Genomic DNA, 54,685 nt, shown 5'->3' on the forward strand with positions numbered 1-54,685 from the left:
GGCTTGCCGGCGTCCTTGAGCAGGTACATGCCCTTGATGATGCCGGTCTCCGCACCCGCCGGCATTTCCGGATGGGTGTAGTTCTCGTTCATCAGGGTGACGTAGTAGTACTCGTCGATCTGGTCTTCCAGCATGGCCTTCATGCCGTGCTGCATGATCACCGTGACCTCGTAGCCGAAGGTCGGGTCGTAGCTGCGCACGTTCGGGATGGCGCCGGCCAGCAGGTGGCTGTGGCCGTCCTCGTGCTGCAGGCCTTCGCCGTTGAGCGTGGTGCGGCCGGCGGTGCCGCCGAGCAGGAAGCCGCGGGTACGCATGTCCGCCGCCTGCCAGGCGATGTCGCCCACGCGCTGGAAGCCGAACATCGAGTAGTAGATGTAGAACGGCAGCATCGGCACGTCGGACACCGAGTAGCTGGTGCCCGCCGCCATCCACGACGCGATCGCACCCGGCTCGCTGATGCCCTGCTGCAGCACCTGGCCGGCCTGGTCCTCGCGGTAGTACATCAGCTGGTCGGAGTCGACCGGCTTGTACTTCTGGCCGAACGGGGCGTAGATGCCGATCTGGCGGAACAGGCCTTCCATGCCGAAGGTGCGCGCCTCGTCGGCGACGATCGGCACCAGGCGCGGGCCCACCTCCTTGTCGCGCAGGGCGATGTTCAGCGTCTGCACGAAGGCCATGGTGGTGGAGTAGCTGCGCTCGCCGCTGTCCTTGAGCAGGCGCTCGAACTTGTCCAGGCCGGGCACGGCGAAGGACTTGCTCGCCTTGCGGCGGCGCTGCGGCAGGTAGCCGCCGAGCGCGGCGCGGCGCTCCTTCAGGTACTGCACTTCCGGCGAATCCTCGCCGGGGTGGTAGAACGGCACCTGCTCGGCGTCGGCCAGCTGCTTGTCCGACAGCGGGATGTTGAAGCGGTCGCGGAACGCGCGCACCGCGTCGTCGTCCAGCTTCTTGGTCTGGTGGGTCGGGTTGAGCGACTCGCCGGCCGAACCCATGCCGTAGCCCTTGACCGTCTTGGCCAGGATCACGGTGGGCATGCCCTTGGTGTTCACCGCGGCGTGGTAGGCGGCGTACACCTTGTGCGGGTCATGGCCGCCGCGGTTCAGGCGCCAGATGTCCTCGTCCGACAGCGAGGCGACCATCGCGGCGGTCTCCGGGTACTTGCCGAAGAAGTGCTCGCGCGTGTACGCGCCGCCGAAGGCCTTGCAGTTCTGGTACTCGCCGTCGACGGTTTCCATCATCAGCTTGCGCAGCACGCCGTTGGTGTCGCGCGCCAGGAGCGGATCCCAGTACGAGCCCCACAGCAGCTTGATGACGTTCCAGCCGCCGCCGCGGAACACGCCTTCCAGTTCCTGGATGATCTTGCCGTTGCCGCGCACCGGGCCGTCCAGGCGCTGCAGGTTGCAGTTGACCACGAACACCAGGTTGTCCAGGCCTTCGCGGCCGGCCAGCGCGATCGCGCCCAGGCTCTCCGGCTCGTCGGTCTCGCCGTCGCCAAGGAAGCACCAGACCTTGCGGTCGGACGGCTCGATCAGGCCGCGGTGCTCCAGGTACTTCATGAACTGCGCCTGGTAGATCGCCGCGAGCGGACCCAGGCCCATCGACACGGTCGGGGTCTGCCAGTAGTCCGGCATCAGCCACGGGTGCGGGTACGACGAGATGCCGCGGCCGTCCACTTCCATGCGGAAGTTGTCCAGCTGGTTCTCGGAGATGCGGCCTTCCAGGAACGAGCGGGCGTAGATGCCCGGGGCGCTGTGGCCCTGGATGTACAGCAGGTCGCCCGGATGGTGGTCCGACGGCGCGCGCCAGAAGTGGTTGAAGCCGACGTCGTACAGGGTCGCCGCCGAGGCGAAGGAGGCGATGTGGCCGCCCAGGTCGCCCGGCTTGCGGTTGGCGCGCACGACCATCGCCATCGCGTTCCAGCGGATGATCGAGCGGATGCGCCACTCCAGGTCCGCGTTACCGGGGCTCTTGGCCTCCATGTGCGGCGGGATGGTGTTGACGTACTCGGTGGTCGGGGAGAAGGGGAGGAACGCGCCGGAACGGCGGGTCAGCTCGACCAGGTCCTCCAGCAACAGGTGCGCGCGCTCCGGTCCGTCGCGGTCGATGACCGCCTTGAGCGACTCGATCCACTCCTGGGTCTCCGCCGGATCCGGATCGTTCTGCAACACCTCGTTCAGCCAGTTCATATCACTCCGATGCCGCGCGTGGGGGGCCGCGGCGCTATGCGTTCTTGTGGACCACCGAGTTTAGCGCAAGGAACCGGCTCCGCCGCGTCGCTACGGGGGCGTATGTGCCTGTGAATCCAATGGTTTCGTGCGCAATCGGGCACATGTCCCGGACATTCCCGGGACACTGCGCCGATGCCGCAGTGCAGCATCCGGAATGGTCCAAAGCGTTCCATTTGTAGGCCGGAAGTCACGGTGACTTCCGGCGGCCGCTTTCCTTCATCCCGACCACAGGCAGTCGTGGCGTTGGCGGCGGGTACCTACGGTGCCGCGTCTGGCCGCACCGGGGAGTGGCCAGTCCACCCAACCGAATGGAAATTGCGCAATGACCAAAGGTCCCACCGGCGGAAGAGTCCGCCTGACCGCGCTGAGCCTGGCCCTGGCGGCCTGCATCAGCGGCGGCGCCCACGCCCAGTCGAACACGACCGGCACGATCTCCGGCCAGGCCGGATCGGGCGACACCATCACCGCCATCAGCGACGTCACCGGCTTCCAGCGCTCGATCACCGCTGGCGCCGACGGCAGCTTCCGCTTCTCGTCCCTGCCCGCCGGCCGCTACCGCATCACCCGCACCGGGCCGGACGGCACCGCCACCACCCGCGAGGTCGTGGTGAACACCGGCACCGGCAGCAGCGTGTCGTTCGCCGACGCCGCCACCTCCATCCTGGACGCCGTGCAGGTGCGCGGCATGGCGGCGGTGAACCCGATCGACCTGTCGTCGGTGGAATCGACCACGATCTTCACCGAGGCGCAGCTGGACGCGGCAACGGCCGCCACCGCGACTTCATCACCGACGGTTTCGACTACCGCGCCCGCGCCTGGTTCGGGCGCACGCGCGCGGCCGGGCGCGGCTGGTGGTCCGATCCCTACCTCAACCAGACCGCCGGCCGCGTCTGGATGACCACCTACAACGCGGCGAGCGACGCACTAACGCACCCCCAGGGCCATTCCATAGAACGCCATGGACAGCACGGCGAACGCGTTGCTGCACAAATGGAGCATCCAGGTCGCGAAGAAGGCCCTCTGTGCGCCTTCCCTCCGTGCCAGGGCATACATGATCGACAGGGTGATGCCCCCTGTCAGGCCGTACACGAGTCCGTTGAACGCGCCGTTCATGAGGAGATGCAGCGCGAAGAACACGAGTCCTGACAGCGAGACTCCCACATAGAGCGCCACGCGGGATCCCCTTCCAAGCTTCAGTGCGAGCTCCGTCAATGCAGAATGGATGATTGCCGTCTCCATGAACGGCATCACCAGGAGCATCGGGAGCAGGAAGCGTGTGCCCAGGAACTTGTCCAGGTTGACCGGCGCCTGCAGAAGGCCTTGGAACAGCAGTCCCAGGACCAGGATCGCCGGATACTCGAGCACCAGGATGATGGGCAGGTACTTCATGCAGTGCTTCCCCTCTTCCTTGCTCTCTTGGCAAGGGCGCGGTCAGGCCGCGCCCTTGCAGTCGATCACTCGAAGCTCCCCATCAGAAGCCGACGCCTACCTGTATGCCATGCAGCGCAAGATGATCGAGGGCGACAGCGACGATTGATCGCTGCGCGGGGCGGGATCTCTAGCCGAGGATGACCTTGGCGAAGTACGCGTACGACGCCGCCAACAGGGCATTCGATGCCAGGTGCAGCATCCAGGTGTAGGCGAAGGCTGCCTTCATTCCGTCCGGGCGCTTGAGCGCGTACATGCTCGCATAGACCAATCCACCCACCGCGCCGTAGGCGATGCCGTTGAAGGCACCATTCAAGCGGTAGTGGAGGAAGAAGAACAGGAGGGCCGATGCCAGGGCTCCCGCCCACAGGCCAGCGGTGTTCCTGTACTTCCCGGACATCCACCGGATCACTTCGATCACGCCAAGCTGCAGCACGAGCGTCTCGAGGAATGGCAGGACGAGCAGCATTGCGACCTGCCGCCGGGTATCGAGGAATCGCTCAGGGCTGGCTACCCCGGGGTACATGTCCGCGATGGCGTACCCGACAGCGATCGAGCCAACGTACTTCGCAAGCAGCAGCCAAGAGAATTGCTTCATCGCATGCTCCCCAGATGGGCGTGACCACATTGGGTCACGCCCAGGCGAAGATCACGGCAGGGATTCGGCAACCCGCTCGATGACGTGGGAAACGAACTGCACGATCCCCTCGTAGGTCTCGATGAGTGCATCACCGAGCTCCTTCGTATCCGACTTGACCTCCACGCCCCCGACGGGGGTTTCCACCTTCACCGTCGCTTCGCCACCAGTGCCGCCGGCGACCCACGCAAGTTCGTTGACAGTCAGATTACGCATGACATCCACTCCTTGGTTGTGTGCGTAGCGGGCCACCCTGGCCCGCACGGCCGGCTCCTGCCGGCCGTCTACGTATCGCATATCGGGCCTCGCCCATGGCAGGCCGGAATCCCCGAATCATTTGTCAGAGAAATCTGCTCCTGGTCAAGCGGGCGCTCCAGCCCGACGCCGCCGGATGGCGACTTCAAAGCAGTTCGACGCGTCTCATCCGCACTCGTACACCCCGCTCCGGTCCAGCGCATCCTGCTGTGGCCAAGACCAGGTCAAACATCGAGCTCCCCTCGGCGACAGCCTTCTGCCATGCCTCGCGGCCCATGGCGCGATCGAGGATGAGGCCGGCTTCCACCCCGGCCACGAACAGCTCGAACCCTTCGTTCCCGCCGTTGAAGAGCCTGGACCTGAAGTTCCGGTAGGAAGCGGTGTCGCTTCCGAACGTGGTCTGCTGCGCATAGAACTCGGCAGGCCACTCCCAGAACATCTTGTAGTCGAGGTAACGCCGCCCGTCGTCCGCGAGGGCACGATAGGCGTCGACCAGGGCCGGACATGACAGTTCGCCACCCGAATCGAGGGCGGCCAACAGCGCATCCACCTCGGCAAAGAGGGGCTGGAACGCTGAGCTGCCGGCGAAGCGTTCGACCAGGGACGGTTCGATCTCCAGGAATTCCAGCGGGATCTTCGACCCGTACATCTGCGCGGCTACGTGGAATGCCTCGTGGCGCGCCAGGAAGGCCTCCGCCAGCTGCGGATCGCTGGTTCCGGCGGAAAGGTCTATCAGCACCACGAGCTGCTTGCAGTACTCGCCCATCCGGAACGAGTGTTGCCCGCCGGATGGACTTGCCGCCGGCAAGTCTCCGCAACCGGTGCGATACATCCCGGCCACCGGCTGGACTACCTCGACCCGGTGCGATTCGCCAGGCCACTCGATCCGCTGCACCTGCGTCCAGGCCGCAGGATCGATCGCGATCGACAGGGCCTGTGCAGCCGCCATCACCAGGTTCCACCCCATTTGTCCCACCTGCTGCAGGAACGGCGCACCGCAGTTTGCGGTGCGCCGGGAAAATCAGCCACCGCCGCCGGACGCCGCGCGCAGGTCGCCGCAGGTGGTCTCGATCGTGACGGTCTGGGTCGTGGTGGCTTCGCCACCGAGGCCCACGACCTTGCCGGAAACGTTCGCTTCGATGCTGATCTCGAACGTGACCTTGGTGCTGTCCGGCAGGCCCTGGCACTGCTCCACCGCGGCCTGTCGGGCCGCGGAGCCGCTATTGCTGGTTCCGCCGCTCCCGTTGCCGCCTGCAACGAGCCTGAGTTCCCTGACTTCGAGCGAGCGCATGATCTCCTCCTTGAGTATGCGATGGGGGTGGGCCCTGCGGGCCCGCCATCAGGCTGGCACCGCATGACCCACCCCCGCAATGGCAGATCCACGCGCTCGCGTGTAGTCCTTTTCTGACCCTTACGGCTTGCGCCCCTCTTCCAGCGCCTGGCGGATCTGGGCATCCACCGCGGCGATGGCGGTCATGTTGAGGATGCGGCGCGGGGTGGCCGAGGTGGTGAGGATGTGCACCGACTTGCTCACGCCCATCAGGATCGGGCCGATCGCCACGCCGTCGGTGAACACGCGCACCAGGTTGTAGGCGATGTTCGCCGCTTCCAGGTTCGGCATCACGAACAGGTTGGCGCGGCCCTTGAGGGTGTTGTTGGGCATGATCTTGCTGCGCAGGATCTCGTCCCACGCCGTGTCGCCCTGCATCTCGCCGTCCACGTTCAGGCGCGGGCTGCGCTTGCGCAGCAGCTCGCGCACCTGGCGCATCTTCTGCGCGTCCTTGGACTCGTGGCTGCCGAAGTTGGAGTGCGACAGCAGTGCCACGTTCGGCTCGATCCCGAACAGCCTCATCCGGTAGGCCGCCTGCAGGGTCGCCTCGGCGATCTGTTCGGCCGTCGGGTCTTCCTGCACGTGGGTGTCCACGAAGAAGAACACGCCCTGGTTGTTGATGACGCCGGTCATCGCCGAGGTCGACTGCACCCGCGGTTCCAGCGGGATGACGCTGCGCACATAGCCCAGCTTCTTGTGGAACCGGCCGACGATACCGGTCAGCAGCGCATCGGCCTCGCCGCGGGCCACCATCACCGCGCCGATCAGGGTCGGGCGCGAACGCATCAGGTTCTTGGCCGCCGCCACGGTCACGCCACGGCGCTCGGTCAGGGCGTGGTAGTGCTGCCAGTAGTCGTTGAAGCGCGGGTCGTCGTCCTGGTTGGTGATCTCGAAGTCCACCCCGGCCTGCATGCGCAGGCCCAGGCGCTTGATCCGGGTCTCGATCACCTCCGGACGGCCGATCAGGATCGGGAAGGCCAGGCCCTCGTCGACCACCGTCTGCACCGCCCGCAGCACCACTTCTTCCTCGCCCTCGGCGTAGGCCACGCGCTTGCGGTCGGCGCGGGCGCGGTCGTAGACCGGCTTCATCAGCAGGCTGGTGCGGTACACGAACTGGCCCAGCTTCTCGCGGTAGGCGTCCATGTCCTCGATCGGGCGGGTGGCGATGCCCGAGTCCATCGCCGCCTGGGCCACGGCGCTGGACAGCTCCACCAGCAGGCGCGGATCGAACGGGCGCGGGATCAGGTACTCCGGGCCGAAGCTGGGCACGTCGTCGCCATAGGCGCTGCCCAGGTCCGAGGCCTCCTTGCGGGCCAGGGCGGCGATGGCGTGCACGCAGGCCACCTTCATCGCCTCGTTGATCCCGGTGGCGCCCACGTCCAGCGCGCCGCGGAACAGGTAGGGGAAGCACAGGGCGTTGTTGACCTGGTTCGGGTAGTCCGACCGGCCCGTGGCGATGATCGCGTCCGGGCGCACCCGCCGCGCGTCCTCCGGCAGGATCTCCGGGTACGGGTTGGCCAGGGCCAGGATGATCGGGTGGGGGGCCATGCTGGCCACCATCTCCGGCTTGAGGATGCCGCCGGCCGACAGGCCCAGGAAGATGTCCGCCCCGGCGACGATCTCCTCCAGGGTGCGGGCGTCGGTATCGCGGGCGTAGCGGCGCTTGTCCGGGTCCAGGTCGGTGCGGCCGCTGTGGATCACCCCGCCGCGGTCGAAGGCGGTGATGTTCTCCGGCTTCAGGCCCAGCGAGACCAGCATGTCCACGCAGGAGACGCCGGCGGCGCCCATGCCGGTGGTGGCCAGCTTCACGTCCTCGATCTTCTTGCCGACCACGTGCAGGGCGTTGACCACCGCCGCGCCGACGATGATCGCCGTGCCGTGCTGGTCGTCGTGGAACACCGGGATGTTCATCCGCTCGCGCAGCTTGCGCTCGACGATGAAGCACTCCGGCGCCTTGATGTCCTCCAGGTTGATGCCGCCGAAGGTCGGCTCCAGCGAGGCGATGATGTCGACCAGCTTGTCCGGGTCGTTCTCGTCGATCTCGATGTCGAACACGTCGATGCCGGCGAACTTCTTGAACAGCACGCCCTTGCCTTCCATCACCGGCTTGCCGGCCAGCGGGCCGATGTTGCCCAGGCCCAGCACCGCGGTGCCGTTGGACACCACCGCCACCAGGTTGCCGCGCGCGGTCAGCTCGCTGGCCTGCTGCGGGTCCTCCACGATCGCCTCGCAGGCGTAGGCCACGCCCGGCGAGTAGGCCAGCGCCAGGTCGCGCTGGGTCAGCATCGGCTTGGTCGGCGAGACCTTGATCTTGCCCGGGCGCGGATGGCGGTGGTAGTCGAGGGCGGCCTGCTTGAAATCTTCTTGTTCGGACATCGTGCTCGATTCGGGTGGCGCTGCCGCGCGGGAATGGGACCGATTCTAACCGTCGGCGCGGTGCTCCGGCCCTCCCCGGGGCGGGGGCGCCGGGATCGGCAGGTCGCGGCGCTTGTGCCGGCAACCGCGGCCACGGCGGTGGTCGCGGCACGAAACGCGGGCCGGCGCGGTGTTACCGCTCACTCCGCGACCCGCCTCGCGGGGGCGGGTCGCAGCGCGCCCAAGGCCGTGGCGCGCGGGCAGGAGCGCCGCCGGGTAGGCGATACTCGCGGTTTCCCTGCCCGTGGAAGTCCCTGGATGATCGAACTGGATGCGGTCCAGACCGTGGCCCTCGGCGGCCTGGCCCTGTTCGCCGGCTATGCGCTGACCCGCGCGATCCCGATCCTGCGCCGTTACAACCTGCCCGAACCGGTGCTCGGCGGCCTGCTGTTCGCCCTGGCCGCCTGGTGGGGCCACGCCCGCGGCACGCCGCTGTACCAGCTCGACACCTCGCTGCAGTCGCCGCTGATGATCGCCTTCTTCACCGCGATCGGCGTCAACGCCAGCCTGGCGCTGCTGCGCATCAGCGGCCGCCAGGTGGCGGTGTTCCTGGTCCTGGCCAGCGGCTTCGCGGTGGTGCAGAACCTGCTGGGCATCGCCGTGGCCCGCATGTTCGACCTGCATCCGATGTTCGGCGTGCTCGCCGGCTCGGCCACCCTCACCGGCGGCCCGGCCACCGGTCTGGCCTTCGCGCCGATGTTCGAGGCCGCCGGCCTCAAGGGCGCCGAGTCGATCGCGATCACCGCGGCGATGGCAGGCATCGTCTGCGGCGGCGTGGTCGGCGGCCCGGTGGTCACCGTGCTGCTGCGCCGCTTCAAGATCTCCAACCACAACATCGGCCTGCACGTGCCCACGCCGGTGGCCGACGAGGTCAGCGGCAAGCTCGTGCACGAGGAAACCGACGCGGCGCGCGAGTTCAATGCGCTCAAATGCATCGTGTTGCTGCTGCTGGCGATCTGGGCCGGCAGCTGGCTGGGTCGGGGTTTCCAGGCGCTGGGCCTGACCCTGCCGGCCTACATCGGCGCGATGCTGGTGGGCGCGGCGCTGCGCAACATCGACGACGCCACCGGCTGGCTGCGCCTGCCGGTGCACACCATCGAGCTGATCGGCAACGTCTGCCTGGCGCTGTTCCTGGCGGTGGCGCTGATGAACCTCAAGCTGTGGGAGCTGGCCGGCATGGGCCTGCCGCTGCTGGTCAACCTGGGCCTGCAGGTGGCCCTGGTGGCGCTGTTCGTGGTGCCGGTGTTCTGGCTGATGGGCCGCGACTACGACGCAGCGGTGATGGGCGGCGGCTTCATCGGCTTCATGCTCGGCACCACCGCCAACGCCATGGCGGTGATGCGCACCCTGGTGCAGCGCTACGGCATCGCCCCGCGCGCATTCCTGGTGGCGCCGCTGGTCGGCGCGTTCTTCATCGACTTCAGCAACGCGCTGATCATCACCGGCTTCGTCAACTTCTGGCCGCACTGACGCAGCCCGCCCTTCGTCCAACCCTCCAGCAGCAACGCAGCACGGATGAACCAGTCCAACGCCCCGGGGCAGCCCCGTACCCTCGTCATCGGCGCCGGCGTGGTCGGCCTGGCGACCGCCTACGCCCTCGCCCGCCGCGGCGAAGCGGTACACGTAATCGACCGCCACGCGGGCCCGGCGATGGGCACGTCCTTCGCCAACGGCGCACAGCTCAGCTACGCCTATACCGATGCGATGGCCGGGCCGGGCACCTGGAAGCAGCTGCCGGGCCTGCTCGGCGGCCGCGACCGCTGCTTCCGCGCGCGCAACAGCCTGGACCTGCATTACCTGCGTTGGGGCCTGGCTTTCCTGCGCAACGCGAATACCGGCCGCCTGCAGCGCAACACCCTGGACATCCTGCAGCTGGCGATGGAATCGCGCGCGGCGATGCAGGCGCTGTTGGAACGCACGCCGATCGAGTTCAACCGCCGCGTCGCCGGCAAGCTGCACGTCTACTTCAGCGCCGCCTCGCTGCCGGCCGCGCGCGACATGATCGCGATCAAGCGCACCCAGGGCGTGCGCCAGGAGCTGCTGGATCCGGACGCGGCGATCCGCGTGGAGCCGGCGCTGGCCGGTGCCCGCGGCATGGTCGCGGTGGTGCATTCGCCGGAGGAGGAGGTCGGCGACCCGTGGCGTTTCGGCGTCGGCCTGCTCGCGGTGCTTCGCCGCGAACATGGGGTGCAGGCCACGTTCGGCTTCGACCTGCGGCGCCTGCAGCGCGACGGCGCCGGCTGGCGCGTGCATGCCGCCGACGGCAGCAGCCTGCATGCGGACCGCGTGGTGGTCTGCGCCGGCATCGACAGCGTCGGCCTGCTGCGCCAGGTCGGCATCCGCGTGCCGGTGATGGCGGTGAAGGGCTATTCCTTCACCGCGCCGCTGGGCGCGAACCCGCCGTCGGCGAGCATCACCGACACTTCGCGCAAGCTGGTGTTCGCCCGCCTCGGCGACCGCATCCGCGTCGCCGGCCTGGCCGAGGTCAACGAGTGGGATCCCACGCCCGTCGCCGGGCGCGTCGCTGATCTGGTGACCCTGGCCCGGGATTCGCTGCCCGAAGCGGCCGACTACGACGCCATCGAGAGCCGTTGGGCCGGCCTGCGCCCGGTGACGCCGCATTCGGCGCCGATCATCCGCGAGGCCGCGCCGGGCCTGCTGCTCAACATCGGCCACGGCATGCTCGGCTGGACCCTGGCGATGGGCAGCGGCGAACGCATCGCCGCACTACTCGGGAAGCGCTGAGCTAGTCCGGCTTCGCGCCGGCCTCGTCCATGTGCGGCGGCCGGCGGCCGAGCAGGCCTTCGTCGATCCGGTCCATGCGGATGCGGTTGGCGAACAGCGAGAAGGCGAGCATGCCGGCCAGGCCGCTGGCGCGTTCGACCCACGGCGGCAGCCAGCGCGGCGGCGACAGCGTGCCGTCGGCGAACAGCGGTTCGAAGCGGACCACGTCGGCCAGGGTCATCTTGCCGGCGAACAGCCAGCGGCACAGGCGCAGGCGATCGCGCTGCAGCGCGCGGCGGAAGAAGGTGTGCACGCCGATCAGGCCGCGCAGGTACACCGTGTCCTTGGTGAAGGCGCAGCCTCCGGTGAGCGGCACGCCGCGGAACACCCGCTGCGCCGAGGCGAAGCTTTCCGCCTCGTTCTGCCCGGCGTCGAGGAAGTAGCGGAACACCTGCAGGAAATCGGCGCCTTCCAGCGCCATCGCCACCGCCTCGATGCGCAGGCTGATCCGCTTCATCCGTTCGATGTCGATGCTGCCGGTGATCTGCTCGGCGAAGGTCGCCAGGCCTTCCTGGGTGGCGGTGACCCGCGGCGAGGCCAGCGCCAGGCTGGGCAGCCGGCCCTGGGTGCGGCCGTTGAGCGCGGTCAGCGAATGCACCAGCGCCTCGTGGTGGAACAGCTGGCGGCGGTCGTAGTCGCTGAAGGCGGCACCGGCGCGCAGGCGGATGCGGGTGGCGCCGGCAGCGGCCTTGGCGATCAGCTCCGGATCCAGCTCCACGCTGATCACGCGGCTGCCGAAGAACTCGTCGAGGTCGCCCTGCAGCTGCAGCGCCAGCGCGGTGGCCGAGACCGGCACCTGTTCCTCCGGCGCGAGCAGCTCGTGGTCCAGTTCGCCGGCGATCTGGATGAAGTGGCCGGCGGCCTCGCGCGTGGTCGGGCCTTCGCCCGGCAGCGCCTGGTCGGGGCGACCGAACAGCGCCATCGATTCGATGCAGGCCTGCGGCGTGCCCAGCGCCTCGAGCAGGCGCGCGGCGCTTTCCCAGCTGGCGGCCGATTCGCGCAGGTACTGGCCAAGCGGTTCGTCCGGATCGGCGGCCGCGGCGATCGCCTGCAGCTCGGCGCGCTCGTCGGCGAAATCCAGCTTCGGATACACCACGTCCGGCAGCCGCGCATTGCCCTGGCGCCAGGCTTCGAGGAAACCGGCCTGCACCGGCGCCGGCCAGCTGGCCAGGCCGAGCAGGCGGATGCCGCGCACCGCGCGGACCAGGCGGGCGTCCAGCTCGGCATGGCGGGCGATGACGTCGGGACGTGGCATGCGGCGTCCGGCGGTGGCGATGCGGCGAGTGTAGTCGGTGCGCCGCCGCGGCGCGGACACGCAGGTCCGGCAGCCTCAGCGGCGCGGGTACTTCTGGTCCAGGCGCTTGCGCAGCGCCTTGTTCTGCACGCGCGCGTCGGCCTTCTGCGCCAGCCGCGTCGCCAGGCGGTCGGCGGCGCCGGCGACCTCGTCGCGCAGCTTGAGGTAGTTGGCCACGCGCGCCGCATCGAGCGTGCCGGCCGCGATCGCCGCGCGGATCGCGCAGCCGGGCTCGGCGCGGTGCGCGCAGTCGCTGAAGCGGCACTGCGACGCCAGCTCCTCGATGTCGGCGAAACCGCCGTCGGCCAGCTCTTCCTCGCCGGTGGGCTTGAGCTCGCGCATGCCTGGCGTGTCGATCAGGCAGGCGCCGGAAGGCAGCGCGATCAGTGCGCGGTGCGTGGTGGTGTGGCGTCCACGCGAGTCATGCTCGCGCACCGCGCCGGTCTTCATCCGCTCCTCGCCGAGCAGGGTGTTGGTGACGGTCGACTTGCCGGCGCCGGAGGAACCGACCAGCACCGCGGTGCGGCCCGGGCCCAGCCACGGCGACAGCGCTTCGGCGGTGGACGGGTCGCGCGCGTTCAGCGCCAGCACCGGCACGCCCTGGGCGCGCAGGTCGGCCAGCGCGGCGAGCGCGGCGTCGGCGTCGGCGCCGTCGCGGTCGGCCTTGGTCAGCACCACCACCGGCTTCACCCCGCCGCCGCCGACCAGCAGCAGGTAGCGTTCGATGCGGCGCGGGTTGAAGTCGGCGTCCAGGCCGCAGACCACGAAGGCGGTATCGACGTTGGCCGCGATCACCTGCTGCTGGTAGTGCTCGCCGGCGGCGGCGCGCTTGATCGCGGTCAGGCGCGGCAGCAGGGCGAGGATGCGGCGGCCGTCCTGCAGCACCCAGTCGCCGACCGCGGCGCGCTCGTGCAGCGGCACGCCGTCGGCGGTGAACACCGGGCGACGCTGCCATTCCGGCGGCGATTCGGCGCGGAACCCGCCCTGCGGGCCGTCGGCGAGCACGTAGCCGGTGCGGTGCTGTTCGATCACCCGCGCCGGGCGTGCGCCGGGATGGGCCTCGGCCAGGGCCTGCCAGGCCGGGTCCTCGGCTGCGCCGGCCCAGGGCCAGCCGATCTGGCGCAGGGAGGCGAAGTCGGGGGCGGCATGGTCCATGGGCGGCATTGTAGAGCGCCGCCCGCCCCGTCTGCCGGAGCGGCTTCAACCCAGGCGCGCCCCGCCACCAGCCGGCCCTGCCTGTGCGAGGACGGTACGGGACGTGGACGCCGTCACGGTTCGCGGCCATGCCGCCGCCCCGGAAACGTTCCCCGCCCGCCGATGCGGGCCGCCCGCCACGGTACGGTTCCAGCCGAAACCGTACCGGCGCCGAACGTCGCGCAAAACATCGGGAATCCGGGCACTTGCGCGCGCTTTTTCCGATACCATCGCGGTTCCCTGTCCGCGCCGCCCCGCCGTCATGCCCGCCACCGAGAAAACGCTCCGCGTCCGCGAGCGCCTGTCAGAAGTCCGCTACGAGATCCGCGGAGAACTGAACCGGCGAGCCCACGCGCTCGAGGCGGAAGGGCGCACGCTGATCAAGCTCAACATCGGCAATCCGGGCGCATTCGGCTTCCGCGCGCCGGCGCACCTGCAGCGCGCGATCGTCGACGACATTGCCCACACCGATCCGTACACCCACCAGCTCGGCCTGCCGGCCGCGCGCGAGGCGCTGGCTTCGGCCTACCGCAAGCGCGGCGCGCCGCATGTCGACACCGACCGGGTATTCGTCGGCAACGGCGTGTCCGAGCTGATCGACATGACCCTGCGCGCCCTGCTCAACCCGGGCGACGAGGTGCTGGTGCCGTCGCCGGACTACCCGCTGTGGTCGGCCGCGACCATCCTCAACGACGGTCGCCCGGTGTACTACCACTGCGCCCCGGAGAACGGCTTCATGCCCGACCCGGTGCAGATCGAGACGCTGGTGTCCTCGCGCACCCGCGCGATCGTGCTGATCAACCCGAACAACCCCACCGGCGCGGTCTACCCGAGGGAACTGCTCGAGCGCCTGGTGGCGATCGCGCAGCGCCACGACCTGCTCCTGCTCGTGGACGAGATCTACGACCAGGTGCTGTACGACGGCGCGCAGTTCGTGCCGCTGGCGCCGATCGCCGGCGACCATCCGTGCATCACCTTCTCCGGCCTGAGCAAGGTGCACCGCGCCTGCGGCTGGCGCGTGGGCTGGGCGATCCTCACCGGCACCGCGGCGCGCACCGCCGATTACCGCAACGCGCTGGACCTGCTGTCCGGCCTGCGCCTGTGCGCCAACGTCGCCGGCCAGTATGCGATCGAGGCGGCGGTCAACGGCCCGGACACGATCAGCGAACTGTGCGCGCCCGGCGGGCGCCTGTACGAGACCCGCCGCGCGGTGGTCGAGGCCTGCGCGGCCAGCGAGCACCTGCGCCTGGTCGAGCCGAAGGGCGCGCTGTATGCGTTCCCCGGCGTGGTCGGCCCGGCCGCGCGCGGCTTCGACGACCACGAGTTCGCACTGGAGCTGCTGGAAACCGAGGACGTGCTGATCGTGCCCGGCTCCAGCTTCAACGTGCCCTACCGCGACCACTTCCGCGTCACCCTGCTGCCCGAGGCGGGGCTGATGCGCGAGGTGTTCGCGCGCATCGACCGCGCGCTCGGCCGCCGCGCCGAGGCTGCGACCAAGGTGGTGCCGCTGAAGGCACGCTCGCGCAACGCGGCGGCCTGATGACGGCGGCCGCGAAGGTCCCCGCCAGCGCTTCCCCGTCCGCGTTCCTGGCGCTGGGCGATTCCTACACGATCGGCGAAGGCGTCGCGCCCGAAGGCCGCTGGCCGGTGCAGCTGGCCGCGGCGCTGCGCGCGGAAGGTTTCGCCATCGGCGAACCGCGGATCATCGCCACCACCGGCTGGACCACCGACGAGCTGGACGCCGGCATCGACGCGGCGCACGCGCAGGCGCCCATCGGTAACGAACACGCCCTGGTGAGCCTGCTGGTCGGGGTGAACAACCAGTACCGCGGGCGGCCGCTGGACGAGTTCCGCAGCCAGTTCGCGGCGCTGCTGCGGCGCGCGTCCGGGTTCGCCGGCGGCGACCCGCGGCGGGTGCTGGTGCTGGCGATTCCGGACTGGGGCGTCACTCCGTTCGCGTTCGCGCAGCGGCGCGACGCGGCGCTGGTCGCCGCGCAGATCGACGGTTTCAACGCGGTATGCCGCGAGGAAGCCGCGCGCGCCGGCGCGCGCTGGATCGATATCGCCCCGGTCAGCCGCGAACGCGGCGGCGAGGTCGAAATGCTGGCCGACGACGGCCTGCACCCGTCCGCGGCGATGTACGCATTGTGGGCCGCGCTGGCCCTGCCGGCGGCGCGCGAGGTGCTGCGCTGATGGCCGCGTCCGCCACCGACGCCACGCCGCAGCCTTTGCCGCGCAGGAACGCCCGGTACATTGCCGAGGCCTTCCTGCCCGGTACCCTGCTGGGCAGCCGCTACCACTACTACTACGCCAAGGCGAAGCTCGGCAGCGACCCGCTCTATCCAGGCGTGTGCGCGGCGCTGCGCGGCACCACCGCACCGCTGCTCGACCTGGGCTGCGGGCTGGGCCTGCTGGCCCATGCGCTGCACGCCGACGGCAGCCGCCTGCGCTACTTCGGCGTGGACAACGACGCGCGCAAGATCGCCGCCGCCCGCCGCGCCGCCGCGCGCAGCGGACTGGCCGACGCCGGCTTCGAAACCCTCGACCTGTCGCGCGACCTGCCGCCGCACCGCGGCAGCGTCGCCATCCTCGACGTGCTGCAGTTCTTCGATCCCGAGCGGCAGCTGGCCGTGGTCGACGCGATGGTCGGCATGCTGGAACCGGGCGCGAAGCTGGTGATCCGCACCGGCCTGGACGACGGCAGCCGCCGCGCCCGCATCACCCGCACCACCGACCACCTGGCGCGCCTGCTGGGCTGGATGAACGCCGCGCCGCGACACTATCCGGACGCCGATGTGCTGCGTGCACGCTTCGACGCCGCCGGCCTGCGCAGCAGTTTCGCGCCATGGTCCGGCAACACGCCATTCAACAACTGGCTGATCGTGGCCACGCGCGACTAGCGGCGCGTCCTGACGGGGATATCGGACTTTCCTGATGGCGGGGGCACGGGGCGCGCGGGAGACTGGCCGCCTCCGTCCATGTTGCAGGGAAGCCTTCCGATGCGGGACCTCGTCCTCAACCTCGCGATCATCGCCCAGCTGTCCGGCCTGCTGGTGATGGCCAGCCTCGATCCGCTGCGCATCGTGCTCGGCCTGTGGGTGTTCATCGGCGGTGCCGTGCTCTACCGCCATCGCCAGCGGCAGCGACGCGAGGAGAAGCAGGAGCGCCTGCTCGCGACCTCGCACCCGCCGCCGGGGCAGTCGTAACACGCTGTTCGCCCGCACAGCAGACCGGATCGGCCGATCCGTCCATGCAGCGGATCGCGGCCCGCCGATAACGTGGGCGACGGATCAGGGCAGGCCTGCCGCTGCCACAGTGGCTCAGGGCGCGGCCAGCTCCGCCGCGGCGACGACGTGCCTGCCGGGCACCGGCTCGACCGCCGCCTCCACCAGCGCCGCGGCGATCCGCGGCGCCGGACTGATCCGCCAGGCGCGCGGCAGCAGCGGACCGGCCACGCGCAACGCGGCCAGCGCGGCGCGTTCGCCGCGGCGCGCCTCGTGGCGGTCGCCGCCGATCAGGCCGGGGCGGACGCAGGTGAACGACTCGAAGCCCAGCACTGCCAGGTCGCGCTCCACCGCACCCTTGACCCGGTTGTAGAAGAACATCGAACCGGAATCGGCGCCGGTCGCCGAGTTCAGCGCATAGGCTTTCGCGCCATGGTGCCGCGCCAGTTCGCCCACGCGCAGCGGATAGTCGTGGTCGACGCACTGGAAGGCCTGGCGCGAACCGGCCTGGGCCATGGTCGTGCCCAGCGTGCAGACCACCGCGTCGACGTCCCACCAGGGCGCGTCCGCGTCGAGGGCGTCGTAGTCCACCTGCGGCTGCAGCAGCTTCGGATGCGCCGGCAGCGGCCGCCGCACTGGCGTGACCACCTGGCCGACGCGCGGATCGGCCAGGAACAGGTCGAGCACGTGGCGGCCGACCAGGCCGGTGGCGCCGGCGAGCAGGACCCGGCGCGGCACCGTCGGCGCCGGCTCGCGCAGGCCACCGGTTTCGGGCGCTGCGTTCACTGCGGCGGTTCCACGGTGGCGTAGCCGCGCTCGGCCAGCAGGCACAGCGCGCCTTCGACGATCTCCACGCTGCGGCCGTGGGCGGCGCCTTCGTGCAGCAGCACGATCGCACCCGGGCGCAGGTCGCGGCCGATCCGTTGCAGCACCCGCACCGGGTCGCCATCGACCGCGTCGTAGCCGCGCGCGGTCCAGGCCAGCCGGGCCAGGCCGTGCTCGCGCAGCGGCGCGGCCAGGAACGGGTTGCTGTGCCCGGCCACCGAGCGGAACCAGCGCGGCGCCACGCCCGCCACCTCGGCCAGCGCCTGCTGCGCCTGGCCGATCTCGGCGGCCATCGCCCGCGGCCCCAGCGCCCAGAACCGCGCCGACGGGTGGGTATGGGTGTGGTTGCCGATGGCGTGGCCACGGCGGCGGATCTCGGCCACCAGCGCCGGTCGCGCCCGCGCGCGTTCGCCGACCAGGAAGAAGGTGGCGCGGGCGCCGTGCCGGTCCAGCGCATCCAGGATCGCGACGGTGTCGTCGGAGGGGCCGTCGTCGATGGTCAGCCACGCCACCCGGTCGTCCGCCGGAAGCCGCGACAGCACCGGCAGGTACAGCGGCGAACGCGGCAGGAACACCGGCAGCAGGAAGGCCAGGTGCGACAGGGCCAGCGCCGGCAGGCCCCAGGCCCAGCCCAGCCGCCACCACAGCAGCGCCACCGCCAGCTGCGACAGCAGCAGCCAGGCCCACCAGGCGCCGGGGCGCGGAATGCGATGCAGCGTTGCCGGGGCGCTCATCGGCGCATGATGCCACGGGGGTAGAATGGCCGGCCCGGGCCTGCCCGGTTCCCTTTCCGTTTGCGAGTTTCCCCCCATGTCCCTCGATCCCGCCCTGCGTTCGCGCATCGAATCGCTGCTCCAGGCCAACCGCGTCGTGCTGTTCATGAAGGGCCAGCCCGGCATGCCGCAGTGTGGCTTCTCGGCCAAGGCCAGCGGCGTGCTGGAAGACCTGGGCGTGGAGTACGCCCACGTCAACGTGCTGGCCGACCCGGAGATCCGCGAAGGCATCAAGGTGTTCGGCAACTGGCCGACCATCCCGCAGCTCTACGTCGACGGCGAGCTGGTCGGCGGCAGCGACATCATCGAGCAGATGGCCTCCAGCGGCGAGCTGTCGCAGCTGCTGGGCGTGCCGGAGCCGGACCGCACCCCGCCGCAGGTCACCGTCACCGAAGCGGCCGCGGAGAAGCTGCGCGGTGCCCTGGCCGACGCCGGCAACGCCGCGCTGGCGCTGTCGATCGACGCGCGCTTCCAGCCGCGCTTCCAGATCGCTCCGCGCAACGACAACGCCATCGCCGTGGAGACCCAGGGCCTGCGCATCCAGTTCGACCCGGCCAGCGCGCGCCGCGCCAATGGCATCACCATCGACTGGGTCGACGATTTCCGTGGGCAGGGCCTGGCCATCGACAACCCGAACGCGCCCAAGCCCGTCCAGGCCATCACCCCGGCCGAAGCCGACCGCCAGGTCCGCAGCGGCGAGCTGGTGCTGGTCGACGTGCGTCCGCCGGAAGAGCGCGCGATCGCCTCGGTCGCCGTGCCGCACCGTACCTTCGACGGCAGCGGCCGCATCGACCTGGAGTCGCTGCCGAAGGACACCCGCATCGCCTTCCTCTGCCACCGCGGCGGCCGCAGCGGCCAGGCGGCGGAAGAGTTCCGCCACAAGGGCTTCAGCAACGTGCTGAACGTGGAAGGCGGCATCGACCGCTGGGCGCAGGAAGTGGACGGCAGCGTGCCGCGCTACTGAGCCACGCGACACCCGGAAGCGACACCGTAGAGCGGGGCTTGCCCCGCTCTTCTTCTATCCGTCCCCCGCAAGTCACCCTAGAACCCGCCACCCGCATCCAGCCAGGCCTGCTCCTCCGCCGTGCTGATCCGCCCCAGCGCGCGGTTGCGGTGCGGGAAGCGGCCGAAGCGGGCGATCACTTGCTGGTGCTGGCGCGCGTAGTCGGTATAGACCGGATCGCCCAGCGGTTCGAACAGCCCGACCGAACGCTGCTGGTCGGCCGGATCCTCCGAGTGCTCGAACGGCAGGTAGAAGAACGCGCGCAGCGCCGGTTCGAAGGCCTGGTCGTGGCCGGCGGCCAGGGCGCGGTCGGCGTACAGCCGGGCCAGGCCGTCGGTGGCGAAGGCGTGGCCGCTGCCGCGGAACACGTTGCGGGGAATCTGGTCGAGCAGGAGCAGCAGCGCCAGCGCGCCTTCGGCATCGTCCAGCCACGCCTCCAGCTCGCGTCGCGCCGCGGCCAGGTGCGCCTGCAGGAAGCGCGACTCGCACTCGCGGTCGAAGGCCTCGCCGCCACTGAACCAGGCTTTCGGCCCCGCTTCGCGCCAGAACCGCACCACTCCGGCTGCCGTCGTCTCCATCACCTTCTCCTTTTCCCGTGCGGGCCAGCCTGCCACAGCCGCGTCCGTGCCACGACCGCACGCGCGCGCTGCTACGTTCCACGCCCGCATCCGTCGCCTGCTTTGTGCGCAAGGTCCCACCACCGGCACATTGCGCGATCCACGCCTGCCCGCTAGCTTCGGTGCCCTTGCGTCCGTCCAGGGGAAACACCATGCGACACCTGCCGCTCGCCGCGGCGTGCCTGGCCTTCATCGGCCTGGCCAGCAGCGGTCCCGCGATGGCTGCCTCCGCGGCCTCGCGCTTCACCGAAGACCCGTATCCGAGCACCTACCGGCCGCTGCCGTCGGAGCCGGTGCTGCTGCGCAACGCCATCGTGCTCACCGGCACCGGCGAGCGCCTCGACGGCGCCGACGTGCTGATGCGCGACGGCCGCATCGCCGCGGTCGGCGCCGGCCTGCAGGCGCCGGCGGACGCGCGCGTGGTCGACGCCACCGGCAAGTGGATCACCCCCGGCATCATCGACGTGCACTCGCACCTGGGCGTGTATCCCAGCCCCGGCATGAAGGCGCACAGCGACGGCAACGAGATGACCGCGCCGGTCACCGCGAACGTGTGGGCCGAGCATTCGGTGTGGCCGCAGGATCCGGGCTTCGCCGCGGCGCTGGCCGGCGGCATCACCACCCTGCAGGTCCTGCCCGGCTCGGCCAACCTGGTCGGCGGCCGCGGCGTGACCCTGCGCAACGTGCCGGCCACCACCTACCAGGCGATGAAGTTCCCCGGCGCGCCGTGGGGCCTGAAGATGGCCTGCGGCGAGAACCCCAAGCGCGTCTACGGCGGCAAGGGCACCGCGCCGTCCACGCGCATGGGCAACGTCGCCGGCTACCGCGCCGCGTTCATCGACGCCAGCGAATACCTGCGCAAGAACGGCGGCGGCAAGCCGAAGGATCCGCCGAAGCGCCGCTGGTGGCAGTCCGGTTCGGGAAGCGAGGACAGCTCCGGCGACGCCGGCGGCAAGCGCGACCTCAAGCTCGATACCCTCGCCGGTGCGATCAACGGCGACATCCTGGTGCACATCCACTGCTATCGCGCCGACGAGATCACCACGATGATCGACCTGGCCAAGGAATTCGGCTTCACGATCTCGGCGTTCCACCACGGCGTGGAGGCGTACAAGGTCGCCGACCGGCTGGCGCAGGAAGGCATCTGCGGTGCGCTGTGGGCCGACTGGTGGGGCTTCAAGATGGAAGCCTTCGACGGCATCCAGGAGAACATCGCCCTGGTCGACCGCCCGGCCAACAGCTGCGCGATCGTGCATTCGGATTCGGAGGAAGGCATCCAGCGGCTCAACCAGGAAGCGGCCAAGGTGATCGCCAACGCGCGCCGCGCCGGCATCGAGATCCCGCCGGAGCGCGCGATCCGCTGGCTCACCGCCAACGCCGCACGCGCCCTGGGCGTGGCCGACCGCACCGGCAGCCTGGAGCCGGGCAAGCTCGCCGACGTGGTGGTGTGGAACCGCAGCCCGTTCAGTTCCTACGCGCAGGCCGAGCAGGTCTACATCGACGGCGCGCGCGTGTTCGACCGCAACGACCCGTCGCGGCAGCCGCGTTCGGATTTCCTCCTCGGCCAGCCGGCCGCCGCCCCCGGAGGTGTGCTGTGAGCCGCCGCATCCGTTTCCGTCCGCTGGCGCGCCTGGCGCGCGCCGGCCTCGCCGCCGGCCTGCTCGCGGCGCTGGCCGTCCCCGGCCTCGCCCAGGACCTGCTGGTGCGCAATGCCACCGTGCACACCGCCGGCGCGCAGGGCACCCTGCGGGGCGCCGACGTGCTCGTGCAGGGCGGCGTGATCCGCGCCGTCGGCACCGGCCTGGCCGTGCCGGCCGGAGTGAGCGTGGTCGAAGCCAACGGCCGCCCGCTGACCCCGGCGCTGTTCGGCGGCATCACCGACATCGGCCTGGAGGAAGTCTCCGGCGAGGCGCCCACCGTCGATGGCGAACTCAAGCTCGACGGGCAGCCGGTGCGTCCGGAGTTCGACGTCACCCTCGCCTACAACCCGGCCTCGGTGCTGGTGCCGGTGGCGCGCGTGGAAGGCATCGGCTTCACCCTGCTGGCCGCCGACAACGGCCACAGCTTCGTCGCCGGCCAGGGCGGGGTGATCCGCCTGGACGGCAGCGCCGACCCGGTCGGGCCGAAGGCGCTGTTCATCCGCCTGGGCGCCAGCGCGGCCGACCTCAGCGGCAAGTCGCGCGCGGCGCAGTGGATGCTGCTGGACCAGATGGTCGCCGAGGCGCGCGGCCGGGTGCCGGCCGACTCGCCGCATGCGCTGCTCACCCCGGCCGGGCGCGCGGTGCTGGCGCGCTTCCTCGCCGGCGAAGGCCGCATCGTGGTCAAGGTCGACCGCGCCGCCGACATCCGCCAGCTGTTGCGCTGGACCGCGCGCGAGAAGGTGAAGATCGCCATCGCCGGTGGCGCCGAGGCCTGGCAGCTGGCGCCGCAGCTGGCGGCGGCACGGGTGCCGGTCTTCGTCGACGTGCTGGCCAACCTGCCGGGCAACTTCGACCAGATCGGCGCGACGATGCGCAACGCGGCGCTGCTGCAGGCCGCCGGCGTCGAGGTCGGCTTCACCCAGGCCGGCGACGCCTCGCACAACGCGCGCAAGGTGCGCCAGCTGGCCGGCAATGCCGTGGCCAACGGCCTCCCCTGGGAAGCCGGCCTGGCCGGGCTGACCCGGGTGCCGGCGCAGGCCTTCGGCGTGGACGACCGCTTCGGCACGATCGCCGTGGGCAAGAGCGCCGACCTGGTGCTGTGGAGCGGCGATCCGCTGGACGTGATCAACACCGCCGAGCAGGTGTGGCTGGGCGGCCGGGCGATGCCGATGCGTTCGCGCCAGACCGAACTGCGCGACCGCTACCTGCGCGGCAGCGGCGAGTCCGGCCTGCCGCCGGCGTACACCCGCTAGGCCTTGCCCCGTCCGGGCGCAGGCCGCAGGCTTGCGCCCGGACTCCACCGGAACAACGCGATGGACGGGATCAACCTGTGGGCGGTACTGGTAGCGGCGGTCTCGGCCTTCGTGCTTGGCGGCATCTGGTACGGGCCGCTGTTCCGCCTGGCCTGGTGCCGCGAGGCCGGGATCGATCCGGACAAACCCGGCGGGCATCCGGCGAAGGTGTTCGGCGGCGCGTTCGTGGCCAGCCTGGTCGCCGCAGGCGTGTTCGCGTGGTTCATCGGCCCGGCGCCGGAACTGGCGCGGGCAGTAGGCACCGGCCTGGTGGCCGGCGCCGGCTGGGTGGCCACCAGCTTCGCCATCAATTACCTGTTCGCCGGGCGCTCGCTGAAGATGTGGCTGATCGATGGCGGCTACCACAGCCTGCAGTTCGCCCTGTACGGACTGGTCCTGGGCCTGTGGCACTGAGTGGGGCGTGGTGATGATGCAAGCGGACTGGTACTTCGATTTCGTCTCGCCGTTCTCCTATCTGCACTGGCAGAAGATCCGGCCCCTGGTGGACGCCGGCCGCGTGCGGCCGCTGCCGATCGTGTTCGGTGCGGTGCTGGCCACCTTGCAGCAGCGCGGCCCGGCGGAAATCCCGAAGAAGCGCGAGTTCATCTACCGCCAGGCGCTGTGGCAGGCCCGGCGCGAGGGCGTGCCGATGGTGTTCCCGCCGGCGCATCCGTTCAATCCGCTGCCGGCGCTGCGCCTGTGCGTGGCCGCCGGCACCACGGTGGCGGCGATCGATGCGCTGTTCGATGCGGTCTGGCGCGACGGCCGGGCGCTGGATACGGCGGAGGCCCTCGCGGACGTCGCCTCGTCGCTGGGCATCGACGATGCCGCGGCGACGATCGCCGACCCGGCCGTGAAGGAGCGGCTGCGCGCCAATACCGACGCCGCGCTGGCCGCCGGCGTGTTCGGCGTGCCGACCCTGGCGGTGGGCGGCGAGCTGTTCTGGGGCAACGAGAGCCACGACCTGATGCTGGCCGTGCTCGACGATCCGGGCCTGCTCGAACACGGCCCGCTGGCCGGCGTCGGCCTGATACCGGTGGGCATCGAGCGGCGTCGCTGAACGGCGTTCCGGCCCTTGCCACGGGCCGCAGGATTTGCGATAGGGTTCACGTTCCAGGGGCATGCCACGGGAGGGGCTCATGCGCATTGGAATCGTCGTCGACTCGGCCTGCGATCTGCCGAGCGGCTATATCGAACGCAATAACGTCATCCTGCTGCCGATTACCGTGCGCATCGGCGACGCCATCCTCGCCGACCACCGCGACGAGGAGGCGACGCTGAGCTTCCTGCACGCGCACGTGGCCGAACGCGGCCACGAGGCCGAGACCATTCCCTATTCGGTCGAGCAGATCCGCGACCTGTTCCTGGGCAAGCTGGTGGTCGACTACGACCACGTGTTCTGCATGACCCTCACCAAGACCCGCAGCCCGATCCACGAGCACGCGGTGCAGGCCAGCTTCGCCATCCTCAACGACTACAAGCCGATCCGGCAGGCCGCCGGGCACAACACCCCGTTCGCGCTGCGCGTGATCGACAGCCAGAACCTGTTCTCCGCCCAGGGCGTGGGCGTGGTCGAGGCGGTGCGCATGCGCGATGCCGGCGAGAACGTGCAGAAGATCCGCGAGCGGCTGGAGGAACTGGCCCTGCACACGCACGGCTACATGGTGCCGCCGGACCTGTACTACCTGCGCAACCGCGCCCGCAACAAGGGTGACCGCAGCGTGAGCCTGTTCAGCGCGGCGCTGGGCACGGCGCTGGACATCAAGCCGATCCTGCACTGCAACCGCGGCGAGACCGCGCCGGCGGGCAAGGTCAAGGGCTTCGAGCCGGCGGTGCAGAAGCTGTTCGACTTCACCGTGCAGCGCATCCAGGCCGGCCTGCTCACCCCGACGCTGTGCATCAGCTACGGCGGCGAGCTGTCCGAACTGCGCGCCCTGCCCGGTTACGCGCGCCTGCTCGATGCTTGCGAGGCCAACAAGGTCGAGGTCTTCGAGAGCGTGATGAGCCTCACCGGCATGGTCAACGTGGGCAAGGGCGCGGTGGTGGTGGGCTTCGCCGCCCCGCCGCACAAGTTCGCCTGAGCATGCCCACGCCGGTATCGCGACGCGTCTGGCAGGATGGAGCCCAGCCCCCACGGAGCACGCCATGACCGTCCGTTACCAGATCCGCCTGCCCGATCCCGCCCTGGCCCGCGGCAGCGAGCCTGCCCTGGCCTTCACCGCCAACGGCGCCGAGGCCTTCGCCGAACAGCTGCAGGATGCGCTGCGCACGCCGGCGCTGTTCGAGCGCTGGCGGGCGATGCAGCCGGAACCGGACGAGGTGAACCCGGCGCTGGGCGCCACCGACCCCACCGCCACCGTCACCGGCGAGCAGCACGACCTGGCGATCAACCTGGTCGCGCTGACCTCGATTCCCGGCGACATCCTCCAGCACCGCCTGCGCCTGCTCGCCGGCAACCGCTGGGAAATGCGCAACGTCAGCAAGGGCTGAGATGGCCATGCAGGTACTGCTGGCCTGGAGCGGGGGCAAGGACGCGGCGTGGGCGCTGCACACGTTGCGCCAGCGCGGCGAAGTCGAGGTGGCGGGCCTGCTGTCCACCGTGACCCGCGAGGACGGCCGCGCCTCGCTGCAGGGCGTGCGCCGCGAGGTGCTGCAGGCCCAGGCCCGGGCTGCCGGCCTGCCGCTGCTGGAGGCCTCGATCCCGGCGCAGTGCGACAACGCCGCCTATGCCGCGGCGATGCAGGCGGTACTGGAAGAGGCGAAGGCGCGCTGGCCGGGCATCCGCCACGCCGCCTTCGGCGACCTGTTCCTCGAGGACATCCGCGCCTGGCGGGAGCAACGCCTGGCCGAGGCCGGCTGGGAACTGCTGGTGCCGCTGTTCGGCAGCGACACCGCGGCGCTGGCGCGGGAGATGCAGGCCGGCGGCCTGCGCGCCCGGCTCAGCTGCGTGGACACCGCGCAGCTGCATGCCGGTTTCGCCGGCCGCGATTTCGACGCGGACTTCCTCGACGCGCTGCCGGCGAACGTGGATCCGTGCGGCGAGAACGGCGAGTTCCACTCCTGCGTCTGGGCCGGGCCGATGTTCGCCGCGCCCCTGCAGCTGGAGCGCGGCGACACCGAACTGCGTGACGGCCGCTACGCCTTCACCGACTACCGCCTGGCCGGCTAGGCGGCGCTGCGGCTCAGTGGCCGCAGCAGCCGTCGTGCGGGTGGGCGACACCCGTGTGTTGGCGCGCCTCGCCGTGCAGCGCCGCGGCGTGGTGGGCGATGTGCTCGCCGATGAAGCTGGCGATGAAGTAGTAGCTGTGGTCGTAGCCCGGGCGCATGCGCAGCTGCAGCGGATGGCCGGCGGCCACCGCCGCGGCCTGCAGCAGCTGCGGGCGCAGCTGCACGTCGAGGAATTCGTCGTCGCCGCCCTGGTCGACCAGCAGCGGCAGCTTCTCCTGCGCGGTCTTCACCAGCTCGCACGCATCCCAGGCCTTCCACGCCTCGCGGTCCTCGCCCAGGTACGCAGAGAAGGCCTTCTCGCCCCACGGCACCTTCGAAGGCGCCACGATCGGCGAGAACGCCGAGACGCTGCGGTAGCGGCCCGGGTTGCGCAGCGCGATCACCAGCGCGCCGTGCCCGCCCATCGAATGGCCGGCGATCGCGCGCACGTCGCTGGCAGCCGGGTCGGCTTCGACCCAGGCCGGCAGCTCCTCGACGATGTAGTCGTACATCCGGTAGTGCCTCGCCCACGGCTCGCGGGTGGCGTTGAGGTAGAAGCCGGCGCCCTTGCCCAGGTCGTAGCCGTCCGCATCGGGGACGTCATCGCCGCGCGGACTGGTGTCCGGCGCAACCAGGATGACCCCGTGCTCGGCGGCATAGCGCTGAGCGCCGGCCTTGGTGATGAAGTTCTGCTCGGTGCAGGTCAGGCCCGACAGCCAGTACAGCACCGGGCACGGACCGTGCTCGGCCTGCGGCGGGAAGTACACGCCCACGGTCATGTCGCAGCCCAGCACCTGCGAGCGGTGCCGGTACACGTCCTGCCAGCCGCCGAAGCAGGCGCGGTGTTCGATGCGTTGCATATCGCAGTTCCTGTGCGGCCTTGGCGACCATCACTCATTGGGAATAGCCCCCTTTAGTAAAGGGGGCGCGGCGGCAGCCGCGGGGATTCGGGTGTAACGAAATCGGGGGCCCATGCTTCCGCGTAACGCGGAAGCATGGGGGCGCAGCCTGCATTTCAGCCCTCGCTGAAATGCACCACCGAACGGATCGACTTGCCTTCGTGCATCAGCTCGAAGGCGGTATTGATCTGCTCCAGCGGCATGGTGTGGGTCACGAACGGCGCCAGTTCGATCTTGCCGGCCATCGCGTCCTCGACCATGCCCGGCAGCTGCGAGCGGCCCTTCACCCCGCCGAAGGCGGTGCCCATCCACTTGCGGCCGGTGACCAGCTGGAACGGACGGGTGCTGATCTCCTGGCCGGCGCCGGCGACGCCGATGATCACGCTCTGGCCCCATCCGCGGTGCGCGCATTCGAGCGCGGCGCGCATGACGTTGACGTTGCCGATGCACTCGAAGGAATGGTCCACGCCCCAGCCGGTCATGTCGATGACCACCTGCTGGATCGGCTTGTCGTGGTCGTTCGGGTTGATGCAGTCGGTGGCGCCGAACTGGCGCGCCAGCTCGAACTTCGACGGGTTGGTGTCGATGGCGATGATGCGGCCGGCCCGGGCCTGGCGCGCGCCCTGGATCACCGCCAGGCCGATGCCACCCAGGCCGAACACCGCGACCGAATCGCCTTCCTGCACCTTGGCGGTGTTGTGCACCGCTCCAATACCGGTGGTCACGCCGCAGCCGAGCAGGCAGACGTGCTCGTGGTTGGCCTCCGGATTGACCTTGGCCAGCGAAACCTCGGCCACCACGGTGTACTCGGAGAAGGTCGAGCAGCCCATGTAGTGGTAGATCGGCTCGCCGTTGTAGGAGAAACGGGTGGTGCCGTCGGGCATCACGCCCTTGCCCTGGGTGGCGCGCACGGCCACGCACAGGTTGGTCTTGCCGCTTTTGCAGAACAGGCACTCGCCGCACTCGGCGGTGTACAGCGGGATCACGTGGTCGCCCGGCTTCACGCTGGTCACGCCCTCGCCCACCTCGACCACCACGCCGGCGCCCTCGTGGCCCAGCACCACCGGGAACAGGCCTTCCGGGTCGTCGCCGCTGAGGGTGAACGCATCGGTGTGGCAGACGCCGGTGTGGGTGATCTTCACCAGCACCTCGCCAGCCTTCGGCGGGGCGACGTCGATCTCGACGATCTGCAGGGGCTGGCCGGGACCGAAGGCAACGGCGGCGCGGGATTTCATGGCATGGACTCCTGGGTGGTGCGATTGCGGAAGGCCGGCGGCGCGGGCGCGCCGGCCGCTTACTTCAGATAGGAACGGACCAGCGCGGTCATCTCGGCAACGCGGGCCTGGCGCTGCGCGCTGGAGCCGGCCGGCTGGCCGAACTCCTCGCGGATGTGCGCCTCCATCACCCCCGACATCAGGCCGTTGACCGCGCCGCGCACGGCGGCGATCTGCTGCAGCACGGCACCGCAGTCGGCGCCGGCTTCCAGCGCGCGTTCCAGCGCCTCGAGCTGGCCGCGGATGCGGCGCACCCGGGTGAGGACACGCTTCTTCTCGTGGGCGCTATGGGGCACGCGGGACTCCGTCGTGGCTCGATCCGATACTGGGGTATGGTATCAGCCCGCCCCGCGCCAGGCCACCGCACGGAGGGGATTGTCTGCCGTCGGGATCTCCCGCGCCCCTGGAGCCCGGACGTCGCCGTTTCGTACCGCGCAAACAAGAAGGGCCTCCGTGATGGAGGCCCTTTCACCTGGTGCCGGGAGGCTCAGCGCTGCTGGCCGCCCTGCTGGCCCTGGCGGTCGCGCTGGTTCTGGTCCTGCTGCTGCTGGCGACCCTGCTGGTCCTGCTGCTCCTGGTCGCGCTGCTGCTGCTGCCCGCCCTGCTGGTTCTGCCGACCCTGGTCGTTCTGCTGGTTCTGCTGGCGGTTCTGGTCCTGCTGCTGGTTGTCGCGATTCTGCTGGTTGCCCATTTCGACTTCCTCGATCGGCCAGGGCGGGATTGCGCTGGCTGGACACCACTGTGAGCCCGACACCGTTAGCCGGGCTGCAGGTTGACAGTGAACGCCTGTTTTACATCGCGCGACCGTCCGTCGCGCGATCGCGGTCGATTGCAGCCGGGGCCGCAAACAAGACGTTTCCTTGATCCGCGCGCGCCCAGTATCGGCCCGGCATGGATGCATCGCGCCACGCCAGCGGGCAGGAACCCGTGCACGCGGACGCCAGGGCGATTCCACCGCATCCCGCCATGGGACGCCGCCTTGCGGTGGATCCGTCCAAGCCTGGCCGCGAGGCCGCCCACGTAGACGGCCTCACGGCCCGCAGGAGAAGACATGTTCATCCACAACAAGAGCCTGATGTACACCGTGCGGGTCGCCCAGCCCAACCCGGACCTGGCCTCGCTGATGCTGGAGCAGTTCGGCGGCCCGCAGGGCGAGCTGGCCGCGGCGATGCGCTATTTCACCCAGGCCATCGGCGACGCCGACCCGGGGCGCAAGGACCTTCTCTACGACATTGCCACCGAGGAGCTGAGCCACCTGGAAATCATCGGCTCGATCATCGCGATGCTGAACCGTGGCCCGAAGGCGGTGCTGTCCGAGGGCATGGAGGAGGCGATGGAGATGCGCAACCTCACCCAGAACAGCACCAGCCATACCCAGCAGATCCTCTATGGCGGCGGTCCGGCGCTGGTGAACTCCAGCGGCGTGCCGTGGACGGCGGCCTACGTCGATTCGATCGGCGAGCCGACCTCGGACCTGCGTTCGAACATCGCCGCCGAGGCGCGCGCGAAGATCGTCTACGAACGCCTGATCAACGTCACCGACGACCCGGGCATCAAGGACGCGCTCACCTTCCTGATGACCCGCGAGGTCGCCCACCAGAAGTCGTTCGAGAAGGCGCTGTATGCGATCGAGCCGAACTTCCCGCCGGGCAAGCTGCCGGGTGATCCGCGCTTCACCGACGTATTCTTCGACATGTCGCAGGGCCCGGGCGACCAGGACGGTCCGTGGAACTCCGGCGAACTGTGGGAGAAGGTCTCCGACCGCGATCGCCAGGCGGCGGTGGACGGCGACGACGGCACCGCGACCGTGGGCCTGGATGGCGTGGAAGCCGAGGCCGACGAGGCAATGCGCCTGCGCACCCGCTCCAATCCGGAACTGGACCGGGTGACCGGCGCGGACCTGGGCGCCGGCCCGGGCGCGGGTTCGACCACCGGAGCGCCAGGGGAACGCTGAGTCCCCTGCCGACGCGGCGGAGACCCTCCTCCGCCGCGGACGCGCGGCCATGAGTGCGAACACACCGGAAAGTCCGGCGCCCTCCCGCATCTGGACCGTGGGCCATTCGACGCGCCCATGGGAAGACTTCGTCGGGCTGTTGCAGCTGCACGGCATCGAAGCCGTCGCCGATGTGCGCCGCCACCCCGGTTCGCGGCGCTATCCCTGGTTCGGCAGCGAGGCGATGGCCGCCGGGCTGGCCGACGCCGAAATCGCCTACCTGTGGCTGCCGGAGCTGGGCGGCCGGCGCAAGGTCCAGCCGGGCTCGCCCAACGGCGGCTGGCGCAACGCCTCCTTCCAGGGCTACGCCGACCACATGGCCACTGCGGAGTTCGCCGAAGCCCTCGGCCGCGTCCTGGAGCTGGCGCGTACGAAACGGACCGCGCTGATGTGCGCCGAGCTGCTGTGGTGGCAATGCCACCGGCGGCTGATCGCCGACCTGCTGTCGCGGCGCATGGAGGTCCTGCACATCATGGATGCCAAGCCGCCGCAGCCGCACGTGCTGCACCCGCTGGCGCGCATGCAGGGCGGCCACCTGGTCTACCCGCCCGCGCAGGGCGGCCTGTTCGCGGACGACGCCTCGTCCTGACACCCGCCGGGAACCCTTCGCGGCCGTCCGGGAAACGTGGCCGGTTCCGGCCCGATTCCGCGCTCTAGGGATATCCACTCCACCGGACGGAATGCCCATGAAGTCGCGCCCGCTGCCGTACCTGTTCGCCACTCCCCTGCTGCTGGCCGTGCCGGCCAGCAGCGCCCCCTCCTCCGCGCCGCCGACCCAGGTCTGGATCGACGTGGCCACCCACCACATGGCGGGCATGCCGGACATGGGTGCGCTGGGCGGACTGGCGAAGATGATCGGCGGCGGCGCCGGCGGCCAGCTGCAATGGCCGGACACCCGCTACCCGACCGGCAACGGCCGCTTCCTCGACGTGGCGCTGCACAACCGCCTCGACCCCGGCAAGCCGGCCGAGCAGCAGGTGCCGGCCGGGCTCGGCCTCGGCGCCGCGCTGCCGCTGCTGCCGCCCCCGACCCGACCGCGGGTGCCGGACGAACGCGGGCCGGGTCAGGACATGGGCAAGCCGCGCGACGGCGAGATGCGCATGCTGTTCTACTGGGGCTGCGGCAACGAGGTCCGCCCCGGCCAGCCGCGCGAGTTCGTGGTGCGGGTGAAGGACGGCAAGGTCGACGTCAGCGGCGATCCGCAGCAGGGCCGCTACGCGCCCGACCGCGACATCGATCCGGATCCGTCCTACGCGCTGTGGCCGAACACCCAGGCGCGCAAGCGCGCGCCGGCCAATGCCTCGCTGGTCGGCACGCACCGCATCACCGGCGCGGGCGTGCCCGGGTCGCTGCAGTTCGAACTGACCCGCAGCGCCGACTTCATGCCGGCGATCGCGTTGTCCAGCAGCGGCACCCCGGCCACCGGCCTGGACCTGCGCTGGCAGCCGGTCGACAACGCCAGGGCGTATTTCCTCCACGCCGTCGGCAACCGCGGCAGCGACATGGTGATGTGGAGCAGCGCCGAGGTGCCGGACGCCGGCCAAGGGGTGATGCAGTACCTCACCGGCGCCACCATCGACCGCTGGATCAGGGAGAAGGTGCTGCTGCCGCCTTCCACCACCACGTGCGCGATCCCCGGGGGCATCTTCCAGGACGCCGGCATGCTCTCGATGATGGCCTACGGTCCGGAGACCAACATCGCCTACCCGCCGCGGCCGGCGGACCCGAAGCAGCCCTGGAACCCGGAATGGAACGTGCGCGTGCGCACCAAGTCCACCACCAGCGCGATCCTCGGCATGGACCTGTCCGGGGCGATGCCGCAGGACGATGAAGGCAGCCGCGCCGACCGCGAGCAGAAGCCGGAGGAAGGCGCCGCCAAGAAGCTGCTGAAGGGCCTGCTGCGCAACCGCTAGCAGGAAGGCCGCAGTCCGGCTCGCGCGCGGCGTGGCGGCCACGCCGCGCCTTGCGACACGCGCCTCAGTAGGCGAACTGGCGGAACACCTGGTCGATGTCGCCGTTCCACTCCCCGTGGAACAGCTCCAGCTTGCGCTCGGCGGCGGTCACGCCGCTGCTGGCGATCTCCAGCAGCGGATCGAGGAAGTGCGATTCGTCAAGGCCGTCGATGTTGCAGGCGGCGCGCCGGCGCAGGCCGGCGGCGGAGATCTCCAGCGCCTGCAGCGCCAGCTCGCGCACGCTGGCGCCGCGGAACGGCAGCTTCAGCGCGTGCCTCGGCACGCCGTCGCGCAGGGCGTGGCGCTCTTCGAGGGTGAAGTCCTTGACCAGGTCCCAGGCCGCGTCCAGCGCCGCGTCGTCGTACAGCAGGCCGACCCAGAACGCCGGCAGCGCGCACAGCCGCGACCACGGGCCGCTGTCGGCGCCGCGCATCTCCAGGTACTTCTTCAGCCGCACCTCGGGGAAGGCGGTGGTCATGTGGTCGGACCAGTCGCGCAGCGTCGGCAGCGTGCCCGGCAGCGCCGGCAGCCGGCCTGCGAGGAAGTCGCGGAAACTCTGCCCGCTGGCGTCCACGTACACGCCGTCGCGGTAGGAGAAGTACATCGGCACGTCGAGCAGGTAGTCGACGTAGCGCTCGTAGCCGAAGCCGTCCTCGAACACGAAGTCGAGCATGCCGGTGCGGTCCGGATCGGTGTCGGTCCAGATGTGCGAGCGGTAGCTGAGGTAGCCGTTGGGCCTGCCCTCGGTGAACGGGGAGTCGGCGAACAGCGCCGTGGCCACCGGCTGCAACGCCAGCGACACGCGGAACTTCTTCACCATGTCCGCTTCGGAGGCGAAGTCGAGGTTGACCTGCACCGTGCAGGTGCGGGTCATCATGTCCAGGCCGAGCTTGCCGACCCTGGGCATGTACTCGCGCATGATCCGGTAGCGGCCCTTGGGCATCCACGGCATGTCCGCGCGCGACCACTTCGGCTGGAAGCCCATGCCGAGGAAACCCAGCTGCAGTTCGTCGGAGACCAGGTGCACCTCGTTGAGGTGGGTGCCCAGCTCGACACAGGTCTGGTGGATGTCCGGCAGCGGCGCGCCGGACAGTTCCAGCTGACCGGCCGGCTCCAGGGTCACCGAGGCGCCGCCGCGCAGCAGGGCGATGGTGCGCGGCGGATTGCCGTCGACGCTTTCCTGGACCGGGGTCCAGCCGAAGCGGGCCAGCCCCTGCAGCAGCGCCTCGATCCCGCGCTCGCCGTCGAACGCCGGCGGCCGCAGGTCGTCCAGGCGAAAGCCGAACTTCTCGTGCTCGGTGCCGATGCGCCAGTCGCCCCGCGGCTTCTCGCCGGAAGCGAGGTATTCGACCAGCTGGGCGCGCTGGGTGATCGGCGTATCGGCGACGTGGCTGGGGCTCGACAAGGGCGGCTCGCGTGGAGGCGGCGGCCGCGCGGCCGCGTGGATGGGTGCGAACTATAACGTGACGGGCACCCCGCCCGACGTTTCGCCGGCAGGCGTGCAGCTTTCCGCCGGCCGCCCCGATGGCTTAGCCTAGGCGCATGCTCAGGACGCCGGAACACCGCCCCCGCCATCGCGAACTGCATCGCACCGAGCGGGTGGGATGGCTGCGCGCGGCGGTGCTGGGCGCCAACGACGGCATCGTCTCGGTGGCCGGCGTGGTGGTCGGCGTGGCCGCCAGCGGCGCCGAGCCGGGCGCGATCCTCACCGCCGGCATTGCCGCCACCGTCGCGGGCGCGATGTCGATGGCCGCCGGCGAATACGTCTCGGTGCAGTCGCAGGCCGACACCGAAGAGGCCGACATGGCCATCGAGAAGCGCGAGCTGCGCGAGGACCCGGAGGCGGAGCTGGAGGAGCTGGCGCAGATCTACCGGCAGCGCGGCCTCGAGCCGGCGCTGGCCCGCCAGGTCGCCGAGCAGCTGACCGCGCACGATGCGCTCGGTGCGCACGCCCGCGACGAACTGGGCATCAGCGAGAGCCTGCGCGCGCGCCCGGTGCAGGCGGCCTCGGCCTCGGCCGCCGCGTTCTGCGCCGGCGCGGTGCTGCCGGTCGCGGCCACCCTGCTTTCGCCGCCGGCCGCCACCGGTCTGGTGGTGACCTCGGCCACCCTGGTCGGGCTGCTGCTGTCCGGTGCGCTGGCCGCCTGGACCGGCGGCGCGCCGATGCTGCGCGGCGCACTGCGCGTGGGGTTCTGGGGCGCTGCGGCGATGGCCGCCGCCCACCTCATCGGCGGGCTGTTCGACGTGGCGGTCTGAGCGGCCGCCGGGGCGGCCGCGCGGTCAGGCCAGCTCCAGCCAGCCGGACACCACCGCGCGGGCTTCGTCCACGCCCTGCTTGCTCTCGCTGGAGAACGCCTGCACCCCGACCTGGCCGGCACCGGCCGCGGCCAGTTCGCGCCGCACCGCCAGCACCGCCTGCGCCTGCTGGCCGCGGCCGAGCTTGTCGGCCTTGGTCAGCAGCGCGTGCGCCGGCAGGCCGCGGTTGATCGCGTAGTCGATCATCTGCCGGTCGTAGTCCTTGAGCGGATGGCGGATGTCCATGACCACCACCAGGCCGCGCAGGGCCTCGCGGGTCTGGAACCAGCCGTCGAGGAAGCGCTCCCAGTGGGCCTTCATCTCCATCGGCACCTTGGCGTAGCCGTAGCCGGGCAGGTCGACCAGGTAGCGTTCCGGCGCCACCTCGAAATAGACCAGCTGCTGGGTGCGGCCGGGGGTCTTGGAGACGCGGGCCAGGGCGTTCTGCCGGGTCAGGGCGTTGAGCGCGCTGGACTTGCCGGCGTTGGAGCGGCCGGCGAAGGCCACTTCGAAGCCGCCATCGGGCGGCAGCTGCGCGGGCGTGTGCGCGGAGCCCAGGTAGCGGGCCTTCTCGAGGGGATTGGACATGCGCACAGGATCGCACGAGTCGGCATCGCCGGGCTGCGCTGGCCGGGCATGGCCGGGATTTCGTTGACCGTCGCGCCCCGCCACAGGGATAATCCCGACGTTTCGCGGCCGTTCACCGGCCGCCTCCTGAATCGGGTTCCCGGAGCTCTAGCATGCGCCACGCTCGCGTTTTCGCCCTTGCCGGACTGACCCTCGCGGTCGCCACCGTCGCTGCCTACGCCAACCAGACCACGGTGGTGCCGGTGCCGGACAACGCGCCCGTGGAGACGGCTCCGCTGGAGGTGGACCTGAGCAAGACCCACTGGGGCGACGCCGAAGCCGGCGCCGGCCTGGCCGGCACCTGCGCCGCCTGCCATGGCGCCGACGGCAACCCGGTCGACCCGATGTACCCGCGCCTGGCCGGCCAGGGCGAGCTCTACATCGCCCGCCAGCTGGCCCTGTTCGCCAGCGGCGAGCGCCACAGCGGCCTGGCCGCGGTGATGGTGCCCTTCGCCCAGACCCTGAGCCCGCAGGACATGCGCGACGTCGGCGCCTACTTCGCGAAGCAGAAGTCCGGCGCGGGCGTGGCCGACGACGGCGAGATCGCCGACGGCACCTACGCCGGCCTGAAGTACTACCAGATCGGCGAGCAGCTGTTCCGCGGCGGCGACGCCGGGCGCGGCATCCCGGCCTGCATGGCCTGCCACGGCCCGACCGGCGCCGGCAACCCGGGCCCGGGCTACCCGCGCGTGGGCGGCCAGCACGCCGACTACACCGCCCGCCGCCTGCAGGAGTACAAGGCCGGCGTGACCAGCGAGCGCGACCCGGCCCGCTTCGGGATCATGGCCAAGGTCGCCCGCTCGCTGACCGAGGAAGAGATCGGCGCGCTGTCCAGCTACCTGCAGGGCCTGCATCCCCGCGCCGACGACGTGGCCGCCGCCGCCGAACCGCAATCCTGAACTTCGCGGCGCCGGCGCGGTCTGATGGCCGCGGTTCCTCTCTCCAGACTCGCGCCGGCCCCAGGGCCGGCGTCGTTTTTTCCGCCGGCCGGCAACGCCGGTCCCAGCCCGGAGACTCATCGATGAAGGCATTGCTGTCCGGACTCCTGCTCGCCGCCCTGGCCTTCCTGCCCGGGCCGACCCTGGCCGCCGACACGCCGGTGGCCGGGCGCGACTATGTCGAGATCCCGGGCGGCAAGCCGTGGGCGGCCAGGCCCGGGCGGATCGAGGTGGCCGAGCTGTTCGGCTATTCCTGTCCGCACTGCGCCCACTTCGAGCCGATGCTCAAGGAATGGAAGGGCCGCCAGGGCCGCGACGTCGACCTGGTGCCGGTACCGGCGGTGTTCGGCGGCTACTGGGACGCCTGGGCGCGCGCCTACTTCGCTGCCTCCGACCTGGGCGTGCTGGCGCGCAGCCACGACGCCGTGTTCGCCGCGATCCACCGCAACGGCGAGCTGCCGCGCAACCCGACCGCGCAGGAACTGGCCGCCTTCTATTCGCGCTACGGCGTGGACGCCGAGCGCTTCCGCGCCGCGCTGGCCGATCCGTCGGTCGACGCGCGCATGCGCCAGGCGCGCGAGTTCGCCGTCGCCAGCGGCGTGGACGCCACCCCGACCCTCATCGTCGCCGGCCGCTACCGCGTGCGCGGCAGCAGCCTCGAGGATTCGCTGCGCATCGCCGAATGGCTGGTGGCGCATGAACGCCAGGCCCTGAAGACCGGCCGATAACCCCCGGCGGCGGCCATCCCGACCTTGCGTTGACGGCCGACGACCCAACCTCTGCTTCCAGGAGACCATCCATGAGCAAGCGCCACCTCAGCCTCACCCTGCCGTTCCTGCTGGCCCTGGCCGCCTGTTCCGGCCCCGAGGCCCCGGCTCCGGCCGCCCCCGCCGCCGAGGCCCCGGCCGCCACGCCAGCCGAAACCGCGCCCGCCGCCAGCTCGGAGGCCTCGCCGCAGGCCGAGGCCGCCGGCACCGAAGCCGCCAGCGCCCCGGCGCAGGACGCGCCGGCTGCCCCGGTCGCGCCGGCCGCGCCGCAGGGCCCGGCCCCGGTCGCCGGCGTCGACTACATCGAGATCAGCGGCGGCCAGCCGTTCCAGCCGGCCACCGGCCGCATCGAGGTGGCCGAGGTGTTCGGCTACACCTGCCCGCACTGCGCCCACTTCGAGCCGGTCTACCAGGCCTGGAAGCAGCGCCAGCCGGCCGACGTGAACGCGATCCACGTGCCGGCGGCCTTCGGCGGCTACTGGACCCCGTACGCGCGCGCCTACTTCACCGCCGAGGCGCTGGGCGTGCTGCCGCAGACCCACGACGCGGTGTTCAACGCGATCCACGTGCAGCGCACCCTGCCGGTGTCGGCCAACGTCGGCGCCAAGGACCTGGCCCCGTTCTACGCCCAGCACGGCGTGGACGCCAAGCGCTTCGCCGACACCTTCGACAGCTTCGGCATCGACGCCAAGATCAACCGCGCCAAGCAGTTCGCGGTCCGCTCGAAGATCGACGCGACCCCGACCATCGTGGTCAACGGCAAGTACACCGTGCCGATCCCGGCTGCCGGCCCGGAGAAGATGCTGCAGACGGTGGACTGGCTGGTGGCGCAGGAGCGCGGCGCGCGCTGAGGCGCCGCCGCACGGACCGCATGGGCACCCCCACGCCCGCCCACGACGAACCCCACGTGCAGCCGCCGGTCGACGACGCCGGCGAAGGCGCAGCCGGCGCGCGCCGGCTGCGCGTGCTCAGTGCCAACATCCAGGCCGGTTCCAGCACCCGTCGCTACAGCGACTACGTGACCCGCAGCTGGTCGCACGCGCTGCCGGCCGGGCGCAAGCGTTCCAGCCTCGACGCGATCGCCAGGCTGGCCAGCGACCACGACATCGTCGGCCTGCAGGAAAGCGACCCGGGCAGCCTGCGCTCGGGTTTCACCAACCAGACCCACTACCTGGCCCAGCGCGCCGGCTTCCACTACTGGACCCACCAGCCCAACCGCAGCGTCGGCGGCGTCGCTTCCAGCGCCAACGGCCTGCTCAGCAGGCTGGAACCGGTGCGCACCAGCGACCATTCCCTGCCCGGCCGGATCAAGGGCCGCGGCGTGCTGCTGGCACACTTCGGCGACGACCGCGAAGGCCTGACCGTGGCCGTGGCGCACCTGTCGCTGGGCGCGCGTTCGCGGCTGGCGCAGCTGTCGTTCATCGCCGAGGTGCTGCAGGACCATCCCAACGCGGTGCTGATGGGCGACTTCAACTGCCTGCCCGACCAGCCGGAGATGGAAGTCCTCTACAGCCGGACCACCCTGCGGCCGCCGGAATGCCCGGTGCCGACCTTCCCCAGCTGGAAGCCGCAGCGCGCGATCGACCACATCCTGGTCAGCGGCCAGTTGCGCTGCATGGGCGCGAAGGCCATGCCGGCCGCGTATTCCGACCACCTGGCGCTGGCGATGGAGATCGAGGTGCCGGAGTCGGCGCTGCGCACCTGAGGCGCGGCGTCTGCAGTGCTGGCGGCGCGCACGCCGCCGCGCTCAGAACCCGTAGCGCAGGAAGCCGCCGTCCACGGCGATGCATTCGCCGGTGACGTAGCTGGCCGCCGGCAGGCACAGGAACGCGACCGCCGCGGCGACCTCCTCCGGTTCGCCGATCCGCCGCATCGGCGTGCGGTCGATCACTTCCTCGTAGTAGTCCGGGTCCGACAGCGGCCCGGAAGTACGCCGCGTGCGGATGTACCACGGCGCCACCGCATTGACCCGGATCCCGTCCTCGGCCCATTCGGCGGCGAGGTTGCGGGTCATCTGGTGCAGCGCGGCCTTGCTCATGCCGTAGACCACGCCGCTGCGCACGTGGGTGATGCCCGACACGCTGCCGACGTTGACGATCGACGAGGCGCCATGCCGCGCGAGCAGCGGATGCGCGTAACGCGAAAGCTCGAACGCCGAGAACAGGTTGGTCTCGAAGATCCTGCGCCACTCGTCCTCGGTGTAGTCCACCGCGGCCTTGGTGACGTTGCCACCGGCGTTGTTGACCAGGATGTGCAGGCCTTCCCCCTGGTCCTCGACCCAGTCGAGGATCGCCTGGCGGTCCTCGTCGTCGGCGACATCGGCGGACATGGCGAGGATGTCCTGCGCGGGATGGCGCTCGGCCAGCTCGTCGCGCACGTCCTGCAGCGCGTCCTCGGCGCGCGCCACCAGCAGCAGGTCCGCACCCAGCGCGGCGAGCTCGCGTGCGATGGCCAGGCCGATGCCCGCGGAAGCGCCGGTCACCAGCGCCAGTTGCCCGTCCAGCCGCCACCGGTTCGTCGTCATGGGCGTAGGATAACCCCGGCCTTCCACGGGAGTGCAGCGATGACAGCGATCCGCCGCCCGATGCATCCGGCCGCCATGCGCGCCCGCGCGCTGGCCCTGGGCCTGGCCGCTTTGGCCGCGCTGGCCGCGTGCCGGCCGGAACCGCCCCCGACCGAACAGCCACCCGAACCGCAGGCGCAGGCCCATAACGATCTGCGCGACGCGATCCGCGCGCCGCAGGACAAGGCGCGGGCGACCGGGCAGACCCTGCAGGACGCCGCCGACCGGCAGAAGGCCGCGGTGGACGCGGCCGAAGGCGGCTGAGCCAAGGCGCCACCGGAAGGCCACGCGCGCTCCACGTAGAGTCGGGCTCGCCCGACTCCCCCGCCTGATGTGCCAGGCCGGGTGGAAAAGCAGCGGGGCAAGCCCCGCTCTACGACGCGGCCGAGGCGATCGAGCGCTGCCCCGTAGAGTCGGGCTTGCCCGACTCCGCCGCCTGGTGTGCCAGGCCGGGTGATGAAGCAGCGGGGCAAGCCCCGCTCTACGACGCGGCAGAGGGGCGACGCGCGCTGCCCCGTAGAGTCGGGCTCGCCCGACTCCCCCGCCTGGTGTGCCAGGCCGGGCGAAGAAGCAGCGGGGCAAGCCCCGCTCTACGGGGCGGCGGGCATGGGCCCGCCGCTTCGCCGGGTCACCAGCCGCAGAAGCAGTAGGCCAGCGACTTCACCGGGGCGCCGTTGCGGTCGCGCAGGGCGTTCTCGACGAAGCGCAGCTGCGCCTCGGTTTCCGGCATGGTCCGGGCCAGCGCGGCGCGGGCCAGGCCCGACTCGTGCAGCAGCACGCCGCCGATGCGGGTGCCGGCGAAGCCGGACATGAACTGCGCGAACGGCGACGCCGGCTTCTCGATGTAGCGCACGCGGTACTTGCCGTCTTCCAGGCTTGCGCGCGAAGCCGCGTCGGCGACCGCATCGCCGAAGCCGCCCAGCTCGTCGACCAGGCCGCGCTCCTTCGCCTGCGCGCCGCTCCACACGCGGCCGCGGGCGACCGCGTCCACTTCCTCGACCGGCTTGCCGCGCGCGGCGGCGACCTTGCCGGTGAAGTCGGCGTAGCCCTTGTTGATCACCGCCTGGATGACGCGACCCACTTCCGGATCCAGCGGACGGGTCACGTCGAAGGCGCCGGCGAAACGGGTGGTGCTCACGCCGTCGGTGTGTACGCCGATCTTGTCGAGGGTGCGGGTGAAGTTCGGGACCAGGCCGAAGATGCCGATCGAACCGGTGATGGTCGACGGATCGGCGTAGATGCGGTCGGCGTCCATGCTGATCCAGTAGCCGCCGGATGCGGCCAGGTCGCCCATCGACACCACCACCGGCTTGCCTTCGGCCTTCAGCAGCTCGACCTCGCGGCGGATCTGCTCGGAGGCGAACACCTCGCCGCCGGGCGAGTCGACGCGCAGCACCACCGCCTTCACGTCCTCGTCCTCGCGCGCCTGGCGCAGCAGCGCGGCGGTCGATTCGCCGCCGATGCGGCCGGCCGGCTGGTCGCCGCCGGTGATCTCGCCCTCGGCCACCACCACCGCCACCTGCGGGCGCTTGTCGACCGGCAGGCGACGGCTGTCGACCTGGGCCAGGTAGGCCTGCAGCGAGATGTTGCGGAAGCCGCGCTCGTCGTCCTCGTCGGCGACACCGCGCTCGGCCATCAGCTGCTCCACTTCCTCGCGGGTCTTCAGCCCGTCGACCAGCTTCATCTGCAGCGCGTGCCGGGCCAGGTCACCGCCGGCGGCTTCGATGCTCTCCGGCAGCGCGTTGATCTGCGCGCCCAGCTGCGCCGGATCCAGCCCGCGCGCGCTGGCGACGTCGGCCAGGTAGCGCTGCCAGACGTCGTTCATCCAGTACAGGTCCGCTTCCTTCGACTCCGGCGAGGCGGCGTCGAGGATGTACGGCTCGGCCGCCGACTTGAACTCGCCGACGCGGAACAGGTGCACGTCCACGCCCAGCTTGTCCTGCAGGGCGGTGCGGAAGTACTGGCGGTAGCGGGCCAGGCCTTCCAGCAGCAGCGAACCCATCGGGTCCAGGTAGATCTCGTCGGCCTGCGCGGCCAGCAGGTACTGGCCCTGGCCCATGCCTTCGCCGTAGGCGACGACCTGCTTGCCGCTGGCGCGCAGCTCGGCCAGCGCCTTGGCCACCTCGCGCATCGAGGCCATGCCCGACGGCTGCAGCTTGTCCAGCTGCAGCAGCACGCGCTCGATGTGCTTGTCCTCCTTCGCCGCCTCGATCGCGCGCAGCAGGTCGCGCAGCTGGATCTCCTCGGCCGAGGAATCGCCCATCGCCCGCGCGAACGCACGGCTCACCGGGTCGGTGGAGAACTGCTCGACCAGCCGCCCTTCCGGCGCGATCACCAGGGTGGTGCGCTCGTGCAGCGGCTTGGCGCCGCTGCCCTTGCCCAGCGCGGCCACGAACACCAGCAGCATCAGGAACAGCAGGCCGAAGAACAGCAGGTTGAGGATCAGCCGCCGGGTGAAGTTCATCACGTCCCACAGGCCCACGAAGAACGTGGCGACGGGATTGCGGCGCGGCGGCAGGGGGGGCGGGATCATCGGGGAGCGGCTCCGGCGGAGGGCATGCGGGGTTCTACGCAGGCAGGATAGCCCCAGCACCGCGGGCTTTCATACGCCTTAAGTCAGGGTGCCACCAGGCGGCGCCTCGCTGGCGACCGGCGGCGGCAGGTTGCGCAGGCGCCAGTTCAGGCGCGCGCCCATCAGGATCGCGGCGGCGGTCAGGCCGGTGATCAGGCCCGCCCACATGCCCTGCGGGCCCAGCCCCAGGCCCAGGCCGAGCACGGCGCCCAGCGGCATGCCCAGGCCCCAGTAGGCGACCGTGGCCAGCAGCATCGGCACGCGGGTATCGCGCAGGCCGCGCAACGAACCAGCCGACATCACCTGGATGCCGTCGGGGAACTGGAACGCGGCGGCGAACAGCAGCAGGGTCGAGGCCAGCGCCGCCACCGCCACGTCGGAGGTGTAGACCGAGACGATCGCATCGTGGCCCAGCAGCAGCACGGTGGCCGAACACAGCTGGGTGCCCAGGACGATGGCGTAGCCGGCGTAGGCGGCGCGGCGCACGCCGGCCGGATCCTGCGCGCCGAGCGCATGGCCCACGCGCACCGTGGTCGCCTCGGCCAGGCCCATCGGCAGCATGAAGCACAGCGCGGAGACATTGATCGCGATCTGGTGCGCGGCCGCCGGCACTTCGCCCAGCCGCGCGATCAGCAGCGCGGTGGCGATGAACAGCCCGCCTTCCATCAGCACGGTCACGCCGATCGGCAGGCCGGTGGCGAGCAGGCCGCGGATCACGTTCCAGCGCGGCGGCTCCATGTGCGAGAACAGCGCCAGCGGCGCGAACCGCCGCGACCTTCCCAGGTAGAACGCGAAGGTGAGCGCCTGCAGCCACATCACCGTGGCCGAGGCGGCGCCGAGGCCGGCCGCGCCCATCTCCGGCAGCGAACCGACGCCGAAGGTCAGCACGTAGCCCAGCGGCGCCAGCACCGCCAGGCCGCCGAAGCCGAGCAGCATCGTCGGCAGCGTCCAGTGCGTGCCTTCACTGAGGTAGCGCATGCAGAAGAACATCACCATCGCCGGCGCGCCCCAGCGCACCGCGTGGCAGAACGCGGTCGCGCCGGGAATGATGTCCGGGGCGATGCCGAACGCACCCAGCGCCAGCGGCACCACGCTGAGGAAGCCGAACATCAGCAGGCCCAGGCCCAGTGCCAGCCACAGCGCCTGGCGGAACAGCGGGCCGATCTCGTGGCGGCGCCCGGCGCCATCCAGCTGCGACACCGACGCGGTCAGCGCGATCAGCGTGCCCAGCGGCACCATCATCGGCAGCCACATCAGCGCCGTGCCCACCGTCACCGAGGCGAGCGTGCGCGTGCCGTGGTGTCCGGCGATGACGTTGTCGACGAAGCTGATCAGGCCGGTGGACACGTGGCCCAGCACCAGCGGCAGGGCGAGCGTGGCGGTAGCCCGCAGTTCGCGACCGAAGCGCGGCGGGGAAGCGTTGGACATGGGAAGCGTCGGGAAGCGGGCTGCGGCCGTGCAGGGGGCACTGGTACCGGGCTCCGGCAGGCCGCTATCTTAGCCGCCGCCCGATCCCCTCCGTTATCCGACCGATGAACGACAGCCATCCGGCGGCCTGCCAGAACTGTGCGACGCCGCTGCAAGGCGCGTTCTGCCATGTCTGCGGCCAATCCGCGCACAACCCGGTGCGCAGCTTCGCCCACGCGGTGGAGGAAGTGTTCGAGTCGTTCTGGCACCTGGACGGGCGCATCTTCCGCAGCCTGCGCAGGCTGCTCTCGCCCGGCGCGCTGGCGCGCGACTACCTGGCCGGGCACCGCGCGCCCTACGTGGCGCCGATGCGCATGTTCGTGGTGCTGTGCGTGATGGCGTTCTTCGTCGGCCGCGTGGTCGACCTGGGCCTGGACATCGAACTCAACGTGGACGATGCCGCGGACAACAAGCCGCTGCTCAGCAGCGACGCGGCCATGCGCGGGGCCAGCTCGATCGAGGAAGTGCGCAGGATCCGCGAGCAGGCCATCGCCGGCCTGGAAAAGGCGCGCGAGGAAACCCCGACCTACCTGGCGCCCGTGCTCGCCGGCTACGACAAGGGCATCGCCGACATACGCCGCGCCGCCGACCGGCGCATCGTCGAACTCGGCGGCACGCCGGAGAGCGCGCCCGAGGCCAAGGCGGACGCGGCTACCGCGGAAACTCCCGCGGCCGCCGCTCCCGCCGCACCGGCCAGGCGCGAACCCAAGAATTGGCGGGAGCGCCAGGCGCTGCGCATGCAGCAGAACCTGGCGCGCGTGCGCGAGGATCCCGGCCTGTACCGCGCCGCACTGATGGGCGCCGTGCCCAGCGCGCTGTTCGTGCTGGTACCGCTGTTCGCGCTGCTGCTGAAGCTGCTCTACCTTGGCTCCGGTCGCAGCTACCTCGAGCACCTGGTGGTGGCGCTGTACAGCCACGCCTTCCTGTGCCTGGCGCTGATGGCGCAGTTCGGCCTGGTCGCGCTGGCCAACCACTACGCGCAGACGCCGCTGGGCAGCACCGCCAGCGTGGCCTCGTCGCTGCTGCTGGCGTGGATGCTGGTCTACCTGCTGCTGTCGCAGAAGCGCGTGTATGGCGAGGGCTGGCTGGCGACCACGCTGCGCTTCCTGGTCGCCGGCTCGGTCTACATCTTCGTCATCAGCATCGCCTCCGGCGCGGTGGCGCTGTGGGCGCTGGCCAACCTCTGAAACGGGCCGCGCCGGACGGGGCCTACTCGCGTTCGCGCTGCTCCAGCCAGGGTCCGCGCTGCGAAGGCGCGGTCGCCAGCAGGTCGCGGCGCAGCTTCTCGCGTTCGTACGGCGGCGTGCGCCAGGCCAGCGCGCCCAGGCGCGCGCGCTGGTCGGCGTCCAGCGCGCGCAGCGCGGCCAGCAGCGGCCGGCGCTCGGCTTCCGGCACGAATCCCACCAGCGGTTGCAGGGCGACGTAGTCGGCGCCCAGCTCGGGACCGAGCAGCCAGCCGCGGCGTTCCATCGCATCCAGCGCGGCGAAGCGCGCGCGCAGCCTGGCCTGCGCCGCCGGGTCCAGCGCCTGGAACTCCGCGGCGGCGGCGCGCAGCTGCGCCTGCGCCTGGGGATCGAGCTGCGACCAGGTTTCCAGGCCCGAGGCCGGATCCGGGTCGGCGGGCGGCGCGGGCGACTCCTCGCCCTGGCCGGCGCGCTCGCGGTCCAGGCGCGAGCCGGGCATGCCGGCGGCGTACCAGGACAGCAGGGCCAGGTCGGCCACCAGCGGGTCCTCCTGCAGGGCCAGCGGCAGCGAGGGCTCGCCGTCCGGCGGCGTCGCCGGGGCTTCCGGTGGCGGCAACGGTTCGACCACGACCGGGTCGGCGTCGTGCACGCGGCCGTCGTCCGGCGGCGGGGCCAGCTCTTCGCGGGTCGCCGACGGCGACGCCAGCTTGGGCCAGAAGTACCAGACCGCGCCGGCCAGGCCGAGCAGCAGGGCGAGCACGCCCAGCCAGCGCAGCGGACGGCTTGGCGGGCGCGGCGCCCGCACCCGCGGCGCCGGCGCTGCCGGCGCGGGCGCTTCGGAGCCGGGCGGAAACTGCCCGGCCAGGGCCGCTTCGTGCAGCTCGCCCAGCCAGGCCAGGCGGTCCGGGGGGAGCTGGCGGCCGACCTGCTGGATCGCCTCGGCCTGGCGGCGCCAGCCGGCAGCATCGGGCGCCCCGTCGGCATCGCGCGGGCAGGCCTCGGCCAGCGCCTGCTGGTAGCCGGCGAGCTCCAGGTCCATCGCCTCGGCCGCGGCGGCCTCGTCCAGGCCGGCGACCTGGCGCAGCAGCAGGGCTCGGCGTGCGGCCAGCGGCATCCGCCCCAGGAAGCCCAGGTCTTCCGGCCAGCTGCCGCGCCCGGAGCCCGGAGGCAGGGCCAGCAGCAGCTTCCAGAACCGGCCCGGCCACTCGCCCATCGGCATCGTCGCGGCCGGACCGGGGAAGGCACGGATGGCGGCGGCCAGGGCATGGCCGGCGCCGCGCTCGTCGCCGTCCTGCAGCCAGAGGAATACGAAGGCGCGCCGTTCGACGCCGCGCAGGAAGGCGTTCAGGGCGGCGGGCAGTTCCGTCGTCCGGGGGGAGGAAGGGTCGTGCATTGGAACTCCGTCGGGCCTGCAGGATACGGCCGGCGCGCCCGGATGGGGTCCTTGACAGGGACGCGGAAGCTGTTCCAGCCCGCTGTTACAAGGCTTGGCGGCTGCGCGGTTGTGCACAGCGCAAATTTCCCCCGCGCAGGAGGGCCGTTTCCGGAGCCGCGCCAGCGCCGCCGCGGTGTTTCACGGCCAAGTGGTTGATTTAAAAAGGCCTTTTCATGTGGCGTTTTTTTGACCAACCTGACTGACCCGCTTGAAATGCCGTCGTTGCGCCGTGAAGCACTACGGTCATGCACAAGCTTATCCACAGCTTGTGTGGATAAGCCGAAATCTCCAACTGTGGCGGCGGTTTACATCCCCTTCATCAGGCCGGCCAGAGCAATTGCCGGCAAACGGCCACCGGTCGTGGCCGGGACCGCCTGGCTTAGACTGCCGCGATGCCCGCCGCCCCTGTCTGCCTGCAAGTCGCCCTGCCGGTTCCGCTGCCCCGGCTGTTCGACTACCTGCCCCCGGAGGGGCTGGAGGCGACCCCGGACCTGGTCGGACACCGCGTGCGGGTGCCGTTCGGCAACCGCGAGCTGGCCGGGGTGGTGCTGGGCGTGGGCCCGGCCGAGACCGACACCGGTCTGCGCCAGGCCATCGCCCTGCCCGATCCGGAACCCCTGTTCGCGGGCGAGCTGCTCGATTCGCTGCGCTGGCTGGCCCGCTACACCCACGCCCCGGCCGGCGAGGTCTTCGCCACCGCCCTGCCGGCCGCCCTGCGCGGGGCCGACCCGCTGCCCGACACCCATGCCTGGGCCTGGGTCCTGACCGAAGCCGGCGCGACCGGGCGCGAGGGCCTGCGCCGCAACACCCGTCCGCAGCGGCTGGCCGGGCTGCTGGCCGAAGGCCCCTGCCTCGAGGACCGGCTCGACTCCACCCTGGAGGGCTGGCGCGAGGCCGCCCGCGCCCTGGCGAAGCGCGGCTATGCCGAGCGCGTCGCGGTGCCGGCGCATGCCGCCGCACCCGCGCCGCAACCGGGCCCGACGCCCAACGACGAGCAGCAGGCCGCGATCGACGTGCTGCGTGCCGCCGGGGGTTTCACCCCGGTGGTGCTGGAAGGCGTCACCGGCAGCGGCAAGACCGAGATCTACCTGCACGCCATCGCCGACTGCCTGGCGCGCGGCCGCCAGGCGCTGGTGCTGGTGCCGGAGATCGGCCTGACGCCGCAGACCCTGGCCCGCTTCCGCGCGCGCCTGGGCGTGCCGGTGCACGCGCTGCATTCCGGGCTCAACGACAACGAGCGCGCCCGCGTGTGGGTCGCGGCGTGGCGCGGCGAGGCGCGGGTGGTCGTGGGCACGCGCTCGGCGGTGTTCACCCCGCTGCCGGAGGCCGGGCTGATCGTGGTCGACGAGGAACACGACGGCAGCTACAAGCAGCAGGACGGGATCCGCTACCACGCCCGCGACTTCGCCCTGGTGCGCGGCAAGGCGCTGGGCGTGCCGGTGCTGCTGGGCAGCGCCACGCCTTCGCTGGAGACGCTGCACAACGCCCGCGCCGGCCGCTACGCGCACCTGCGCCTGCGCCAGCGCGCCGGCGACGCGCGGCCGCCGGCGGTGCGCATCCTCGACGTGCGCAAGCGCCCGCTGCAGGCCGGCCTGGCGCCGGAAGTGCTGGACATGATCGGCGCCGCGCTGCGCGACGGCGGCCAGGTGCTGGTGTTCAAGAACCGCCGCGGCTACGCACCGGTGCTGCTGTGCCACGACTGCGGCTGGAGCGCGCACTGCCCGCGCTGCAGCAGCGCGCTGCAGGGCACGCCGATGACCGTGCATGCCGGCGGCGGCCGGCTGGTGTGCCACCACTGCGGCCACCGCCAGGCGCGCCCGCCGGCCTGCCCGGACTGCGCCAGCCTGGCGCTGCAGCCGCAGGGCATCGGCACCGAACGGCTGGAGGAACTGCTGGCCGAACGCTTCGCCGACTGGCCGGTGCTGCGCATCGACCGCGGCACTACTGCGCGCCGCGACGGCCTGCAGAAGCTGCTGGCCGAACTCGGCGATGCGCCCGGCATCCTCGTCGGCACGCAGATCCTGGCCAAGGGCCACGACCTGCCCAATCTCACCCGCGTGGTGGTGGTCGGGGTCGACGAAGGCCTGTTCTCCTCCGACTTCCGCGCCGGCGAGAAGCTGGCGCAGCTGCTCATCCAGGTGGCAGGCCGCGCCGGCCGCGCGCGGCGCCCGGGCGAGGTGTGGTGGCAGACCCACCACCCGGACCACCCGCTGCTGCACGGGCTGATCCGCGGCGGCTATGACAGCTTCGCCGACGAGGAGCTGGCGCTGCGCGAGGCGGCCGGCTTCCCGCCGTTCGCGCACCTGGCGATGCTGCGCGCCGAAGCGCAGCAGGCCGACGCGGCCGGCGCCTTCCTGCGCGCGGCGAAATCGCTGCTGCGCGATGCGGCCGGCGACGACGCCACGCTGGAGCTGCACGGCCCGATCACCGCGCCGATGGCACGCCGCGCCGGGCTGTACCGGATGCAGCTGCTGCTGTCGGCGCCCGCGCGCCGCACCCTGCACTCCAGCCTGGACGCGGCGCTGCCGGCGATCCACGCCCTGCCCGAGGCGCGGCGCACGCGCTGGTCGCTCGACGTCGACCCCGTCGACCTCTACTAGGCGCCCGTAGCCCGGATAAGCGAAGCGCATCCGGGAACGGATGCGTCGTTCGAACCGAACGCTAGCCCGTCTTCTTCCTCGCCGCCCGCTTCCGCGGCCGGTCGCGCACCCAGATGGTCTTGTCGTCCTGCTTCACCTCGAACAGGCCGCTGTCCTTCACCAGGTCGCTGAGCTTGCGGTAGCCGTAGTTGCGCGGGTCGAACGAAGCCTGGTTGCTGATCTGGCTGCCGACCACGTCCAGGCGGGTCCAGCCGTCGTCGCCACTGCCGGACTCCACCGCGCTGCGCAGCATCTGCACCAGGCGCGCGTCCGCGCGCAGGTCGCGGGCCACCTTGGGCGCCTCCTGCTCGGCCTTGCCATTCTGTTCCGGCACGCCCAGCGCTTCGACGTAGGTGAACTTCGAACAGGCGTTGACGAACGGCAGCGGGGTCTTCTTCTCGCCGAAGCCGTACACCTTCACCCCGTCGGTGAGCAGGCGCATCACCAGCGGGGTGAAGTCGGCGTCGCTGGAGACGATGGCGAAGCCGTCCAGGTTGCGCGCGTACAGCAGGTCCATCGCATCGATCACTATCGCCATGTCCGAGGCGTTCTTGCCGGTGGAATAGGCGAACTGCTGGATCGGACGGATCGCGTACTCGTGCAGCACCGCCTCCCAGCTCTTCAGGTGCGGGTTCTTCCAGTTGCCGTAGGCGCGGCGCACGTTGGCCACGCCGTAGCGCGCCACCTCCGCCAGCACCACGTCGATCTTGGCCGCCGGCGCGTTGTCCGCGTCGATCAGCAGGGCGATGCGCTTTTCCGGTTCGGCCATGGGGACACCGTGGGCAATGGGATGGCGGCAGTCTGGCACAGCGCCGTGGTGGTGGCGGCAAGACGCGGCCCGGCCCATCCCCTCCCCCGCCATGCCATCATCCGCCCATGGCAGCGACCCTCGAACTCACTCCCGCCCGGCGCCTGCGCAGCATCTTCAGCGGCTCGGTCGGCAACCTGGTGGAGTGGTACGACTGGTACGTCTATGCGGCGTTCTCGCTGTACTTCGCCGAGGTGTTCTTCCCCGGCGGCGACCGCACCAGCCAGCTGCTGAAGACCGCGGCGATCTTCGCGGTCGGCTTCCTGATGCGCCCGCTCGGCGGCTGGCTGCTGGGCCGCTACGCCGACCGCCACGGACGCAAGGCCGCGCTGCTGCTGTCGGTGTGGATGATGTGCAGCGGTTCGCTGCTGATCGCGCTGACGCCCGGCTATGCCAGCATCGGCGTCGCCGCGCCGGTGCTGCTGGTGCTGGCGCGCCTGCTGCAGGGCCTGTCGGTCGGCGGCGAATACGGCACCTCGGCGACCTACCTCAGCGAGATGGCCAGCCGCGAGCACCGCGGCTTCTGGTCCAGCTTCCAGTACGTGACCCTGGTGCTGGGCCACCTGCTGGCGCTGGGCGTGCTGCTGTCGCTGCAGCAGCTGCTCGACGGCGAACAGCTGCGCGCGTGGGGCTGGCGGATCCCGTTCGCGATCGGCGCGCTGGCCGCGCTGGTCGCGCTGTGGCTGCGCCGGACCATGCTGGAGACCGAGTCCTTCGTGCGCAGCGAGGCCGACGACTCGCCGGCGCACCAGCGCAGTCAGGGCACGCTGCGCGCGCTGCTCCGGCACCCGCGCGCGGTGCTCACCGTGGTCGGCCTGACCATGGGCGGCACCCTGGCCTTCTATACGTACACCACCTACGTGCACAAGTTCCTGGTCAACAGCGCCGGGCTGTCGACCGAGGCGGCGGCGCGGGTGAATGCGTCGACGCTGTTCCTGTACATGCTGCTGCAGCCGGTGGTCGGCGCGCTGTCGGACCGCATCGGCCGGCGCCCGGTGCTCATCGCCTTCGGCGTGCTGGGCACGCTGTTCACCGTGCCGATCATGATGCGGCTGCAGACCGTGCAAGGCGCCGGCGAGGCGTTCTGGCTGGTGCTGGCGGCGCTGGCGATCGTCACCGGCTACACCTCGATCAACGCGGTGGTGAAGGCCGAGCTGTTCCCGGTGGAAGTGCGCGCGCTGGGCGTGGGCCTGCCCTACGCGCTGACCGTGGCGACCTTTGGCGGCAGCGCCGAGTACGTGGCGCTGTGGTTCAAGCACCACGGCATGGAGAGCGGCTTCTACTGGTACGTCACCGCCTGTATCGCAGGCTCGCTGGTGGTCTACCTGCTGATGCCGGACACGCGCACGCATTCGCGGATCGACCAGGACCCCCACTGACCCGACGAGGACACCCATGCCGACTGCACGCCCCGATCTCCCGCACGTGGTGGTGGTCGGCGGTGGCTTCGCCGGGCTGTGGGCGATACGCGCGCTGGCGAATGCACCGGTGCGCATCACCGTGGTCGACCGCAGCAACCACCACCTGTTCCAGCCGCTGCTGTACCAGGTCGCCACCGCGGGCCTGTCGGCGCCGGACATCGCCGCGCCGCTGCGCTACATCCTGCGCCGGCAGGCCAACGCCGAAGTGCGCCTGGCCGAAGTCACCGCCGTCGATCCGGCGGCGCGCACGGTCACGCTGACCGATGGCGCCCGGCTCGCGTTCGACTACCTGCTGCTGGCCACCGGCGCGACCCACGCCTACTTCGGCCACGACGAATGGGCGCCACACGCGCCCGGGCTGAAGTCGCTGGACGATGCGCTGGAGCTGCGCCGCAAGCTGCTGCTGGCGTTCGAACGCGCCGAGGCCTGCGAGGATCCGGCCGAACGCGCGGCGTGGCTGGACTTCGCCATCGTCGGCGGCGGCCCGACCGGCGTGGAACTGGCGGGCACCCTCGCCGAGATCGCCCGCCACACCCTGCGCGACCAGTTCCGCCGCATCGACCCGGCCAGTGCGCGCGTGCGCCTGCTCGAAGCCGGCTCGCGGGTGCTGGCCTCGTTCCCTGGGGACCTGTCGGAGAAGGCGCGGCGGCAACTGGAGAGGCTGGGCGTGGAAGTGCGCACCGGCGTGCCGGTCACCGCGATCGATGCGGGCGGGTACCGCCTCGGCGACGAGTACGTGCGTTCGCGCACCATCGTCTGGGCCGCGGGCGTGGCGGCCTCGCCGCTGGCGCGCTCGCTGGGCGTGCCGCTGGACCGCGCCGGGCGCGTGCCGGTGGAACCGGACCTGTCGGCGCCCGGGCACCCGCACGTGTTTGTCGCCGGCGACCTCGCCGCGGCGACGCGGCCGGACGGCACGCCGGTCCCGGGCGTGGCGCCGGCCGCCAAGCAGATGGGCCGGCACGTCGCCACCGCGATCCGCGCGCGGCTGCGCGGCGTGCCCGCGCCGGCGTTCCGCTACCGTGATTTCGGCAACCTCGCCACCATCGGCCGCATGGCCGCGGTGGTGGACCTGCATGGCTTCAAGCTGTCCGGCGTGCTGGCCTGGTGGTTCTGGCTGGCCGCGCACGTGTTCTTCCTGATCGGCTTCCGCAACCGCCTGTCGGTGCTGCTCAACTGGGCGTGGGCGTACTGGAGCTACCAGCGCGGCGCGCGGATCATCCTCGGCCGCGACGCGGACGACGCGGACGACGCGCCGCCGCACTGAGCGCCGCGCTCAGCCGCGGTCTTCCGGCAGCCGCGCCGCCGGCAGGTGCCAGCCGTGGCGGATCGCCATGTAGCGCAGGCCGAAGCAGACCAGCGCGCCGAACGCCATCGCCGGCGTGCGCGGCAGCGCGAACACGTCGGCCAGCGCGACCACGCCGCCACCGGCCAGCGCCGCCACCGCGTACAGCTCGGCCTGCAGCACCACGGGCGTGCGCGCCACCAGCACGTCGCGGGCCACGCCGCCGCCGATGCCACTGAGCATGCCCAGCAGGGTGGCGGCGAACGGCGACAGGCCGAAGTCCAGCGCCTTGCCCGTGCCCAGCACCGCGAACAGCGCCAGGCCGGCGCCATCGAAGATCTGCACCGGGTTGCGCATGCGTTCGATCGCCTCGTGGCGATAGAAGGTGACCACGCCGGCGAGCATCGCCGTGGCCAGGTAGCGCCAGTCGGCCAGCGCCGCCGGCGGCTGCGCGCCGATCAGCACGTCGCGCGCCAGGCCGCCGGACACCGCCGCCGCGCAGGACAGCACCAGCACGCCGAAGAAATCCAGGCGGTAGCGCACCGCCAGGGTGCCGCCGCTGAGCGCGAAGACGAAGGTGCCGATCAGGTCGAACAGCAGCAGGAGCAGGCTCACGGCAGGTCGGACTCCAAGGGTCGGGGGCAAGCCTCGCAGCGATGCACTCGGCTGTCATGGCGCGCCTGCTGGCGATCGCGGCGCGGCCCATCCGCAAAAACAAAACGGCCCGGGAGGTCCCGGGCCGTCGTTCGCGCACTGCAGTGGCGATCAGGCCGCCAGCAGCGCGCGCATCTTCTTCATCGCATTCGCCTCGATCTGGCGGATGCGTTCGGCGGACACGCCGTACTCGTCGGCCAGCTCCTGCAGCGTCACCTTGCTGTCGGCATCCAGCCAGCGACGGGCGACGATGTCGCGCGAACGCGCATCCAGGCTCGCCAGGCCTTCGCGCAGCAGCTCCAGCTGGTGGTCCTCGCTGTCGGCACGCTCGTAGGCCAGCGACGGGTCCTCGTCATGCGAGACCAGGTAGGCCGACGGCGCCGGCGGCGCGTGGTCGTCGTCCTCGTCGGCCGGGGCGTCGAAGCCGATGTCGCGGCCGGACAGGCGCGCTTCCATCTCCAGCACTTCGCGCTCGGAGACGTTGAGGTCCCTGGCCACCGCGCTGACTTCCGCGGCGTTCATCCAGCCGAGCCGGGTCTTGGCCTTGCGCAGGTTGAAGAACAGCTTGCGCTGGGCCTTGGTCGTGGCGACCTTCACGATGCGCCAGTTCTTCAGGATGAACTCATGCATCTCCGCGCGGATCCAGTGCACGGCGAAGCTCACCAGGCGCACCCCGAGGTCCGGGTCGAAGCGCTTGACCGCCTTCATCAGGCCGATGTTGCCTTCCTGGATCAGGTCGCCCAGCTGCAGGCCGTAGCCGCTGTAGCCCCGCGCCACGTGCACGACGAAGCGCAGGTGCGAGTGCACCAGTTCGCGGGCCGCGTCCAGGTCCTCGTGGTCGCGGTAGCGGCGGGCCAGGTCCTGCTCGGCCTCGACGCTGAGCACCGGGATCTGGTGGACGGCGTTGATGTAGGCCTCCAGCGACCCGAGCGGGCTGGGAATCGGCAGGTTGTTGGCAACCAGGCTGGTATTGGAACGGGTCTGGATCATGGCATCCATCTTAGCAATTGGGTGGTTGGACTGCTAACACCGGGAATGGTTCCCTGCATTGCATCCATGCAACGTCCCAGGCCGCAGGGAGACCATGAAAATCAATGGTTTACCCTGCGAATTCTGAACGGCGGCGGCCGCAGCCAGGGCCATGGTGCGCCGCAGTCCGCCAATCCCGTGTGAGGCCGTCCGGCGGGGGTTTCAAGGGCCCCTGCCGTCAGTCATGGTGGCCTCAGGCCGGCCGGTCCGGCAGGTCGAAGACCAGGACCTCGGCATCCTCGCCGGCCTCGATCCGGACCTCCGGCTCGTCGCGGTACAGCAGGGCGTCGCCGGCGCCCAGCGCGCGGCCGTTGACCGTGGCGCGGCCGCGGACCAGGTGGGCGTAGCCCAGCCGGCCCGGGGCCAGGGCCAGCCGTCCCGCCTCCGCCCCGTCGAACAGCCCGGCGTACATCCGCGCGTCCTGGTGGATGCGCAGCGAGCCGTCGGCCGCGTCCGGGCTGACCAGCAGGCGCAGCCGGCCGCGTTTTTCCGCGTCGTCGAAGCGCTTCTGCTCGTAGCCTGGGGTGATCCCGGTGCGCTCCGGCAGGATCCAGATCTGCAGGAAGTGGGTCGTGCCCTCGCGGTCGTGGTTGAACTCCGAGTGGGTGATGCCGGTGCCGGCGCTCATCCGCTGCACCTCGCCCGGCAGGATCCGCTCCACGTTGCCCATCGAGTCCTTGTGGGCCAGCGCGCCCTGGACGACGTAGCTGATGATTTCCATGTCGCGGTGGCCGTGGGTACCG

54 protein-coding genes (1 of these 54 cut by a window edge) are annotated in these 54,685 nt (G+C 71.2%); 28 read left to right on the top strand and 26 right to left on the bottom strand.

The features are described 5' to 3' along the window. A partial coding sequence (aceE, locus tag M503_RS0104930; protein ID WP_037060537.1) for a pyruvate dehydrogenase (acetyl-transferring), homodimeric type occupies nucleotides 1-2,183 on the bottom strand: 2,183 nt, incomplete at its 3' end. Between the two features lie 364 nt (nucleotides 2,184-2,547). On the opposite strand from aceE, the gene M503_RS0104935 reads away from it, so the two are divergent. Continuing rightward, a complete protein-coding gene (locus tag M503_RS0104935) occupies nucleotides 2,548-3,123 on the top strand; it encodes a carboxypeptidase-like regulatory domain-containing protein (protein ID WP_028919317.1) in 576 nt (191 codons plus the stop codon). A gap of 26 nt (nucleotides 3,124-3,149) precedes the next feature. Here M503_RS0104935 and M503_RS0104940 read toward each other — a convergent pair whose 3' ends face one another. From M503_RS0104940 to M503_RS0104970, 6 genes are all read right to left on the bottom strand, one after another. Continuing rightward, nucleotides 3,150-3,614 (bottom strand): hypothetical protein, encoded by a 465-nt coding sequence (locus tag M503_RS0104940; RefSeq protein WP_028919316.1) that lies wholly within the window; start codon nucleotides 3,612-3,614, stop codon nucleotides 3,150-3,152. Between the two features lie 169 nt (nucleotides 3,615-3,783). Continuing rightward, on the bottom strand, nucleotides 3,784-4,251 hold the full coding sequence (locus M503_RS0104950) for a hypothetical protein (protein WP_028919315.1): 468 nt from the start codon (nucleotides 4,249-4,251) through the stop codon (nucleotides 3,784-3,786). 51 nt (nucleotides 4,252-4,302) lie between these two features. Continuing rightward, nucleotides 4,303-4,506, bottom strand: a complete 204-nt coding sequence (locus tag M503_RS0104955) for a hypothetical protein (protein WP_155951963.1) — start codon at nucleotides 4,504-4,506, stop codon at nucleotides 4,303-4,305. A gap of 184 nt (nucleotides 4,507-4,690) precedes the next feature. Then, nucleotides 4,691-5,512, bottom strand: a complete 822-nt coding sequence (locus tag M503_RS0104960) for a hypothetical protein (RefSeq protein WP_028919313.1) — start codon at nucleotides 5,510-5,512, stop codon at nucleotides 4,691-4,693. Between the two features lie 54 nt (nucleotides 5,513-5,566). Beyond that, nucleotides 5,567-5,836: a hypothetical protein gene (locus M503_RS17295; protein ID WP_155951964.1), complete on the bottom strand. Its 270-nt coding sequence runs from the start codon at nucleotides 5,834-5,836 to the stop codon at nucleotides 5,567-5,569. 120 nt (nucleotides 5,837-5,956) lie between these two features. Continuing rightward, the gene (locus M503_RS0104970; protein ID WP_028919312.1) at nucleotides 5,957-8,251 is read right to left on the bottom strand and encodes an NADP-dependent malic enzyme; all 2,295 of its coding nucleotides are present in this window, start codon (nucleotides 8,249-8,251) and stop codon (nucleotides 5,957-5,959) included. A gap of 297 nt (nucleotides 8,252-8,548) precedes the next feature. Here M503_RS0104970 and gltS point away from each other — a divergent pair, with 297 nt between their 5' ends. Together gltS and M503_RS0104980 are read left to right on the top strand one after the other, a co-directional pair. Further along, nucleotides 8,549-9,760: a sodium/glutamate symporter gene (gene gltS, locus M503_RS0104975; protein WP_028928128.1), complete on the top strand. Its 1,212-nt coding sequence runs from the start codon at nucleotides 8,549-8,551 to the stop codon at nucleotides 9,758-9,760. A gap of 45 nt (nucleotides 9,761-9,805) precedes the next feature. Continuing rightward, nucleotides 9,806-11,035, top strand: a complete 1,230-nt coding sequence (locus tag M503_RS0104980; RefSeq protein ID WP_051414263.1) for an FAD-dependent oxidoreductase — start codon at nucleotides 9,806-9,808, stop codon at nucleotides 11,033-11,035. Between the two features lies 1 nt (nucleotide 11,036). Here the strand turns inward: M503_RS0104980 and M503_RS15695 are convergent, their stop codons facing one another. Together M503_RS15695 and rsgA are read right to left on the bottom strand one after the other, a co-directional pair. Beyond that, nucleotides 11,037-12,329, bottom strand: coding sequence for a flavohemoglobin expression-modulating QEGLA motif protein (locus M503_RS15695; protein WP_051414265.1), 1,293 nt, complete (start codon nucleotides 12,327-12,329; stop codon nucleotides 11,037-11,039). Nucleotides 12,330-12,404: 75 nt separating this feature from the next. Then, nucleotides 12,405-13,523, bottom strand: a complete 1,119-nt coding sequence (rsgA, locus tag M503_RS0104990; protein ID WP_028919309.1) for a ribosome small subunit-dependent GTPase A — start codon at nucleotides 13,521-13,523, stop codon at nucleotides 12,405-12,407. A gap of 301 nt (nucleotides 13,524-13,824) precedes the next feature. Here rsgA and M503_RS0104995 point away from each other — a divergent pair, with 301 nt between their 5' ends. From M503_RS0104995 to M503_RS0105010, 4 genes are all read left to right on the top strand, one after another. Further along, entirely contained in the window at nucleotides 13,825-15,102 is a 1,278-nt protein-coding gene (locus tag M503_RS0104995; protein WP_028919308.1) for a pyridoxal phosphate-dependent aminotransferase, read from the top strand. Beyond that, on the top strand, nucleotides 15,102-15,755 hold the full coding sequence (locus M503_RS0105000) for an SGNH/GDSL hydrolase family protein (protein WP_028919307.1): 654 nt from the start codon (nucleotides 15,102-15,104) through the stop codon (nucleotides 15,753-15,755). Before M503_RS0104995 ends, M503_RS0105000 begins: the two co-directional genes overlap by 1 nt. Nucleotides 15,756-15,790: 35 nt before the next feature. Then, a complete protein-coding gene (locus M503_RS0105005) occupies nucleotides 15,791-16,462 on the top strand; it encodes a methyltransferase domain-containing protein (RefSeq protein WP_028919306.1) in 672 nt (223 codons plus the stop codon). 99 nt (nucleotides 16,463-16,561) lie between these two features. Further along, nucleotides 16,562-16,768, top strand: a complete 207-nt coding sequence (locus M503_RS0105010) for a hypothetical protein (protein WP_028919305.1) — start codon at nucleotides 16,562-16,564, stop codon at nucleotides 16,766-16,768. A 114-nt stretch (nucleotides 16,769-16,882) separates the two neighbouring features. On the opposite strand, the gene M503_RS0105015 is transcribed toward M503_RS0105010, so the two are convergent. Together M503_RS0105015 and M503_RS0105020 are read right to left on the bottom strand one after the other, a co-directional pair. Then, nucleotides 16,883-17,572 carry an NAD-dependent dehydratase gene (locus tag M503_RS0105015; protein WP_231472322.1) on the bottom strand — a complete coding sequence of 230 codons (690 nt, stop codon included), beginning with the start codon at nucleotides 17,570-17,572 and terminating at the stop codon, nucleotides 16,883-16,885. Then, nucleotides 17,569-18,345 (bottom strand): polysaccharide deacetylase family protein, encoded by a 777-nt coding sequence (locus M503_RS0105020; RefSeq protein WP_028919303.1) that lies wholly within the window; start codon nucleotides 18,343-18,345, stop codon nucleotides 17,569-17,571. The genes M503_RS0105015 and M503_RS0105020 overlap by 4 nt, the downstream gene beginning before the upstream one ends. Nucleotides 18,346-18,421: 76 nt before the next feature. On the opposite strand from M503_RS0105020, the gene grxD reads away from it, so the two are divergent. Then, complete coding sequence (gene grxD, locus M503_RS0105025; protein WP_028919302.1) at nucleotides 18,422-19,348, top strand: Grx4 family monothiol glutaredoxin; 927 nt, start codon at nucleotides 18,422-18,424, stop codon at nucleotides 19,346-19,348. A gap of 77 nt (nucleotides 19,349-19,425) precedes the next feature. Here the strand turns inward: grxD and M503_RS0105030 are convergent, their stop codons facing one another. Beyond that, entirely contained in the window at nucleotides 19,426-19,965 is a 540-nt protein-coding gene (locus M503_RS0105030) for a DUF924 family protein (RefSeq protein ID WP_037060541.1), read from the bottom strand. A gap of 191 nt (nucleotides 19,966-20,156) precedes the next feature. On the opposite strand from M503_RS0105030, the gene M503_RS0105035 reads away from it, so the two are divergent. From M503_RS0105035 to M503_RS0105065, 7 genes are all read left to right on the top strand, one after another. Beyond that, nucleotides 20,157-21,602, top strand: a complete 1,446-nt coding sequence (locus tag M503_RS0105035) for an amidohydrolase (RefSeq protein ID WP_028919300.1) — start codon at nucleotides 20,157-20,159, stop codon at nucleotides 21,600-21,602. A 32-nt stretch (nucleotides 21,603-21,634) separates the two neighbouring features. Further along, nucleotides 21,635-22,897 carry an amidohydrolase family protein gene (locus M503_RS0105040; RefSeq protein ID WP_037060556.1) on the top strand — a complete coding sequence of 421 codons (1,263 nt, stop codon included), beginning with the start codon at nucleotides 21,635-21,637 and terminating at the stop codon, nucleotides 22,895-22,897. A gap of 60 nt (nucleotides 22,898-22,957) precedes the next feature. Next, a complete protein-coding gene (locus tag M503_RS0105045) occupies nucleotides 22,958-23,350 on the top strand; it encodes a DUF1761 domain-containing protein (protein WP_028919298.1) in 393 nt (130 codons plus the stop codon). Between the two features lie 13 nt (nucleotides 23,351-23,363). Beyond that, nucleotides 23,364-23,996 (top strand): 2-hydroxychromene-2-carboxylate isomerase, encoded by a 633-nt coding sequence (locus tag M503_RS0105050; RefSeq protein WP_028919297.1) that lies wholly within the window; start codon nucleotides 23,364-23,366, stop codon nucleotides 23,994-23,996. Nucleotides 23,997-24,075: 79 nt separating this feature from the next. Then, the gene (locus M503_RS0105055) at nucleotides 24,076-25,017 is read left to right on the top strand and encodes a DegV family protein (RefSeq protein ID WP_028919296.1); all 942 of its coding nucleotides are present in this window, start codon (nucleotides 24,076-24,078) and stop codon (nucleotides 25,015-25,017) included. Nucleotides 25,018-25,081: 64 nt separating this feature from the next. Further along, nucleotides 25,082-25,426 (top strand): hypothetical protein, encoded by a 345-nt coding sequence (locus M503_RS0105060; protein ID WP_028919295.1) that lies wholly within the window; start codon nucleotides 25,082-25,084, stop codon nucleotides 25,424-25,426. Nucleotide 25,427: 1 nt separating this feature from the next. Then, entirely contained in the window at nucleotides 25,428-26,105 is a 678-nt protein-coding gene (locus M503_RS0105065; RefSeq protein WP_028919294.1) for an ATP-binding domain-containing protein, read from the top strand. Nucleotides 26,106-26,118: 13 nt separating this feature from the next. Here M503_RS0105065 and fghA read toward each other — a convergent pair whose 3' ends face one another. The 4 genes from fghA to M503_RS0105085 form a co-directional block, all read right to left on the bottom strand. Beyond that, the gene (gene fghA, locus M503_RS0105070; RefSeq protein ID WP_028919293.1) at nucleotides 26,119-27,003 is read right to left on the bottom strand and encodes an S-formylglutathione hydrolase; all 885 of its coding nucleotides are present in this window, start codon (nucleotides 27,001-27,003) and stop codon (nucleotides 26,119-26,121) included. A 155-nt stretch (nucleotides 27,004-27,158) separates the two neighbouring features. Next, nucleotides 27,159-28,277, bottom strand: coding sequence for an S-(hydroxymethyl)glutathione dehydrogenase/class III alcohol dehydrogenase (locus M503_RS0105075; RefSeq protein ID WP_028919292.1), 1,119 nt, complete (start codon nucleotides 28,275-28,277; stop codon nucleotides 27,159-27,161). A 59-nt stretch (nucleotides 28,278-28,336) separates the two neighbouring features. After that, on the bottom strand, nucleotides 28,337-28,612 hold the full coding sequence (frmR, locus tag M503_RS0105080) for a formaldehyde-responsive transcriptional repressor FrmR (RefSeq protein WP_028919291.1): 276 nt from the start codon (nucleotides 28,610-28,612) through the stop codon (nucleotides 28,337-28,339). 191 nt (nucleotides 28,613-28,803) lie between these two features. Further along, nucleotides 28,804-29,007, bottom strand: coding sequence for a hypothetical protein (locus tag M503_RS0105085; protein ID WP_028919290.1), 204 nt, complete (start codon nucleotides 29,005-29,007; stop codon nucleotides 28,804-28,806). A gap of 360 nt (nucleotides 29,008-29,367) precedes the next feature. Between M503_RS0105085 and M503_RS0105090 the strand changes: the two genes are divergently transcribed. The 3 genes from M503_RS0105090 (at nucleotide 29,368) to M503_RS15700 (ending at nucleotide 32,222) form a co-directional block, all read left to right on the top strand. Further along, on the top strand, nucleotides 29,368-30,270 hold the full coding sequence (locus M503_RS0105090) for a manganese catalase family protein (RefSeq protein WP_028919289.1): 903 nt from the start codon (nucleotides 29,368-29,370) through the stop codon (nucleotides 30,268-30,270). Nucleotides 30,271-30,319: 49 nt separating this feature from the next. Beyond that, on the top strand, nucleotides 30,320-30,898 hold the full coding sequence (locus tag M503_RS0105095; protein ID WP_028928130.1) for a DUF488 family protein: 579 nt from the start codon (nucleotides 30,320-30,322) through the stop codon (nucleotides 30,896-30,898). Between the two features lie 97 nt (nucleotides 30,899-30,995). Further along, nucleotides 30,996-32,222 carry a hypothetical protein gene (locus tag M503_RS15700; RefSeq protein ID WP_051414269.1) on the top strand — a complete coding sequence of 409 codons (1,227 nt, stop codon included), beginning with the start codon at nucleotides 30,996-30,998 and terminating at the stop codon, nucleotides 32,220-32,222. Nucleotides 32,223-32,286: 64 nt separating this feature from the next. Here M503_RS15700 and M503_RS0105105 read toward each other — a convergent pair whose 3' ends face one another. Beyond that, the gene (locus M503_RS0105105; RefSeq protein WP_028919288.1) at nucleotides 32,287-33,666 is read right to left on the bottom strand and encodes a glutamate--cysteine ligase; all 1,380 of its coding nucleotides are present in this window, start codon (nucleotides 33,664-33,666) and stop codon (nucleotides 32,287-32,289) included. A 137-nt stretch (nucleotides 33,667-33,803) separates the two neighbouring features. Here M503_RS0105105 and M503_RS0105110 point away from each other — a divergent pair, with 137 nt between their 5' ends. Further along, nucleotides 33,804-34,517, top strand: a complete 714-nt coding sequence (locus M503_RS0105110; protein WP_028919287.1) for a VIT1/CCC1 transporter family protein — start codon at nucleotides 33,804-33,806, stop codon at nucleotides 34,515-34,517. Nucleotides 34,518-34,541: 24 nt separating this feature from the next. Here the strand turns inward: M503_RS0105110 and yihA are convergent, their stop codons facing one another. Next, complete coding sequence (gene yihA, locus M503_RS0105115; protein WP_028919286.1) at nucleotides 34,542-35,144, bottom strand: ribosome biogenesis GTP-binding protein YihA/YsxC; 603 nt, start codon at nucleotides 35,142-35,144, stop codon at nucleotides 34,542-34,544. Between the two features lie 152 nt (nucleotides 35,145-35,296). Between yihA and M503_RS0105120 the strand changes: the two genes are divergently transcribed. The 4 genes from M503_RS0105120 (at nucleotide 35,297) to M503_RS0105135 (ending at nucleotide 38,593) form a co-directional block, all read left to right on the top strand. Beyond that, the gene (locus M503_RS0105120; RefSeq protein WP_028919285.1) at nucleotides 35,297-36,082 is read left to right on the top strand and encodes a c-type cytochrome; all 786 of its coding nucleotides are present in this window, start codon (nucleotides 35,297-35,299) and stop codon (nucleotides 36,080-36,082) included. 122 nt (nucleotides 36,083-36,204) lie between these two features. After that, nucleotides 36,205-36,849, top strand: a complete 645-nt coding sequence (locus M503_RS0105125) for a thiol:disulfide interchange protein DsbA/DsbL (RefSeq protein WP_028919284.1) — start codon at nucleotides 36,205-36,207, stop codon at nucleotides 36,847-36,849. Nucleotides 36,850-36,920: 71 nt separating this feature from the next. Next, nucleotides 36,921-37,739 carry a thiol:disulfide interchange protein DsbA/DsbL gene (locus tag M503_RS0105130; RefSeq protein ID WP_028919283.1) on the top strand — a complete coding sequence of 273 codons (819 nt, stop codon included), beginning with the start codon at nucleotides 36,921-36,923 and terminating at the stop codon, nucleotides 37,737-37,739. A gap of 113 nt (nucleotides 37,740-37,852) precedes the next feature. Continuing rightward, the gene (locus M503_RS0105135; protein ID WP_028919282.1) at nucleotides 37,853-38,593 is read left to right on the top strand and encodes an endonuclease/exonuclease/phosphatase family protein; all 741 of its coding nucleotides are present in this window, start codon (nucleotides 37,853-37,855) and stop codon (nucleotides 38,591-38,593) included. A gap of 42 nt (nucleotides 38,594-38,635) precedes the next feature. On the opposite strand, the gene M503_RS0105140 is transcribed toward M503_RS0105135, so the two are convergent. Beyond that, nucleotides 38,636-39,412 (bottom strand): SDR family oxidoreductase, encoded by a 777-nt coding sequence (locus M503_RS0105140; RefSeq protein ID WP_024868537.1) that lies wholly within the window; start codon nucleotides 39,410-39,412, stop codon nucleotides 38,636-38,638. A 39-nt stretch (nucleotides 39,413-39,451) separates the two neighbouring features. Here M503_RS0105140 and M503_RS0105145 point away from each other — a divergent pair, with 39 nt between their 5' ends. After that, nucleotides 39,452-39,715 (top strand): hypothetical protein, encoded by a 264-nt coding sequence (locus tag M503_RS0105145; RefSeq protein WP_428992215.1) that lies wholly within the window; start codon nucleotides 39,452-39,454, stop codon nucleotides 39,713-39,715. 364 nt (nucleotides 39,716-40,079) lie between these two features. Here the strand turns inward: M503_RS0105145 and sppA are convergent, their stop codons facing one another. Together sppA and M503_RS0105155 are read right to left on the bottom strand one after the other, a co-directional pair. Beyond that, nucleotides 40,080-41,984: a signal peptide peptidase SppA gene (gene sppA / locus M503_RS0105150; protein ID WP_028919280.1), complete on the bottom strand. Its 1,905-nt coding sequence runs from the start codon at nucleotides 41,982-41,984 to the stop codon at nucleotides 40,080-40,082. Between the two features lie 78 nt (nucleotides 41,985-42,062). Next, nucleotides 42,063-43,451 (bottom strand): MATE family efflux transporter, encoded by a 1,389-nt coding sequence (locus M503_RS0105155; RefSeq protein ID WP_028928131.1) that lies wholly within the window; start codon nucleotides 43,449-43,451, stop codon nucleotides 42,063-42,065. A gap of 104 nt (nucleotides 43,452-43,555) precedes the next feature. Between M503_RS0105155 and M503_RS0105160 the strand changes: the two genes are divergently transcribed. Further along, entirely contained in the window at nucleotides 43,556-44,677 is a 1,122-nt protein-coding gene (locus M503_RS0105160) for a DUF3667 domain-containing protein (protein WP_028919279.1), read from the top strand. A 22-nt stretch (nucleotides 44,678-44,699) separates the two neighbouring features. Here the strand turns inward: M503_RS0105160 and M503_RS17715 are convergent, their stop codons facing one another. Continuing rightward, nucleotides 44,700-46,067, bottom strand: coding sequence for a hypothetical protein (locus M503_RS17715; protein ID WP_051414273.1), 1,368 nt, complete (start codon nucleotides 46,065-46,067; stop codon nucleotides 44,700-44,702). Between the two features lie 434 nt (nucleotides 46,068-46,501). Between M503_RS17715 and M503_RS0105170 the strand changes: the two genes are divergently transcribed. After that, nucleotides 46,502-48,709, top strand: a complete 2,208-nt coding sequence (locus M503_RS0105170; RefSeq protein WP_028919278.1) for a primosomal protein N' — start codon at nucleotides 46,502-46,504, stop codon at nucleotides 48,707-48,709. 61 nt (nucleotides 48,710-48,770) lie between these two features. Here M503_RS0105170 and M503_RS0105175 read toward each other — a convergent pair whose 3' ends face one another. Then, nucleotides 48,771-49,517, bottom strand: coding sequence for an NYN domain-containing protein (locus M503_RS0105175; RefSeq protein WP_028919277.1), 747 nt, complete (start codon nucleotides 49,515-49,517; stop codon nucleotides 48,771-48,773). 107 nt (nucleotides 49,518-49,624) lie between these two features. On the opposite strand from M503_RS0105175, the gene M503_RS0105180 reads away from it, so the two are divergent. Both M503_RS0105180 and M503_RS0105185 read left to right on the top strand, forming a co-directional pair. Further along, complete coding sequence (locus tag M503_RS0105180; protein WP_028919276.1) at nucleotides 49,625-50,935, top strand: MFS transporter; 1,311 nt, start codon at nucleotides 49,625-49,627, stop codon at nucleotides 50,933-50,935. 16 nt (nucleotides 50,936-50,951) lie between these two features. Then, complete coding sequence (locus tag M503_RS0105185) at nucleotides 50,952-52,241, top strand: NAD(P)/FAD-dependent oxidoreductase (protein WP_028919275.1); 1,290 nt, start codon at nucleotides 50,952-50,954, stop codon at nucleotides 52,239-52,241. A 9-nt stretch (nucleotides 52,242-52,250) separates the two neighbouring features. On the opposite strand, the gene M503_RS0105190 is transcribed toward M503_RS0105185, so the two are convergent. The 3 genes from M503_RS0105190 to M503_RS0105200 all read right to left on the bottom strand — a co-directional run. Then, complete coding sequence (locus M503_RS0105190) at nucleotides 52,251-52,874, bottom strand: trimeric intracellular cation channel family protein (RefSeq protein WP_024868527.1); 624 nt, start codon at nucleotides 52,872-52,874, stop codon at nucleotides 52,251-52,253. A gap of 150 nt (nucleotides 52,875-53,024) precedes the next feature. Continuing rightward, entirely contained in the window at nucleotides 53,025-53,903 is an 879-nt protein-coding gene (gene rpoH / locus M503_RS0105195; protein WP_028919274.1) for an RNA polymerase sigma factor RpoH, read from the bottom strand. Nucleotides 53,904-54,135: 232 nt separating this feature from the next. Further along, nucleotides 54,136-54,685: the 3' portion of a pirin family protein gene (locus M503_RS0105200; protein WP_028919273.1), read on the bottom strand. The gene runs 161 nt beyond the window's last position; the window shows 550 of its 711 coding nt (coding positions 162-711); the start codon falls outside the window, past its right edge — the gene reads right to left on this strand; it ends in the stop codon at nucleotides 54,136-54,138.

It is taken from the genome of Pseudoxanthomonas suwonensis J47, assembly GCF_000513955.1.
Taxonomy (GTDB): domain Bacteria; phylum Pseudomonadota; class Gammaproteobacteria; order Xanthomonadales; family Xanthomonadaceae; genus Pseudoxanthomonas; species Pseudoxanthomonas suwonensis_C.

What these genes read in the sequence shown, in the direction of transcription:
- M503_RS0104935 (WP_028919317.1), top strand. Translation starts at nt 2,548, where the DNA reads ATGACCAAAGGTCCCACCGGCGGAAGAGTCCGCCTGACCGCGCTGAGC.
- M503_RS0104940 (WP_028919316.1), bottom strand. Translation starts at nt 3,614, where the DNA reads ATGAAGTACCTGCCCATCATCCTGGTGCTCGAGTATCCGGCGATCCTG.
- M503_RS0104950 (WP_028919315.1), bottom strand. Translation starts at nt 4,251, where the DNA reads ATGAAGCAATTCTCTTGGCTGCTGCTTGCGAAGTACGTTGGCTCGATC.
- M503_RS0104955 (WP_155951963.1), bottom strand. Translation starts at nt 4,506, where the DNA reads ATGCGTAATCTGACTGTCAACGAACTTGCGTGGGTCGCCGGCGGCACT.
- M503_RS0104960 (WP_028919313.1), bottom strand. Translation starts at nt 5,512, where the DNA reads ATGGGGTGGAACCTGGTGATGGCGGCTGCACAGGCCCTGTCGATCGCG.
- M503_RS17295 (WP_155951964.1), bottom strand. Translation starts at nt 5,836, where the DNA reads ATGCGCTCGCTCGAAGTCAGGGAACTCAGGCTCGTTGCAGGCGGCAAC.
- M503_RS0104970 (WP_028919312.1), bottom strand. Translation starts at nt 8,251, where the DNA reads ATGTCCGAACAAGAAGATTTCAAGCAGGCCGCCCTCGACTACCACCGC.
- gltS (WP_028928128.1), top strand. Translation starts at nt 8,549, where the DNA reads ATGATCGAACTGGATGCGGTCCAGACCGTGGCCCTCGGCGGCCTGGCC.
- M503_RS0104980 (WP_051414263.1), top strand. Translation starts at nt 9,806, where the DNA reads ATGAACCAGTCCAACGCCCCGGGGCAGCCCCGTACCCTCGTCATCGGC.
- M503_RS15695 (WP_051414265.1), bottom strand. Translation starts at nt 12,329, where the DNA reads ATGCCACGTCCCGACGTCATCGCCCGCCATGCCGAGCTGGACGCCCGC.
- rsgA (WP_028919309.1), bottom strand. Translation starts at nt 13,523, where the DNA reads ATGGACCATGCCGCCCCCGACTTCGCCTCCCTGCGCCAGATCGGCTGG.
- M503_RS0104995 (WP_028919308.1), top strand. Translation starts at nt 13,825, where the DNA reads ATGCCCGCCACCGAGAAAACGCTCCGCGTCCGCGAGCGCCTGTCAGAA.
- M503_RS0105000 (WP_028919307.1), top strand. Translation starts at nt 15,102, where the DNA reads ATGACGGCGGCCGCGAAGGTCCCCGCCAGCGCTTCCCCGTCCGCGTTC.
- M503_RS0105010 (WP_028919305.1), top strand. Translation starts at nt 16,562, where the DNA reads ATGCGGGACCTCGTCCTCAACCTCGCGATCATCGCCCAGCTGTCCGGC.
- M503_RS0105020 (WP_028919303.1), bottom strand. Translation starts at nt 18,345, where the DNA reads ATGAGCGCCCCGGCAACGCTGCATCGCATTCCGCGCCCCGGCGCCTGG.
- grxD (WP_028919302.1), top strand. Translation starts at nt 18,422, where the DNA reads ATGTCCCTCGATCCCGCCCTGCGTTCGCGCATCGAATCGCTGCTCCAG.
- M503_RS0105030 (WP_037060541.1), bottom strand. Translation starts at nt 19,965, where the DNA reads ATGGAGACGACGGCAGCCGGAGTGGTGCGGTTCTGGCGCGAAGCGGGG.
- M503_RS0105035 (WP_028919300.1), top strand. Translation starts at nt 20,157, where the DNA reads ATGCGACACCTGCCGCTCGCCGCGGCGTGCCTGGCCTTCATCGGCCTG.
- M503_RS0105045 (WP_028919298.1), top strand. Translation starts at nt 22,958, where the DNA reads ATGGACGGGATCAACCTGTGGGCGGTACTGGTAGCGGCGGTCTCGGCC.
- M503_RS0105050 (WP_028919297.1), top strand. Translation starts at nt 23,364, where the DNA reads ATGATGCAAGCGGACTGGTACTTCGATTTCGTCTCGCCGTTCTCCTAT.
- M503_RS0105055 (WP_028919296.1), top strand. Translation starts at nt 24,076, where the DNA reads ATGCGCATTGGAATCGTCGTCGACTCGGCCTGCGATCTGCCGAGCGGC.
- M503_RS0105060 (WP_028919295.1), top strand. Translation starts at nt 25,082, where the DNA reads ATGACCGTCCGTTACCAGATCCGCCTGCCCGATCCCGCCCTGGCCCGC.
- M503_RS0105065 (WP_028919294.1), top strand. Translation starts at nt 25,428, where the DNA reads ATGGCCATGCAGGTACTGCTGGCCTGGAGCGGGGGCAAGGACGCGGCG.
- fghA (WP_028919293.1), bottom strand. Translation starts at nt 27,003, where the DNA reads ATGCAACGCATCGAACACCGCGCCTGCTTCGGCGGCTGGCAGGACGTG.
- M503_RS0105075 (WP_028919292.1), bottom strand. Translation starts at nt 28,277, where the DNA reads ATGAAATCCCGCGCCGCCGTTGCCTTCGGTCCCGGCCAGCCCCTGCAG.
- M503_RS0105085 (WP_028919290.1), bottom strand. Translation starts at nt 29,007, where the DNA reads ATGGGCAACCAGCAGAATCGCGACAACCAGCAGCAGGACCAGAACCGC.
- M503_RS0105090 (WP_028919289.1), top strand. Translation starts at nt 29,368, where the DNA reads ATGTTCATCCACAACAAGAGCCTGATGTACACCGTGCGGGTCGCCCAG.
- M503_RS0105095 (WP_028928130.1), top strand. Translation starts at nt 30,320, where the DNA reads ATGAGTGCGAACACACCGGAAAGTCCGGCGCCCTCCCGCATCTGGACC.
- M503_RS15700 (WP_051414269.1), top strand. Translation starts at nt 30,996, where the DNA reads ATGAAGTCGCGCCCGCTGCCGTACCTGTTCGCCACTCCCCTGCTGCTG.
- M503_RS0105110 (WP_028919287.1), top strand. Translation starts at nt 33,804, where the DNA reads ATGCTCAGGACGCCGGAACACCGCCCCCGCCATCGCGAACTGCATCGC.
- yihA (WP_028919286.1), bottom strand. Translation starts at nt 35,144, where the DNA reads ATGTCCAATCCCCTCGAGAAGGCCCGCTACCTGGGCTCCGCGCACACG.
- M503_RS0105120 (WP_028919285.1), top strand. Translation starts at nt 35,297, where the DNA reads ATGCGCCACGCTCGCGTTTTCGCCCTTGCCGGACTGACCCTCGCGGTC.
- M503_RS0105125 (WP_028919284.1), top strand. Translation starts at nt 36,205, where the DNA reads ATGAAGGCATTGCTGTCCGGACTCCTGCTCGCCGCCCTGGCCTTCCTG.
- M503_RS0105130 (WP_028919283.1), top strand. Translation starts at nt 36,921, where the DNA reads ATGAGCAAGCGCCACCTCAGCCTCACCCTGCCGTTCCTGCTGGCCCTG.
- M503_RS0105140 (WP_024868537.1), bottom strand. Translation starts at nt 39,412, where the DNA reads ATGACGACGAACCGGTGGCGGCTGGACGGGCAACTGGCGCTGGTGACC.
- M503_RS0105145 (WP_428992215.1), top strand. Translation starts at nt 39,452, where the DNA reads ATGACAGCGATCCGCCGCCCGATGCATCCGGCCGCCATGCGCGCCCGC.
- sppA (WP_028919280.1), bottom strand. Translation starts at nt 41,984, where the DNA reads ATGATCCCGCCCCCCCTGCCGCCGCGCCGCAATCCCGTCGCCACGTTC.
- M503_RS0105155 (WP_028928131.1), bottom strand. Translation starts at nt 43,451, where the DNA reads ATGTCCAACGCTTCCCCGCCGCGCTTCGGTCGCGAACTGCGGGCTACC.
- M503_RS0105160 (WP_028919279.1), top strand. Translation starts at nt 43,556, where the DNA reads ATGAACGACAGCCATCCGGCGGCCTGCCAGAACTGTGCGACGCCGCTG.
- M503_RS17715 (WP_051414273.1), bottom strand. Translation starts at nt 46,067, where the DNA reads ATGCACGACCCTTCCTCCCCCCGGACGACGGAACTGCCCGCCGCCCTG.
- M503_RS0105170 (WP_028919278.1), top strand. Translation starts at nt 46,502, where the DNA reads ATGCCCGCCGCCCCTGTCTGCCTGCAAGTCGCCCTGCCGGTTCCGCTG.
- M503_RS0105175 (WP_028919277.1), bottom strand. Translation starts at nt 49,517, where the DNA reads ATGGCCGAACCGGAAAAGCGCATCGCCCTGCTGATCGACGCGGACAAC.
- M503_RS0105180 (WP_028919276.1), top strand. Translation starts at nt 49,625, where the DNA reads ATGGCAGCGACCCTCGAACTCACTCCCGCCCGGCGCCTGCGCAGCATC.
- M503_RS0105185 (WP_028919275.1), top strand. Translation starts at nt 50,952, where the DNA reads ATGCCGACTGCACGCCCCGATCTCCCGCACGTGGTGGTGGTCGGCGGT.
- rpoH (WP_028919274.1), bottom strand. Translation starts at nt 53,903, where the DNA reads ATGATCCAGACCCGTTCCAATACCAGCCTGGTTGCCAACAACCTGCCG.